The sequence below is a fragment of the Streptomyces sp. NPDC096152 genome (assembly GCF_044763235.1).
Classification (GTDB): Bacteria; Actinomycetota; Actinomycetes; order Streptomycetales; family Streptomycetaceae; genus Streptomyces.
The window spans coordinates 57,672-113,214 of sequence record NZ_JBIWFW010000008.1 but is presented as its reverse complement, the minus strand read 5'-3'; the positions used below and the strand labels follow the sequence as shown (position 1 = coordinate 113,214).

Annotated in this window: 49 protein-coding genes and 2 pseudogenes (2 of these 51 only partly in view); 26 read left to right on the top strand and 25 right to left on the bottom strand. The window is 74.0% G+C overall.

The genetic code is table 11. The annotated features are described in order from the left end of the window. Positions 1 to 406: the 3' portion of a hypothetical protein gene (locus ACIQ9G_RS26365; protein WP_403614047.1), read on the top strand. Its footprint begins 197 nt before the window's first position; 406 of the gene's 603 nt are visible here — the last part of the coding sequence; its start codon lies off the left edge, out of view; it ends in the stop codon at positions 404 to 406. Between the two features lie 52 nt (positions 407 to 458). On the opposite strand, the gene soxR is transcribed toward ACIQ9G_RS26365, so the two are convergent. Next, entirely contained in the window at positions 459 to 968 is a 510-nt protein-coding gene (gene soxR, locus ACIQ9G_RS26360) for a redox-sensitive transcriptional activator SoxR (RefSeq protein ID WP_403614045.1), read from the bottom strand. A 142-nt stretch (positions 969 to 1,110) separates the two neighbouring features. Here soxR and ACIQ9G_RS26355 point away from each other — a divergent pair, with 142 nt between their 5' ends. Next, complete coding sequence (locus ACIQ9G_RS26355; RefSeq protein ID WP_403614042.1) at positions 1,111 to 1,572, top strand: MaoC family dehydratase; 462 nt, start codon at positions 1,111 to 1,113, stop codon at positions 1,570 to 1,572. 51 nt (positions 1,573 to 1,623) lie between these two features. On the opposite strand, the gene ACIQ9G_RS26350 is transcribed toward ACIQ9G_RS26355, so the two are convergent. The 3 genes from ACIQ9G_RS26350 to ACIQ9G_RS26340 all read right to left on the bottom strand — a co-directional run bounded on the left by ACIQ9G_RS26350 (position 1,624) and on the right by ACIQ9G_RS26340 (position 3,948). Next, positions 1,624 to 2,268, bottom strand: coding sequence for a TetR/AcrR family transcriptional regulator (locus tag ACIQ9G_RS26350; RefSeq protein WP_403614040.1), 645 nt, complete (start codon positions 2,266 to 2,268; stop codon positions 1,624 to 1,626). Positions 2,269 to 2,387: 119 nt separating this feature from the next. Then, the gene (locus ACIQ9G_RS26345) at positions 2,388 to 2,675 is read right to left on the bottom strand and encodes a YiaA/YiaB family inner membrane protein (RefSeq protein WP_403614037.1); all 288 of its coding nucleotides are present in this window, start codon (positions 2,673 to 2,675) and stop codon (positions 2,388 to 2,390) included. A 121-nt stretch (positions 2,676 to 2,796) separates the two neighbouring features. Further along, the gene (locus ACIQ9G_RS26340; protein WP_403614034.1) at positions 2,797 to 3,948 is read right to left on the bottom strand and encodes an acyl-CoA dehydrogenase family protein; all 1,152 of its coding nucleotides are present in this window, start codon (positions 3,946 to 3,948) and stop codon (positions 2,797 to 2,799) included. Positions 3,949 to 4,036: 88 nt separating this feature from the next. Between ACIQ9G_RS26340 and ACIQ9G_RS26335 the strand changes: the two genes are divergently transcribed. Then, the gene (locus tag ACIQ9G_RS26335; RefSeq protein WP_403614031.1) at positions 4,037 to 4,678 is read left to right on the top strand and encodes a TetR/AcrR family transcriptional regulator; all 642 of its coding nucleotides are present in this window, start codon (positions 4,037 to 4,039) and stop codon (positions 4,676 to 4,678) included. A gap of 204 nt (positions 4,679 to 4,882) precedes the next feature. After that, positions 4,883 to 5,818, top strand: a complete 936-nt coding sequence (locus ACIQ9G_RS26330; protein ID WP_403614029.1) for a DMT family transporter — start codon at positions 4,883 to 4,885, stop codon at positions 5,816 to 5,818. Here ACIQ9G_RS26330 and ACIQ9G_RS26325 read toward each other — a convergent pair whose 3' ends face one another. The 8 genes from ACIQ9G_RS26325 to ACIQ9G_RS26290 form a co-directional block, all read right to left on the bottom strand. Next, entirely contained in the window at positions 5,819 to 7,144 is a 1,326-nt protein-coding gene (locus ACIQ9G_RS26325; protein WP_403614026.1) for an MFS transporter, read from the bottom strand. It lies immediately after the preceding gene. A 198-nt stretch (positions 7,145 to 7,342) separates the two neighbouring features. Next, positions 7,343 to 8,425, bottom strand: a complete 1,083-nt coding sequence (locus ACIQ9G_RS26320) for a Zn-dependent alcohol dehydrogenase (RefSeq protein ID WP_403614024.1) — start codon at positions 8,423 to 8,425, stop codon at positions 7,343 to 7,345. A gap of 14 nt (positions 8,426 to 8,439) precedes the next feature. Further along, positions 8,440 to 9,828, bottom strand: a complete 1,389-nt coding sequence (locus ACIQ9G_RS26315) for an aldehyde dehydrogenase family protein (protein WP_403614021.1) — start codon at positions 9,826 to 9,828, stop codon at positions 8,440 to 8,442. Between the two features lie 137 nt (positions 9,829 to 9,965). Further along, complete coding sequence (locus ACIQ9G_RS26310) at positions 9,966 to 11,315, bottom strand: ABC transporter ATP-binding protein (protein ID WP_403614018.1); 1,350 nt, start codon at positions 11,313 to 11,315, stop codon at positions 9,966 to 9,968. 225 nt (positions 11,316 to 11,540) lie between these two features. After that, positions 11,541 to 12,296: a class F sortase gene (locus ACIQ9G_RS26305; protein WP_403614016.1), complete on the bottom strand. Its 756-nt coding sequence runs from the start codon at positions 12,294 to 12,296 to the stop codon at positions 11,541 to 11,543. Further along, the gene (locus ACIQ9G_RS26300) at positions 12,283 to 12,990 is read right to left on the bottom strand and encodes a hypothetical protein (RefSeq protein ID WP_403614014.1); all 708 of its coding nucleotides are present in this window, start codon (positions 12,988 to 12,990) and stop codon (positions 12,283 to 12,285) included. The genes ACIQ9G_RS26305 and ACIQ9G_RS26300 overlap by 14 nt, the downstream gene beginning before the upstream one ends. Before the next feature lie 140 nt (positions 12,991 to 13,130). Continuing rightward, complete coding sequence (locus ACIQ9G_RS26295) at positions 13,131 to 15,362, bottom strand: molybdopterin oxidoreductase family protein (RefSeq protein ID WP_403614012.1); 2,232 nt, start codon at positions 15,360 to 15,362, stop codon at positions 13,131 to 13,133. A gap of 163 nt (positions 15,363 to 15,525) precedes the next feature. Beyond that, entirely contained in the window at positions 15,526 to 16,215 is a 690-nt protein-coding gene (locus ACIQ9G_RS26290; protein WP_403614010.1) for a TetR family transcriptional regulator, read from the bottom strand. Positions 16,216 to 16,390: 175 nt separating this feature from the next. On the opposite strand from ACIQ9G_RS26290, the gene hmgA reads away from it, so the two are divergent. From hmgA to ACIQ9G_RS26275, 3 genes are read left to right on the top strand one after another with little or no spacing between them, the layout of a single operon-like run. Further along, positions 16,391 to 17,731: a homogentisate 1,2-dioxygenase gene (gene hmgA / locus ACIQ9G_RS26285; RefSeq protein WP_403614007.1), complete on the top strand. Its 1,341-nt coding sequence runs from the start codon at positions 16,391 to 16,393 to the stop codon at positions 17,729 to 17,731. Between the two features lie 27 nt (positions 17,732 to 17,758). Then, positions 17,759 to 18,508, top strand: a complete 750-nt coding sequence (locus ACIQ9G_RS26280) for a GntR family transcriptional regulator (protein ID WP_403614004.1) — start codon at positions 17,759 to 17,761, stop codon at positions 18,506 to 18,508. 33 nt (positions 18,509 to 18,541) lie between these two features. After that, complete coding sequence (locus ACIQ9G_RS26275) at positions 18,542 to 19,717, top strand: type ISP restriction/modification enzyme (protein WP_403614002.1); 1,176 nt, start codon at positions 18,542 to 18,544, stop codon at positions 19,715 to 19,717. A 139-nt stretch (positions 19,718 to 19,856) separates the two neighbouring features. On the opposite strand, the gene ACIQ9G_RS26270 is transcribed toward ACIQ9G_RS26275, so the two are convergent. Next, the gene (locus ACIQ9G_RS26270) at positions 19,857 to 20,570 is read right to left on the bottom strand and encodes a TetR/AcrR family transcriptional regulator C-terminal domain-containing protein (protein WP_403614000.1); all 714 of its coding nucleotides are present in this window, start codon (positions 20,568 to 20,570) and stop codon (positions 19,857 to 19,859) included. 64 nt (positions 20,571 to 20,634) lie between these two features. Here ACIQ9G_RS26270 and ACIQ9G_RS26265 point away from each other — a divergent pair, with 64 nt between their 5' ends. From ACIQ9G_RS26265 to ACIQ9G_RS26255, 3 genes are all read left to right on the top strand, one after another. Next, entirely contained in the window at positions 20,635 to 21,603 is a 969-nt protein-coding gene (locus ACIQ9G_RS26265) for an ATP-binding cassette domain-containing protein (RefSeq protein WP_403613997.1), read from the top strand. Next, positions 21,600 to 22,382 carry an ABC transporter permease gene (locus ACIQ9G_RS26260; protein ID WP_403613995.1) on the top strand — a complete coding sequence of 261 codons (783 nt, stop codon included), beginning with the start codon at positions 21,600 to 21,602 and terminating at the stop codon, positions 22,380 to 22,382. Before ACIQ9G_RS26265 ends, ACIQ9G_RS26260 begins: the two co-directional genes overlap by 4 nt. Positions 22,383 to 22,798: 416 nt before the next feature. Next, positions 22,799 to 24,007 carry a CaiB/BaiF CoA transferase family protein gene (locus ACIQ9G_RS26255; RefSeq protein ID WP_403613992.1) on the top strand — a complete coding sequence of 403 codons (1,209 nt, stop codon included), beginning with the start codon at positions 22,799 to 22,801 and terminating at the stop codon, positions 24,005 to 24,007. Positions 24,008 to 24,068: 61 nt separating this feature from the next. Here the strand turns inward: ACIQ9G_RS26255 and ACIQ9G_RS26250 are convergent, their stop codons facing one another. The 3 genes from ACIQ9G_RS26250 to ACIQ9G_RS26240 all read right to left on the bottom strand — a co-directional run bounded on the left by ACIQ9G_RS26250 (position 24,069) and on the right by ACIQ9G_RS26240 (position 25,867). After that, positions 24,069 to 24,335 carry a hypothetical protein gene (locus ACIQ9G_RS26250; RefSeq protein ID WP_392193561.1) on the bottom strand — a complete coding sequence of 89 codons (267 nt, stop codon included), beginning with the start codon at positions 24,333 to 24,335 and terminating at the stop codon, positions 24,069 to 24,071. A 115-nt stretch (positions 24,336 to 24,450) separates the two neighbouring features. Further along, positions 24,451 to 25,263 (bottom strand): anti-sigma factor domain-containing protein, encoded by an 813-nt coding sequence (locus tag ACIQ9G_RS26245; RefSeq protein WP_403613989.1) that lies wholly within the window; start codon positions 25,261 to 25,263, stop codon positions 24,451 to 24,453. Positions 25,264 to 25,324: 61 nt separating this feature from the next. Then, positions 25,325 to 25,867 (bottom strand): sigma-70 family RNA polymerase sigma factor, encoded by a 543-nt coding sequence (locus tag ACIQ9G_RS26240; RefSeq protein WP_392193559.1) that lies wholly within the window; start codon positions 25,865 to 25,867, stop codon positions 25,325 to 25,327. Positions 25,868 to 26,075: 208 nt separating this feature from the next. On the opposite strand from ACIQ9G_RS26240, the gene ACIQ9G_RS26235 reads away from it, so the two are divergent. The 4 genes from ACIQ9G_RS26235 (at position 26,076) to ACIQ9G_RS26220 (ending at position 32,739) form a co-directional block, all read left to right on the top strand. Next, a complete protein-coding gene (locus ACIQ9G_RS26235) occupies positions 26,076 to 27,617 on the top strand; it encodes a DUF4331 domain-containing protein (protein ID WP_403613986.1) in 1,542 nt (513 codons plus the stop codon). Positions 27,618 to 27,745: 128 nt separating this feature from the next. Further along, positions 27,746 to 29,437 carry a tetratricopeptide repeat protein gene (locus ACIQ9G_RS26230; RefSeq protein WP_403613983.1) on the top strand — a complete coding sequence of 564 codons (1,692 nt, stop codon included), beginning with the start codon at positions 27,746 to 27,748 and terminating at the stop codon, positions 29,435 to 29,437. Next, the gene (locus ACIQ9G_RS26225) at positions 29,434 to 31,056 is read left to right on the top strand and encodes a nickel transporter (RefSeq protein ID WP_403613980.1); all 1,623 of its coding nucleotides are present in this window, start codon (positions 29,434 to 29,436) and stop codon (positions 31,054 to 31,056) included. The genes ACIQ9G_RS26230 and ACIQ9G_RS26225 overlap by 4 nt, the downstream gene beginning before the upstream one ends. 72 nt (positions 31,057 to 31,128) lie before the next feature. After that, entirely contained in the window at positions 31,129 to 32,739 is a 1,611-nt protein-coding gene (locus ACIQ9G_RS26220) for a serine/threonine-protein kinase (protein ID WP_403613978.1), read from the top strand. Positions 32,740 to 32,743: 4 nt separating this feature from the next. On the opposite strand, the gene ACIQ9G_RS26215 is transcribed toward ACIQ9G_RS26220, so the two are convergent. Further along, positions 32,744 to 33,547 carry an SGNH/GDSL hydrolase family protein gene (locus ACIQ9G_RS26215; protein ID WP_403613976.1) on the bottom strand — a complete coding sequence of 268 codons (804 nt, stop codon included), beginning with the start codon at positions 33,545 to 33,547 and terminating at the stop codon, positions 32,744 to 32,746. Positions 33,548 to 33,856: 309 nt separating this feature from the next. Between ACIQ9G_RS26215 and ACIQ9G_RS26210 the strand changes: the two genes are divergently transcribed. From ACIQ9G_RS26210 to ACIQ9G_RS26185, 6 genes are all read left to right on the top strand, one after another. Beyond that, positions 33,857 to 34,282 carry a hypothetical protein gene (locus tag ACIQ9G_RS26210; protein WP_403613974.1) on the top strand — a complete coding sequence of 142 codons (426 nt, stop codon included), beginning with the start codon at positions 33,857 to 33,859 and terminating at the stop codon, positions 34,280 to 34,282. A gap of 1 nt (position 34,283) precedes the next feature. Next, positions 34,284 to 35,378 (top strand): GNAT family N-acetyltransferase, encoded by a 1,095-nt coding sequence (locus tag ACIQ9G_RS26205; protein ID WP_403613972.1) that lies wholly within the window; start codon positions 34,284 to 34,286, stop codon positions 35,376 to 35,378. A gap of 390 nt (positions 35,379 to 35,768) precedes the next feature. Continuing rightward, positions 35,769 to 36,590, top strand: coding sequence for a glycosyltransferase family 2 protein (locus tag ACIQ9G_RS26200; RefSeq protein ID WP_403613969.1), 822 nt, complete (start codon positions 35,769 to 35,771; stop codon positions 36,588 to 36,590). Then, positions 36,587 to 37,585, top strand: coding sequence for a glycosyltransferase (locus tag ACIQ9G_RS26195; RefSeq protein WP_403613966.1), 999 nt, complete (start codon positions 36,587 to 36,589; stop codon positions 37,583 to 37,585). The genes ACIQ9G_RS26200 and ACIQ9G_RS26195 overlap by 4 nt, the downstream gene beginning before the upstream one ends. Next, the gene (locus tag ACIQ9G_RS26190; protein ID WP_403613963.1) at positions 37,582 to 38,385 is read left to right on the top strand and encodes a polysaccharide deacetylase family protein; all 804 of its coding nucleotides are present in this window, start codon (positions 37,582 to 37,584) and stop codon (positions 38,383 to 38,385) included. The genes ACIQ9G_RS26195 and ACIQ9G_RS26190 overlap by 4 nt, the downstream gene beginning before the upstream one ends. Beyond that, complete coding sequence (locus ACIQ9G_RS26185; RefSeq protein ID WP_403613961.1) at positions 38,378 to 42,271, top strand: lipopolysaccharide biosynthesis protein; 3,894 nt, start codon at positions 38,378 to 38,380, stop codon at positions 42,269 to 42,271. The genes ACIQ9G_RS26190 and ACIQ9G_RS26185 overlap by 8 nt, the downstream gene beginning before the upstream one ends. An 86-nt stretch (positions 42,272 to 42,357) precedes the next feature. Here the strand turns inward: ACIQ9G_RS26185 and ACIQ9G_RS26180 are convergent, their stop codons facing one another. Continuing rightward, positions 42,358 to 43,779 (bottom strand): xylan 1,4-beta-xylosidase, encoded by a 1,422-nt coding sequence (locus ACIQ9G_RS26180; RefSeq protein WP_403613959.1) that lies wholly within the window; start codon positions 43,777 to 43,779, stop codon positions 42,358 to 42,360. 194 nt (positions 43,780 to 43,973) lie between these two features. Here ACIQ9G_RS26180 and ACIQ9G_RS26175 point away from each other — a divergent pair, with 194 nt between their 5' ends. Beyond that, positions 43,974 to 45,068 (top strand): DUF5925 domain-containing protein, encoded by a 1,095-nt coding sequence (locus tag ACIQ9G_RS26175; protein ID WP_403613956.1) that lies wholly within the window; start codon positions 43,974 to 43,976, stop codon positions 45,066 to 45,068. A gap of 60 nt (positions 45,069 to 45,128) precedes the next feature. Then, the gene (locus ACIQ9G_RS26170) at positions 45,129 to 45,905 is read left to right on the top strand and encodes a DUF72 domain-containing protein (RefSeq protein WP_403613953.1); all 777 of its coding nucleotides are present in this window, start codon (positions 45,129 to 45,131) and stop codon (positions 45,903 to 45,905) included. A 657-nt stretch (positions 45,906 to 46,562) separates the two neighbouring features. Here ACIQ9G_RS26170 and ACIQ9G_RS26165 read toward each other — a convergent pair. Next, on the bottom strand, positions 46,563 to 46,931 hold the full coding sequence (locus ACIQ9G_RS26165; protein WP_403613950.1) for a GntR family transcriptional regulator: 369 nt from the start codon (positions 46,929 to 46,931) through the stop codon (positions 46,563 to 46,565). 71 nt (positions 46,932 to 47,002) lie between these two features. On the opposite strand from ACIQ9G_RS26165, the gene ACIQ9G_RS26160 reads away from it, so the two are divergent. Next, entirely contained in the window at positions 47,003 to 47,932 is a 930-nt protein-coding gene (locus ACIQ9G_RS26160) for a GNAT family N-acetyltransferase (protein ID WP_403613948.1), read from the top strand. Next, positions 47,913 to 48,413: a DUF402 domain-containing protein gene (locus ACIQ9G_RS26155; protein ID WP_403613945.1), complete on the top strand. Its 501-nt coding sequence runs from the start codon at positions 47,913 to 47,915 to the stop codon at positions 48,411 to 48,413. The genes ACIQ9G_RS26160 and ACIQ9G_RS26155 overlap by 20 nt, the downstream gene beginning before the upstream one ends. A 33-nt stretch (positions 48,414 to 48,446) precedes the next feature. On the opposite strand, the gene ACIQ9G_RS26150 is transcribed toward ACIQ9G_RS26155, so the two are convergent. Continuing rightward, positions 48,447 to 49,082 carry a class I SAM-dependent methyltransferase gene (locus ACIQ9G_RS26150; RefSeq protein ID WP_403613943.1) on the bottom strand — a complete coding sequence of 212 codons (636 nt, stop codon included), beginning with the start codon at positions 49,080 to 49,082 and terminating at the stop codon, positions 48,447 to 48,449. Between the two features lie 160 nt (positions 49,083 to 49,242). Here ACIQ9G_RS26150 and ACIQ9G_RS26145 point away from each other — a divergent pair, with 160 nt between their 5' ends. After that, positions 49,243 to 49,380 (top strand): hypothetical protein, encoded by a 138-nt coding sequence (locus tag ACIQ9G_RS26145; protein ID WP_403613940.1) that lies wholly within the window; start codon positions 49,243 to 49,245, stop codon positions 49,378 to 49,380. A gap of 28 nt (positions 49,381 to 49,408) precedes the next feature. Here ACIQ9G_RS26145 and ACIQ9G_RS26140 read toward each other — a convergent pair whose 3' ends face one another. After that, complete coding sequence (locus tag ACIQ9G_RS26140; RefSeq protein WP_403613938.1) at positions 49,409 to 49,870, bottom strand: GNAT family N-acetyltransferase; 462 nt, start codon at positions 49,868 to 49,870, stop codon at positions 49,409 to 49,411. 197 nt (positions 49,871 to 50,067) lie between these two features. Here ACIQ9G_RS26140 and ACIQ9G_RS26135 point away from each other — a divergent pair. Continuing rightward, positions 50,068 to 51,176: pseudogene (locus ACIQ9G_RS26135) on the top strand (lytic polysaccharide monooxygenase). Positions 51,177 to 51,238: 62 nt separating this feature from the next. On the opposite strand, the gene ACIQ9G_RS26130 reads toward ACIQ9G_RS26135, so the two are convergent. The 4 genes and pseudogenes from ACIQ9G_RS26130 to ACIQ9G_RS26115 all read right to left on the bottom strand — a co-directional run. After that, entirely contained in the window at positions 51,239 to 52,138 is a 900-nt protein-coding gene (locus tag ACIQ9G_RS26130; protein ID WP_403613936.1) for an esterase/lipase family protein, read from the bottom strand. 180 nt (positions 52,139 to 52,318) lie between these two features. Further along, positions 52,319 to 52,492, bottom strand: a pseudogene (locus ACIQ9G_RS26125) (MarR family transcriptional regulator); the annotation flags it as partial. A gap of 49 nt (positions 52,493 to 52,541) precedes the next feature. Continuing rightward, a complete protein-coding gene (locus ACIQ9G_RS26120) occupies positions 52,542 to 53,516 on the bottom strand; it encodes a DNA polymerase thumb domain-containing protein (RefSeq protein WP_403613934.1) in 975 nt (324 codons plus the stop codon). Continuing rightward, on the bottom strand, positions 53,513 to 55,543 hold the 3' portion of the coding sequence (locus tag ACIQ9G_RS26115) for a DNA polymerase III subunit alpha (RefSeq protein WP_403613931.1). It continues 1,479 nt past the right edge of the window; the window shows 2,031 of its 3,510 coding nt (coding positions 1,480–3,510); the start codon falls outside the window, past its right edge; it ends in the stop codon at positions 53,513 to 53,515. The genes ACIQ9G_RS26120 and ACIQ9G_RS26115 overlap by 4 nt, the downstream gene beginning before the upstream one ends.

The following is a 55,543-nucleotide window of genomic DNA, read 5'->3' as shown; positions in this document are numbered from 1 at the left end:
GGACGAGCTGGAGCAGGCGCGTTCGGTCTGGCTGGGCTACGAGGTCGAGTTCGCGGACCGGCGCAGGAAGGAGAAGCACGACGGGCTGCGCAGGCCGGGCAGCGTGGACGACTGGCACCGGCTGACCTGGGGCGGGTTCGGCGTCGCCTGGTGCGACGACCCGCGGGTCCACCCGCGTGAACCGCTGGCGGAGGTCCTGCGCCGGCTGATCGCCGCACTGCAGCGCGAACCGGGCTCGGGGTGCCCGGTGTGCGGGGGCGGGCGCCTGGTGTGGCAGTACGACCTGGACCACGAGCCGTCGTCGGGTCCGGTCTGCACGGACTGCGGCATCCTGGTGCCGCTCCCCGTCCTCACCACGGAGGCGCTGGCCTTCGCCCGGCGGGGACGGCTGCTGGTGTCGGCCTGAGTACGCGGGGGTGCGCCGGGGATGCCGCACCCCCTTCATCGGCGGACGTTCGTCAGGGCCGCCGGCCGTGGGCGCGTGCGGCGGTGCGGCCGCCGGAGGGTTCGCCCGGACGTTCCACCATCAGCCGTGATCCGGCCCGGCGCTCGCCGAAGGCGTCGTCGGGGTTGGACAGGACGCAGCCCTCCAGGGACAGGCAGCCGCAGCCGATGCAGTCGGTGAGGTGGTCGCGCAGCCGGTTGAGCTGCTTGATGCGTTCGTCCAGTTCGGACCGCCAGGTCTCGGACAGGCGCGCCCAGTCCGCCCGGGTGGGCGTGCGTTCCTCGGGGAGTTCGGCGAGCGCCTCGCGGATCGTCGCCAGCGGGATCCCGACACGCTGCGCGGCCCGGACGAAGGCCACCCGGCGCAGCGTGTCGCGCGTGTAGCGCCGCTGGTTGCCGGTGGTGCGGCGGCTGCTGATCAGGCCCTTGGCCTCGTAGAAGTGCAGGGCCGAGACGGCGGCCCCGCTGCGCGCGGACAGCTGGCCGACGCTCAGCTCGTGGATCTTCTCGGGAATCTGGGGCACCCCGCAGAGCCTACCCACCGCGTCCCGGCCCGCTCCGTTGACAGGGGCCCCGCGGCCCACCATGCTAAGCAGTTGCTTAGAGATGGCGATGTGGGCGACGGACACGGCGCCACACGACGGAGCAACCCGAGAGGCCGGGCACATGGCAGAGCCGAGGATCTTCACGTCCGCCGACGAGCTGAAGGCGGCGGTGGGCGAGCAGCTGGGGTACACCGACTGGCTGGAGATCGACCAGAAGCGGATCGACCTGTTCGCGGAGGCGACCGGCGACCACCAGTGGATCCACGTGGATCCGGAGAAGGCCGCCGCGGGCCCCTTCGGCACGACCATCGCGCACGGCTATCTGACCCTGTCGCTGCTCCCGCTCTTCGGACCGCAGCTGATGGGCGTCGAGGGCGTGAGGATGGGCGTCAACTACGGCACCAACAAGGTCCGTTTTCCCGCCCCCGTCCCGGTCGGCTCGCGGGTGCGCGCCACCGCGACGATCACCGGCGTGGACGACGTACCGGGCGGCGTGCAGGTGAGCGTCGGCTTCACGGTGGAACGCGAGGGCGGGGACAAGCCGGTGTGCGTCGCGGAGTCGGTGGCCCGGTACTACCTCTAGCACCCGGGGAGCCGCGCGCCCCCGCCGCCGGGGCCCCGCGCCGGGCCCCGGTCACTTCCGCCGGGAGCCCGGCTCCTTCGCCCCGACCATCCGCAGCACGAGGTCGGCGTAGAGCGCGCCGACCTCCTCCGGGGTGCGGGGGCCGCCGACGTTGAACCAGCGGGCCACGTCGATGCAGAGGGAGAGCACCGCGAGCGTGGTTCCCCGTACGTCCAGGACGTCGAACTCGCCCGACGCCACGCCCTCCTCGATGATCCCGCGCACTTCGGCGTCGACCTTGTGGCGCAGCGCGAGGATCTCCGCGCGGGCGTCCGGGCCGAGCGAGTCCAGCTCGTACTGCACGACGCGCGCGGTGGTGCGGCCGCCGGCGTGCCAGCGGACGAAGGAGCTCACCGCGTCGGCGAGCCGCTCGGTCGCGCTGCCCTCGCGCCGGGCCGCCGTACGCAGGATCTCCAGGGCCTTCTCGTGGCCGATCCGGCTGATGCGGTGGAGCAGCTCTTCCTTGGTCTTGTAGTGGATGTAGAGCGCGGCCGGGCTCATGCCGGCGCGGCCCGCGATGTCGCGGGTCGTCGTCGCGTGGTAGCCCCGCTCGGCGAAGGCCTCCACGGCGGCCACGAGCAGCCGCCGGGCCGCGTCAGGCGTGACCTCGCCCCATGGCTGCGCCTCGCCGCCGGCCGTCTCCTCCGCCGTAGTCATCCCTCGCCCCTCTCTCGGTCAGGGGCACCACCATACCGCCGAAGGTGAGCGGTCGCTTAGCGCCGCCGCCCGCCGGAGTGCCGTGGCGCCGTCACGGCCGTGCGGCCGCTCCGGCTCCGTCACAGCTTCTCGAAGGGGTCGTGGTCGGCGAGCAGCTTCTCCAGCCGGGCCTGGTCGACCCGGCTGACGATCTGCCCGGCCTCCTGGCGGTCCCGGATCACCTTGGCGAGGGTGAAGGCGGACGTGACGAGGTAGAGGACGGCGATGGCCAGGAAGCCCCGGACCCAGGCGTCGGCTTCCAGCCGGACGATGCCGACCGCGGTCGCCGTCATGGCCACCGCGAAGGAGGCGACCGCCTGGCCGTGGAAGGCGGCGGTGCTCTGCTGCTTGACCGGTGTCTCACTCATGACGGCCAGCCTCGGCGCCCGGGGCCGGCGGCGCATCCGCTCCGGTACTCAGCCGAGGTACTCAGCCGGGCACCCGGCCGGGGCACCCGGCCGGATCCTCACCGAGGCCTCGCGCGGGCCCTCAGAACGCCGAGACGCCCGTCAGGGCGCGCCCGATGACGAGCTTCTGGATCTGGCTGGTGCCCTCGTAGAGGGTCATCACGCGGGCGTCGCGCAGCAGTTTGCCCGCCGGGTACTCGTCGATGTAGCCGTAACCGCCGAAGACCTGAAGGGCGTTGTTGGCGGCGCGCACCGCGGCCTCGGAGGCGAAGAGCTTGGCCTTGGATGACTCCACCGCGAAGGGCAGCCCGCGGTCGATCAGGTCGGCGACCCGCCAGGTCAGCAGCCGGGCGGCGTCCACGTCCACGGCGATGTCGCTGAGCAGCTCCTGCACGAGCTGGTGGTGGGCGATGGGCCTGCCGAACTGCTCGCGCTCGCCCGCGTACCGCACCGCCGCGTCCAGCGCGGCCTGGGCTATGCCGACACAGCCCGCCGCCACCGACATCCGGCCCTTGGCCAGCGCCGACATGGCCACCGAGAAGCCCTTGCCCTCCGGCGCCAGCATCGCGGAGGCGGGCACGCGGACGTCCTCCAGGACCAGCTCGGCGGTGGCCTGGCCGCGCAGGCCGAGCTTGCCGTGGAGGGTGCGCCGGCTCAGGCCGGGGGTGTCGGTGGGCACCAGGAAGGCGGAGACGCCCTTGTGCCCGGGGGCGTCGGTGGAGCGGGCGAAGAGCAGGACGACGTCGGCCCAGGTGCCGTTGGTGATGAACATCTTGGTGCCGTTGACGACGTAGTCGCCGCCGTCACGGACCGCCCGGGTGACGAGGTTGCCGGCGTCGGAGCCGGTGCCGGGCTCGGTCAGGCCGAAGCAGCCGACCAGCTCGCCGGAGGTCAGCCCCGGCAGCCAGCGCCGCTTCTGCTCCTCGCTCCCCCAGGCGGCGATCGTCTTGGCGACCAGGCCGAGGGAGACGGACACGATGCCGCGCACCGACGAGTCCCCCCGTCCGAGCTCCTCCGTCACCAGGCAGTACGCGAGGTGGTCGCCGCCGCAGCCGCCGTACTCCTCGTCGACGGTGAGCCCGAGGAAGCCGACCTCGCCGAGCTTCTTCACGATCGACCGGTCGACTTCCTCGGCGCGGTCCCAGGCCACGGCGTGCGGGGTGATCTCGCGCTCGACGAAGTCCCGGGCCAGTCGCCGGACCGCGGTCTGCTCCTCGCTGAGTCCGAGGTTCATGACGGATCACCCCACAAGTGACGGACGGTGCGGACCGTTCGTTAAATTAGCACTGCTAGTTTAAAGCCGCAGCCCTACTATGTGCGCCATGGCCCGACCGCGCAAGCCCCTGCTCAGCACCGACCGCATCGTCGCGACGGCGCGGGACCTCGTGGACCGGGAGGGCCTGGCGGCCGTCTCCACCCGCCGGCTCGCCGCCGAACTGGGGGTCAGCGGGCCCTCGCTCTACAACCACTTCCGCACCAAGGACGAGATCCTGGAGGTGGTCGCGGACTCGGTGAGCGCTCAGGTCGACCTGTCGATGTTCGAGGACGGCCGCGACTGGCGGACCGCTCTGCACGACTGGGCCGTCTCCTACCGGGCCGCCCTGCGCGACCACCCGAACATCGTCCCGGTCCTCGCCCGCGGCCCCGGACGCCGCCCGGCCGCGCTGCGCCTGGCCGACGCCGTGTACGGCGCGATGGTCGACGCGGGCTGGCCGCCGGCCCAGGCGACCTCGATCGGCGCGCTGATGCGGTACTTCATCATGGGCTCCGCGCTGGGCTCCTTCGCGGGCGGCTTCGTGGACGACGCGAGCGCCTACGACCCCGCCGACTATCCCCACCTCGGGCAGGCGCACCTGCTGTCCGACCAGCAGGAGAAGATCGACGAACGGGCCTTCGAGACCGGGCTGACGGCACTCCTCGACGGCCTGGCGCAGCAGTACGAGCGGGTGGCGCGGACCGCCTGACCGCCACCGCCCGAGCCCCCGTGCGGGGACCGCCCCGGCGTGCCGCGGGCCTTCCCCACGGACGGCGCTCGCCGGCCCGGCGCCACAAGGCGGCCGCCCTGGGCGTGGTGTCCGGGAGCATGGCGTGCGGGAGCTTGTCGTCCGGCAGCGTGGCGTCCGAAATCCGCCGGACCCGTGCGCACTCCCCCGCCTACCCTCTGGAGCATGTTGAACGTCTCTCCGTCCCGTCTCGCCGCGGGTGCCGCCACGGTCACCGTGGTGCTGTGGGCCTCCGCCTTCGTCTCGATCCGCAGCGCGGGCGCCGCGTACTCCCCGGGCGCGCTGGCGCTCGGGCGGCTGCTGTCCGGGGCCCTGGCGCTGGGGCTGATCTGCCTGGTGCGGCGGGAGGGGTGGCCGCCGCGGGCCGCCTGGCGCGGGATCGCGATATCCGGGCTGCTGTGGTTCGGCTTCTACATGGTGGCCCTCAACTGGGGCGAGCAGCAGGTGGACGCCGGCACGGCGGCGCTGGTCGTCAACATCGGTCCGCTGCTCATCGCCCTGCTCGGCGCGCGGCTGCTCGGGGACCCCGTGCCGCCGCGGCTCCTCGCGGGCATGGCGGTCTCCTTCGCGGGCGCGGTGACCGTGGGCCTGTCGATGTCCGGCGCGGGCGGAGCCTCGGTGCTCGGCGTGGTGCTGTGCCTGCTCGCCGCCGTCGCGTACGCCGCCGGGGTCGTCGCGCAGAAGCCGGCGCTGGGCCGGGCGAGCGCGCTGCAGGTGACGACGTTCGGGTGCCTGGTCGGGGCGGTGGCCTGTCTGCCGTTCGCCGGCAGGCTGGTGTCCGACGCCGCCGACGCGCCGGTCTCGGCGACCCTCAACATGGTCTACCTGGGCGTCTTCCCCACCGCCCTGGCCTTCACGACCTGGGCATACGCCCTGTCCCGGACCACGGCCAGCCGCATGGGCGCGACCACGTACGCCGTTCCCGCCCTGGTCGTGCTGATGTCCTGGCTGGCGCTCGGCGAGGTGCCGGGGCCCGTCACGCTGGTGGGCGGGGTGCTGTGCCTGGCGGGCGTGGCGGTGTCCCGCTCGCGGCCGCGGGTCCCGCGCACGGCCGCGGCCCCGGACACCCGTCCGGAGCCGCAGCCCGAGCGGACCTCCTGATCAGGGGGTACGGGCCCGGCCCGCCAGGACCTTGATGGAGAGCAGGGCGATCACGGCGAGGACGACGATGTAGCCGGACACCGCCATCGACGTGCCCGTCGCCTCCAGCAGCAGCACCATCACGAAGGGCGCGAGACCCCCGCCGAACACGGCCGCGATCTGATAGCCGAGCGAGGCGCCCGTGTACCGCATCTCGGGCGTGAACAGCTCGGCGAACAGCGCGGCCTGCGGGCCGTACATGATGCTGAGGAAGCAGCTCGCGACGAACGTGCCCACCGCCAGCCACAGCAGCGAGCCGGTGTCGATCAGCAGGAACAGCGGTACGGCCCACAGCGCGATGCCGACCGCGCCGAGCGCGTAGATCCGGATGCGGCCGATGCGGTCGGACAGCGCCGCCGAGGCCGGGATCAGCACGAGCTGGGTGAGGCTGACGCAGAGCGAGACGGTGAGCACGGCGCCGCGCTCCATGTGCAGGGCGCGGGTGGTGTACTCCAGGACGCCGGTGATGAGGATGTAGAAGGTCGCGGTGTTCACGGCGAAGGACCCTCCGGCGAGGAGGACCGTGCCGAGGTGGCCGCGCAGGATCTCCCGCAGCGGGGAGCCGCGCTCGGCCGCCTCCTTGCGTGCCAGCGCCTCCTCCGCCGCCCGGAACTCGGGGGTCTCCTCGACCCGGGTGTGGATGTACCAGGCCAGGACGAGGACGAGCAGTCCGACCAGGAAGGGCAGCCGCCAGCCCCAGGCCGCGAACGCGGAGTCGCTGGTGAAGGCGCCGGCCAGCAGGAAGACGGTGTTGGCCGTGATCACGCCGATGGGGACACCGAGCTGGACGACGCTGCCGTAGACACCGCGCCTGCCCTCCGGGGCGTACTCGGTGGCCAGCAGCATCGCGCCGCCCCACTGGGCGCCGACCGCGACGCCCTGCACGACGCGCAGGGCTACCAGCAGGATCGGGGCGGCCACGCCGATGGTGTCGTACGTGGGCAGCAGGCCGATGCCCGTGGTGGCGAGGCCCATCAGCGTCAGGGCCAGGACCAGCATCGGCTTGCGGCCGCGCTTGTCGCCGAAGTGTCCGGCGACGACGCCGCCGATCGGGCGGGCCAGGAAGCCGACCGCGAAGGTGGCGAAGGAGGCGAGGACGCCGGCGGTGGGACTGCCGGACGGGAAGTAGAGGCCGCCGAAGACGAGGGCGGCCGCGATGCCGAAGACGAAGTAGTCGTACCACTCGACGGCGGAGGCGAGGGCGGCGGCCGTGGCGACCCGGCGGCGGTGCCGGTCGACGGGGGCGGCGGGGGTGGTGAGCGGTTGAGCGGAAGGGGCCGTGTCCATGCGTGCACGCTCCGATGAGTGCGGGGACGGAACGGGGGGCGGGGGGCGGCTCGAGTTCCGGGGAACGTACTGACCGGACGGTATGGACGTCAACGGGTCGCGCACCAGCAGTTTTTACCTGTACATGGCACCGAATACGGCCCGCGGGCACGCCGGGGGCCCGGTCCTCGGCGAGGACCGGGCACGTCGCGGGACGGGCTAGAAGACGACCAGGGCCCGGCCGCCCTTCCCGGCCACCATGTTCTCGAAGGCCGCCGGAATGCCGTCCAGGGCGATCCGCTCGGTCACCAGCGCCCCCAGGTCCAGGCGTCCGGCGCGCACGTGCCCGGCCAGCACGGGCAGGTCCTTCGCGGGGTCCGAGTTGCCGTACACGCAGCCGGACAGGGTCCGGCCCCAGTGGAAGATCTCCAGCGCGTTGAAGGTGACCTGCTGGTCCTTGCCCCCGATGCCGACGACCGTGGTACGGCCGCCGCGACGGGTGGACTCCCAGGCGGCGCGGATGGTGACCGCGCGGCCCACGCACTCGACGGACACGTCGACGCCCTGCTTGCCGGTGAGGGCGCGGATCTCGCGGGGGGTGTCCGCGGAGGCGACGACGTAGTCCGTGGCGCCGGCCGCGCGGGCCAGCTCCTCCTTCTCCGGGGAGACGTCGACGGCGACGATCTTCGAGGCCCCGGCGATCCGGGCGCCCTGCAGGGCTGCCAGGCCCACGCCGCCGACGCCGAACACGGCCACCGTCTCCCCGGGGCGCACCTTCGCCGAGTGGTGCACGGCACCGTAGCCGGTGAGGACGGCGCAGCCGAGCAGGGCCGCGTCGGTGAGGGGGACGCCCTCGGGCAGCGGCAGGACGCAGGCGGCGGAGACGACGGTCTCCTCGGCGAAGGCGGCGACGTTCAGACCGGGGTGGAGGTCGGTGCCGTCCACGGTGCGGGCGTGGACGTCCGCCGCGCCGTTCAGGGCGTTGGCGCACAACCAGACCTCGCCGAGCGAGCAGGCGTGGCAACGCCCGCACGAGGGAGCCCAGTTGAGGACGACACGGTCGCCGGGCGAGACATGGGCGACTCCGTCCCCGACGGCGAGGACGGTGCCGGCGCCCTCGTGGCCGAGGACGGCGGGCACCGGCACCCGCATGGTGCCGTCGGACAGCGACAGGTCCGAGTGGCAGACCCCGGCGGCGGCCAGGCGGACCCGGACCTGGCCGGGACCCGGCTCGGGCAGCTCGATGCCGGTGATCTCCAGCGGTGAGCCGATGGCGGGCAGGACGGCGGCGCGTACGGCCATGGTGGGCAACGCTCCTAGAACTGGAGGGACTTGGTCTGGAGGTACTCGGCGAGGCCGTGCGTGCCGAGTTCGCGGCCGACGCCGGACTGCTTGTATCCGCCGAAGGGGGCGAGGGGGTTGAAGCGGCCGCCGTTGATGTCGACCTGGCCGGTCTCCATCCGGCGCGCGAAGGCCACCGCCTCGGCCTCGTCACCGGCCCACACGGCGCCTGCGAGGCCGTAGACCGTGCCGTTGGCGATGCGCAGGGCGTCCTCCTCGTCCTCGTAGCGCAGGAGGGTGAGGACCGGGCCGAAGATCTCCTCCTGCGCGATCGTCATCCCGGGGGTGACGTCGGCGAAGACCGTCGGGCTGACGAAGCAGCCCCGCTCGCGCGGGGATTCGGGACCGCCCGCGACCAGCCGGGCCCCCTCCGCCACCCCCTGCTCGATGTAGCCGCGCACCCGTGCCTGCTGCTTGGCGTTCACCACCGGGCCGATGCGGTCGGCGTACTTGGCGGCGGCGGCCGCGGCGAGTTCGACGGCCGTGTCGTACTGGTCGCGGTGCACCAGCATCCGCGTCCAGGCGCTGCACGTCTGGCCGGAGTTGGACATGACGTTGGCGACGCCGATGTTGACCGCCTTGGCGAGGTCCGCGCTCGGCAGGATGACGTTGGCGGACTTGCCGCCCAGTTCCAGGGCGACCTTCTTCACGGCCGCGCCCGCCGTCGCGCCGATGTGCCGGCCGACGGCGGTGGAGCCGGTGAAGGAGACCAGGTCGACCCCGGGGTGCTCGGCGAGCGCCTGGCCGGCGACCGGGCCGAGGCCGGTGACCAGGTTGAAGACGCCGGCCGGGACGCCGGCCTCGTGCACCGCCTCGGCGAACAGCTGGGCGGTGAGCGGGGTGTCCTCGGCGGGCTTCAGCACGATCGTGCAGCCGGCGGCGAGCGCCGGGGCGGCCTTGGCGACGATCTGGTGCAGGGGGTAGTTCCAGGGGGTGATCGCGCCGACCACGCCGACCGGCTCGTGGTGGACGACGGAGTTGCCGACCCGCTCCTCGAAGACATGCGCGGCCGCGAGGTCGGCGTACGAGCCGGCGACGGCGATCGGCACGGCCGCGTGCACCGCCTGCGAGAACGCGAGCGGCGCGCCGAGTTCGGCGGTGACCGTCTCGGCGATCTCGTCCTTGCGGGCCGCCAGGACGTCCCGGAGGGCGGCCAGCCGCGCGGCCCGCTCGGCGGGCGGGGTCGCCGCCCAGGCGGGGAGGGCCGCGCGGGCGGCGCGCACGGCGGCGTCGACGTCCTCGGCGGTACCGGCCGGGACGGTGCCGACGACCTGCTCGTCGACCGGGTTCACGACCTCGATGGTGTCCCGGCCCGCGGCGGGGCGCCAGGCGCCGTCGATGTACAGGCCGTCGTGTGCCTTCATGGTGCTCCTCCGGGGCGGGGTGCGTCCGTTCGCGGCCGCGCCGCGGACGTCCGCGTCACAACCTACCGACAGGCCCATAAACTAGCGCCGATAGTTTTTGGCCGCCACACCCCGCCCCGATCGGGAGCCCGGCCCCCTCACTCCTCCAGGCCCGGCAGCCGGTCCGGGGCCGGGCAGACGCGCTCGCCGTGCTGGTCGAAGACGAACAGGTGGGCGAGGTCGACGAGGAGCGGGACCTGCATCCCGTGGCGCAGCCGGAGGTCCGGGCTGGTGCGCACCACCAGGTCACCGGTCAGGCGCGGCTCGGACCCGGCGGGATCGGCGAACCCGGGGCCGGCGTCGGCCGGGTGCTCCAGGACCACCACCGGGCCGGCCCGCAGGGCGCCCGCCCGATCCCGCAGGCGTTCCAGGACGGTGCCCTCGCGGCGACGCCGCCGGACCGGGCGGCGGGCGGGCCGCGGCGCCTCCAGATCCGTCACGACGGCGGGGCGGGAACCGGTGTTGAAGTGGACGAGGGCCTCGTGCCCCTGGAACTCCACGTGCTCCACCAGTCCGGTGAGCGCCACCTCGCCGGGCCGGGCCGCCGTGCGTTCGGCGATGCGCACGGCCTCCGAGCGCAGGCCCACGATCACCTCGCGGCCCTGCTGCACCCGCAGCAACTGGTGGTCGCGGGAGAGGGGTTCGGGCAGGCGCAGGAACTGCTTGCCCAGGCTGATGGACATCGCGCCGTCCAGCGGGGCCCGGACCGTACCGCGCAGCAGATTGATCCGCGGGGTGCCGATGAAGGCGGCGACGAAGACGTTGCGGGGCAGGGCGTAGACCGCGCGCGGGCTGTCGAGCTGCTGGAGCACCCCGCCGCGCAGCACGGCCACCCGGTCGCCGAGCGACATGGCCTCCGCCTGGTCGTGGGTGACGTAGACCGTGGTGACGCCCAGCTCGCCGGTCAGCCTGGCGATCTCGGCGCGCAGGTGGTTGCGCAGCTTGGCGTCGAGGTTGGACAGCGGCTCGTCCATCAGGAAGGCGGAGGGGTGGCGGGCGATCGCCCGGCCCATCGCGACGCGCTGACGTTCGCCGCCGGAGAGCTGGCCGGGGAGGCGTTCGAGGAGGTCCTCGATGCCCAGCATCCGGGCCGTGGCGTCCACGCGGGTGCGCGGGTCCGCGCCGGGCGACTCGATGCGCAGCGGGAAACCGATGTTGTCGCGGCTGGTCATGTTGGGGTAGAGGGCGAAGTTCTGGAAGACCATCGCCATGTCCCGCCCCGCGGGCGGCAGGTCGTTGGCGTACTCGCCGTCGAGCCGCAGCTCGCCCTCGGTGATCTCCTCCAGCCCGGCGATCATCCGGAGCACGGTGGACTTGCCGCAGCCGGAGGGGCCGAGCAGCACCAGGAACTCGCCCGGCGCGATGTCGAGCGACAGGCGGTCCACCACCCGGCCGCCGCCCTTGGTGTAGGTCTTGCTCACGTCGTGCAGAGAGATGGCGCGTGTCATGAGGGTGCCCCCGGGACTCGACCGAGCACTGGCGCTCCGCCGCCGAAACGCCTCGTGCGGGTCGTACGGGGCGTGTGAGTCACGGAAGCTAACGGATCGTGTGCGCCGTGGGGAAGACATCGGTCGGGATCGGGCGCATCCGTCCAGTGGGCGGAAAAGCGGACGGCGGTATTTCGCCACGGCGCGGACGGCCCGTCGACGGGACGGACGGGCCGTCCGCACCCGTCAGGCCGTCGAGGTCAGATGGGCGAAGACGACGATGTTGCTGGAGTAGCCGGCCCTGCGGGTGAAGAGGCCGCCGCAGGTGATGATCCGGAGTTCCGGCCGGCGGCTGGGGCCGTACACCTCCTTGTCGGGGAAGCGCGACTTGTCGAAGACCCGCACCTTGTCCACGGTGTAGACGGCGGTACGGCCGTCCGCCCGCCGGGCCTCCACCCGGCTGCCCGGCGCCACCTGCCCGAGCGCGGCGAAGACGGCCGCGCCGGTCCTGGTGTCCCGGTGCCCCACGGCGACGGCGGTGCCGGACTCGCCCGGTGTGGGCCCCTGCTCGTACCAGCCGACCAGCTTCGGCTTGTCCACCGGTGGCGTGCCCAACTCCCTCTTGCCGTTGATCCGTACGCCCATGACGGGGGCGTCGATCCCGAGGGAGGGAATGCGCAGCGAGGTCGCCCGCGAGCGGGACAGCGGCGGGGGCGGAGGGGAAGGCGGGGCGGTGGGACTCGCCGACGCCTCCGCGTCCCCCTCGTCCTCCGGGTCCGAGTGCCCGGAGTCCGAGGAGCCCGACCCGTCGTCCCCCGCGCCGGGAGCGGCCGGGGCCACGGCGTCCGGGCCGCCGGCCAGGTCCGGCCCGGACCGCTCGTGGGGGCCCGCGCACCGGATCCCCGCCGTCACCAGCACGACCGCCAGCACGGTCGTCCTGGCGAGGCGGTAGGCGCGGGTCCGGTACCAGGGGCGCCTGCGTCGGCGCCTACGCGGCACCATGGGGACGCCGGCGGATCATCCGGAGGTACACCACACCGCTCACCACCACGAGGCCGACGGCCGCCGTCCCGGTCAGCGGCGAGAAGGCCGCCGCGGCCGGGACGAGACCGCCGCCGCCCGCGTGCACACCGCCCTTGGGACCGTCGTGGTCGCCGCGGCCCCAGGCCGCCTGTCCGCGCTGCTCGTCGTTGTCCCGGCCCGACTCCTGGCCGCCGCGGCCCTGGTCCTCGATCTGGCCGCCCGGGCCCTGCCCGTCGTGCCGCTCGTTCTCCTCGCGGCAGTTGACGCGGAAGGCCTTCTCCTTGGTGGTGCCGCCGGGGACGGACCAGATCAGCCGGTACTGCCCGTCGGTCAGCCCCAGCGGTTCGGTGTGACCGGCGCCGGCGGCGAGGATGATGGAGCCCCCGAGGGTGGCGGTGTTGGGCAGCGGGGGCTGCGCCTGGATGGTGTAGCCGACGTTCGTCAGCGAGTCGAAGTTGATGGCGTCGAGGTAGAACCTGCACACCACCGGGTCGTCCTTCGAGAGGCCGAAGGGCACGCCCACCCGGTGGATCTTGATGTCCCCGTTGTCTCCGGGGATGGCCGCGGCGGCCGGCGCCGCCAGCCACGTGGCCCCCGCCGCGGTGAGGGCCGCGAGGACGGCCGCTGCGCCGACACGGGTGCCGTGAATGCGTGGGAGTGTCAGGGGGGACATGCGCGCTCCTCCGAATCAGACGATTTTCATACAATCGCTCTTTTCGTCTGACTCTCTTTCACACCTCCCGCCCCGGTGACCGCACCGGGGCCCGACGCGCCGTCAGAGATCGCCCGTCCGGCGCAACCGCGGCCCGCCCCTCATGGGGTCGCGGTGACGTCGACGGGGACGCCGTTGAGGACCGCGTTGCCCGACAGCGGGTCGAGCAGGCTGCCGTCGAGGAGCTGGTTGACATTGACGCCGGGGTCGGTGGCGGCGTGCGTCAGCCGGGTGCCGGGCCGGTCGTGGCCCCAGCCGTGCGGCAGGCTCACCACACCGGGGCGTACGCCGTCGGTGACCTCGGCCGGGGCGGTCACCTCTCCCCCGGCGCCCTTGACCCGCACCGGGGCCCCGTCGAGGATGCCGAGGCGGGCGGCGTCCTCGGGATGGACGTGCAGGGTGCAGCGGTTGGAACCGCCGGTCAGGGCGGGCACGTTGTGCATCCAGCTGTTGTTGGAGCGCAGATGGCGGCGGCCGACGAGGAGGAGTCCGGCCGGGCGTTCGCGCAGGGCCGCCCGCAGGCGCGGCAGGTCGTCCGCGATCGGCGGCGGCAGCAGTTCGACCTTGCCGCTGACCGTCCTCAGCGGCTGCGGCAGGCGCGGGCGCAGCGGCCCGAGGTCGATGCCGTGCGGGTGCGCGAGCAGCTTCTCCAGGCTCAGCCCGTCGGGCCGTACGCCGAAGCCGTCGCCGTAGGGGCCGAGGCGCAGCATCAGGTCGAGGCGCCGCTCGGGGCCGGTGTCGCCGGTGAGCCGTGCGGCGAGCTCGCGCGGGTCGCGGCCGTGGACGGGTGAGTGCGCGTCGCGGACCGCCTTGCCGAGGGTCTGGTCGATCACCATCGTGTCGACCGCGCAGGGGTCGGCACCGTCCATGCCGGTCGCGGCCAGGATCAGCCGGGCCAGGATCTCGGTCTCGGCCATCCGGCCGGGCTCCAGGGGGACGGCCGGGCGGGTGTAGCGGACCTGGTTGCGTACGGCGAGGGTGTTGAAGGCGAAGTCGTGGTGCGGGCTCTGCGCGGGCGGCGGCGGGGGCAGGACGACGTCGGCGTGGCGGGAGGTCTCGTTCAGGTACGGGTCGACGCTCACCATGAAGTCGAGCGAGTCCAGGGCCTTGTCGAGCCGGGCGCCGTCGGGTGCGGACAGCACGGGGTTGGCGGCGACGACGACCAGGGCGCGGACCGGCTCGCCCTCCTCGGTGGCGGTGTCGATCTCCTCGGCGAGCGCGGACAGGGGCAACTCGCCCTTCGCCTCGGGGTGCTTGCTCACCCGGGAGTGCCAGCGCCCGAGCGCGAAGCCGCGGCCGGGCCCCGCCGGCCGGGGTGCCTTGTCGGTGGCCGCCTGCGGGAAGAGGGCGCCGCCGGGCCGGTCGAGGTTGCCGGTGAGGATGTTGAGGACGTCCACCAGCCAGCTGGCGAGGGTGCCGTGCGCGACCGTGCAGCTGCCGATGCGGGCGTACACGGCGGCGGTGGGGGCGGCGGCGAGCTCACGCGCCAGCGCGCGGATCGTCCCGGCCTCCACGTCGCACGCCCCGGCGACCTCCTCGGGGGCGAAGTCCCTTGTCGCCTCGGCGAGTTCGTCGAGGCCCTGGACGTGCGGGCCCAGGGCGCCGAGGGCGACGAGGTCCTCCTCGAAGAGCACGTGCGCCATCGCGGCGAGCAGCAGGGCGTCGGTGCCGGGCCGGATCGCGATGTGCCGGTCGGCGAGGCGCGCGGTGCGGGTGCGGCGCGGGTCGACGACCGTGAGGGTGCCGCCGCGGGCCCTGAGCGCCTTGAGCCTGCCGGGGAAGTCGGGGGCGGTGCACAGACTGCCGTTGGACTCCAGGGGGTTGGCACCGATCAGGAGCAGATGGCCGGTGTGGTCCAGGTCGGGCACGGGGATGGCGTTCGCGTCGCCGTAGAGCAGGCCGCTGGAGACGTGCTTGGGCATCTGGTCGACCGTGGAGGCGGTGAAGAGGCTGCGGGTGCCGAGGGCGCCGAGCAGGATGGGCGGGTAGAGGGCGCCGGCCATGGTGTGCACGTTGGGGTTGCCGAGGACGACGCCGACGGCGTGCGGCCCGTACCGCTCCACGACCGGCCGGATCCCGGCGGCCACGGCGTCGAACGCCTCCTCCCAGGTCGCCTCGCGCAGCTCGCCGTCCTTGCGCACGAGCGGGGTGCGCAGCCGGTCCGGGTCGCCGTCGACGGCCCCGAAGGCGGCGCCCTTGGGGCAGATGAACCCCTTGCTGAACACGTCCTCGCGGTCGCCGCGGGCGCCGGTGACCCGGGTGCCGTCGAGGGTGAGCGTCAGCCCGCAGGTGGCCTCGCACAGGGGGCAGATTCGCAGGGCGGTGCGGGACACGGGTCCTCCCGGAGGGGCGGCGGCAGCGGCGCTGGGACGGGGGTGAGCATACCGACCAGTAGGCATGGAGGGGAGGGCCGCGGAGTCATCACCGGGAATTCCGGTCCCGGCCCGCCTTGTGCGTGCCAGACCCCGCGGCCCACGGCGAGATCCGGAAGGGAGGCTAGTCGAGCACGCGCCCCAGATACGCCCGCAGCAGGGCGCGCGTCTCCTCGACGATCTTCTCGTCGCCCTGCGGGTCCACCCGGAAGGCCAGTTGGACGAGGGCGTCGGCGGTCTCCACGGCGACCAGGAAGACCCGGCGGAGATCCTCGTCGGGCTCGCGGCCCAGATGGCCGGAGAGCAGTTCGGTGAGGCGGTCGGCGACGCGGTGGTTGGGCTCGGCGTGCCGGGCCCCGACGGGGATCTGGTTGCCGAAGTCGACGAGCGAGAAGCCGGGGGCGGTGCGCTTCATCGCCAGGTACTCGTCGAGCACGGCGTCCATGGCCGTGCGCCAGTCCGCCGCGGGGGGCGGGCCGGGCACCTCGGAGTCGGCCCCGGGCTCCTCACCGGGCGCGGGCGCGGAGGATTCCGGGCCGGCGTCCCGCCGCAAGCGCTCGCCGACCCGCTCGGTGTACCGCTCCAGGTTGCGCTGCGCGAGCGCGTCGACCATCGCCCGCTTGTTGCCGAAGAAGCGGTAGACGGAGCCGATGGGCACACCGGCCCGCTGGGCGACGGCGCGCGTGCTCAGGGCGTCGTAGCCCACCTCGTCGAGCAGGTCGGCGCAGACGTCCAGGATCCTGGTCAGCCGTTCGGCGCTGCGCCGCTGCACGGGCACACGGCGGAGCGATCTCGCGTGGGGCACGCCCCTCATGATGCCGTCCCGCGGCGATCCGGTGAAGCACACCCCGGTCGCGCTCCGGGCGTGCGCCGGCTCGCGCCCCCGGAAGGTGCCGGTCGTCCTCCACACGGAGGGCCCACGCCCTCTTGCGCCGGAGCAACCGCAATCCTACGGTGTTGCATAGGAATCAGGGCGCAAGGGAGCGATCATGAGCGGGGACGCACGCAAGACCGCCGAGGGACTGGCCTACCTCTCCGGTTTCGGCAACGAGCACAGCTCCGAGGCGGTGCCCGGCGCGCTGCCCGAGGGCCGCAACTCGCCGCAGCGCGCCCCCCTCGGCCTGTACGCGGAGCAGCTGAGTGGTACGGCGTTCACCGAGCCGCGCGCCCACAACCGCCGCTCGTGGCTGTACCGGATCCACCCCTCGGCCGCGCACCCGGCCTTCACCCGCACCGCCAACGGCGCGCTCCGCACGGCGCCCTTCAACCAGACCGTGCCCGACCCCAACCGCCTGCGCTGGAACCCGCTGCCGGAGCCCCCCGCGGGCACGGACTTCCTGGCCGGCCTGTGGACCCTCGGCGGCAACGGCGACGTCACCCAGCGCACCGGCGTCGCCGTGCACCTCTACACCGCCAACTCCTCGATGGAGCGGGTCTTCAGCGACGCCGACGGCGAGCTGCTGATCGTGCCGGAGCGGGGCGGGCTGCTGCTGCACACGGAGTTCGGGATGCTGCACGCCGAGCCCGGCCACGTGGCGCTGATCCCGCGCGGGGTACGCTTCCGGGTCGAGCTGCTGGACACCGAGCCGGACGGCGGCCCCGGCGAGGCCGCGCGCGGCTACGTCTGCGAGAACTACGGCGCCCCCTTCCGCCTGCCCGACCTCGGACCGATCGGCGCCAACGGCCTCGCGAACGCCCGTGACTTCCGCGCCCCGGTCGCCGCGTCCGAGGACGTCGAGGGCCCGGTGGAGGTGGTGAACAAGTTCTGCGGCAACCTCTGGAGCGCCACCTACGACCACTCCCCGCTCGACGTCGTCGCCTGGCACGGCAACTACGTGCCGTACGTCTACGACCTGCGGCGCTTCAACGTCATCGGCACGATCTCGTACGACCACCCGGACCCGTCCATCTTCACGGTGCTGACCTCGCCGTCCGACACCCCGGGGCTGGCCGGCGTCGACTTCGTCGTGTTCGCGCCCCGCTGGCTGGTGGGCGAGGACACCTTCCGGCCGCCGTACTTCCACCGCAACGTGATGACCGAGTACATGGGCCTGATCGAGGGCGCCTACGACGCGAAGGCCGAGGGGTTCGTGCCGGGCGGGGGCTCGCTGCACAACATGATGTCCGCGCACGGCCCGGACCGGGAGACGTTCGACCGGGCCAGCGCGGCCGAGCTGCGGCCGCAGAAGATCGACGACGGGCTCGCGTTCATGTTCGAGACCCGGTGGCCACTGACGCTCACGCCGCAGGCGGCACGGGCGGAGCACCTGCAGCAGCGGTACGACGACGTGTGGCAGGGCCTCGAACGGCACTTCCGCCCGTTGCGCTGAACGGTGCCGCCCGGTACGGATAGGCCCGTGACCTCTTTCGCCCCGGATTCGATCGTCCTGAACCGCAAGCTGCCGCTGTGGTACCAGGTGTCCCAGTCGCTGCGCGCCTCCATCCTCGGCCGTTCGGCCCGGGACCCGCTGCGCCTGCCCACCGAGGAGCAGCTGGCGGGGCACTACGGGGTGAGCGTGCTGACCATGCGGCAGGCGCTGAAGGAGCTGGAGGACGAGGGGCTGATCACACGCCACCGCCGGCGCGGCACGTTCATCGAGCCCGGTGCCACCCGGGGCGCGCCGGTCCGGCTCCTCGGCTCGGTCGACGCGATCGTGGCCCAGCAGTCCGGCATGACGACCGAGCTGCTGGACCACGGCCGGGCCCCCGTGCCCGCCGAACTCGCCGAGTACTTCCCGGATCTCGGGGAGGTGTCGACGTACCACCGGCTGCGCAGCGACGAGAAGACCGGCGAGCCCACCAACCACGCCCGCAACTACGTCCGTCCGGAGCTGGCCGCGCGGATCGACCTGGGCGATCTGGTGCGGTGGCCGATGACGAAGGTGCTGCGGGACGTGGTGGGCGCGGACATCAGCCGGATCACCGACACCGTGGAGGCGCGGCTGGCCGACCCGGAGACCGCGCGGCTGCTCGAAGTGCCGTTGCTCAGCCCGATCCTGCACTACACGGGGGTCACCTACGACGCCCAGGGGCGGCCGCTCGACGTGGCGGTCATCCACTACCGGGGCGACCGTTTCTCCTTCACGGTCACGCTCGAGGCCACCTGACCCGCCCCCGCCGTACCGGCGGCCCGTCGTACGATGCCCGGCGTGACGCACGACGACGCTCCGCTGCTGGCGGACCTCATGCCGTGGTCCGTCGCACCGCCGCGGCTGGGCCGGGGGTGGCCGGCGGCCCCCGACGCGGCGTGTCTGAAGACCCGCTGGGACGCCCTGCTCAAGGCCGACGGGCCCGGTCGGGAGAGCCTGTTCGAGCCGACGCGCTCGCGCACCGCGCACACGGCGGTCGGGCAGCTGCCCGGACAGTCCGGCGGCACCGGGAGGCTGATCCGCGCCACGGGCCCGTGCGCGGAGCCGGTGCGCGTGCTGCGCGGGGCCTTCGACGAGCAGTGGCTGATCCCCGACCACCGCCTGATCGACGCGGCCCGCCCCGAGCTGTGGCGGGTGGCGGACGCCGCGCAGATCTTCGCCGTGGAGACGGGCGCCGCGCCCGGCGCGGCGGGCCCACCGCTGCTGGCCACCTCCCTGCTGCCGCTCCTGCGCCCGGGGCGCGTCCGCCCGCTGTTCCGCCGCCCCGGCGGCGCGGAGCCGAACCTGGCACCGGGTCTGTCGGCCCACCTGGCCGCCCGTCTCGGGCACTCCCCCGCCCCGGTGGACGTCCTCGCCTGGATCCTGGCGACGGTGCGCCCCGGCCCGGACGGACTCGCCGTCCCGCTCACCTCCGACCCCGAACTCTGGTCCGCGGCGCTGGAGGTCGGCCGCCGGACGCTGTGGCTGATGCGGCGCGACGGCGAGCGCCCCAAGCTCCCCGGCGGCCGCCGTCCCTACGTCCGTGCCCCGCTGCCGCCCCGCCCGCTGACCCTGCGCTACGACCGGGACGAGGAGACGCTGCACCTCGACGAGGGCCGTATCTCCCCGGTGCCGCCGGGAGCCTGGGACTTCGAGGTCGGCCAGGTCCGCGTCCTGGAGCAGTGGTTCGCGGCCCGTACCGAGGAGGCCGAGCCGGGCACCCTGGCCGCGATCCGGCCGGCGGTCTGGCCGCAGGCGTGGACCTCGGAGCTGCTGGAGCTGATCACCGTCCTGGCCCTGCTGGCGGAACTGGGGCCGCGGCGGGAGGCGTTGGAGCCGGCCTCTCCGATCACCGCGGCGGAGCTGCGGGCGGCGGGCGTGCTGCCGGTCCCGGTCGCGGCCCGCCGGCCCGCCTCCGTCCTCGACCATCACGAGGAGGGCCCGGAGGGGCAGTTCGCCCTGCTGTGACGACGCAGCGGTCCGTGCGGGCACCTCAATCCGTGCGGACCCCGCGGTCCTCGTCGACACCCCGGCCCGCGCCCGCGCCTCGGCCCGCGCCCGCGCCTCGGCCCGGGCCCGCGCATGGGCTCGGCCCCCCGGCTCCGCCTCAGCCCCGCGGCTCGAACCCGTCCAGGACCCGCGTCAGCGCCCGCTCGAACACCGCCTCCAGGTCGATCGGCCCCGCGTCCTCCTGGAAGGCCGCCGCCATGCGCGGATAGGCGCCGGTGGCGACCTGACCGCCCAGGTAGGCGATCCGCACCGCGGTCTCCTGCTCCTCCGACCAGGGCAGCGAGCGGGTGCGCTCGGCGGTGGCCAGCTCGTTGGACACGTACATCGTCACCACCGCGTTGAGCATGGCGACCAGTTCCATCTTGGTGCCGTAGGGCGCCTCCAGGGGGTCCAGGCAGGTCAGGCAGTGCTCCAGGTACCGCAGGGCGTGCGGGCTGAAGCCGTAGATCCCGGACATCAGACGGGGCAGCCAGGGGTGGCGCCGCATCAGGTCGCGGGTCTGGTGGCCGACCCGGACCATGTCGGCCCGCCAGTCCCCGGAGGGCTCCCACAGGTCGTGCTCGGCGCTGACGGCGTCCACCATCAGCTCGTACAGGTCCTCCTTGCGGGGGACGTAGTTGTACAGCGACATCGTGCCGCAGCCCAGTTCGGCGGCGACGTGCCGCATGGACACCGCGTCCAGCCCGCCGGCGTCGGCGATGCGCACCGCGGCGGCCGCGATGTCGGCCCGGCTGTACGCCGGCTTCGGACCCCGTCCCGTCCGCTCGGGACGGGCCCAGATCACTTCGGGTACGGCCGCTCGGCCAGCCATCGATCATCACCTCGCCCCACCATCGTAGTTACGTACACCGTACGTAGTGCGCTATGGTCGGGACATGACTTCTACGTACGCTGTACTTAGTGAAGGCCTGGAGAAGCGGTTCGGTGAGGTCCGTGCCGTGCGCGGGCTGGACCTCGCCGTGGCCGAGGGGACCGTCTGCGGTGTGCTCGGACCGAACGGCGCGGGCAAGACCACGGCGGTGCGGCTGCTGACCACGCTGCTGCGGCCGGACGCGGGGTCGGCGCGGATCGCGGGACACGACCTGGTGCGCGAGGCGGCCGCCGTGCGGCGCCGCATCGGCGTCACGGGGCAGTCCGCGTCGGTGGACGGGGACCTCACCGGGCGGCAGAACCTGCGGCTGTTCGCCCGGCTCCACCGGGTCCGGGACCCGCGGGCCCGGGCCGGGGAGCTGCTGGACCGGTTCGGCCTGGCCGACGCCGCCGACCGGCCGGCGTCCACCTACTCGGGCGGGATGCGGCGCCGCCTGGACCTCGCGGCCAGCCTGATCCGCCGCCCGGACGTGCTGTTCCTGGACGAACCGACCACCGGGCTCGACCCGGCCAGCCGCACCAGCGTCTGGGACGCCGTGGGCGAGCTGAAGCGGCGGGGCACCACGGTGCTGCTGACCACGCAGTACCTGGAGGAGGCCGACCGGCTCGCCGACGAGATCGCCCTGGTGGACCGCGGCCGGGTCGCGCACACCGGATCGCCGGCCGAACTCAAGGCGCTCATCGGCGCGCACGCGGAGGTCGTCGTCGCGCACACCGACACGATGACGCGGGCGGCGGCCGTCCTGGACCGGCTCACCGGCGCCGAGCCGGTCTTCGACCACGACCGGCGGGCCGTGGGAGCGGTCTCCACCGATCCGACCCTCACCCTGCCCCGCCTGGTCCGCGAACTCGACGCGGCGGGCGTGCCGTTGCTGGACGCGAGCCTGCGGCCGCCGACCCTCGACGACGTCTTCCTCCGGCTGACCGGAGAGTCCCCCGACCCCTCCACCGACCCCCAGGAGCTCGTGGCATGAACGCGTTGACGTACGACGGCACGGCGATGACGGTCCGGCAGCTGCGCCGGGTCCGCAACAACCCGGGACTGGCGATCCTCTCCCAGCTGATGCCGATCAACATGCTGCTGTTCTTCGGCTACGTCTTCGGCAGCGCGCTGGCGATGCCCGGCCGGGAGTACCGCTCCTTCCTGGTGCCGGGGCTGCTGGTGGCGACCGCCGCGGGCGGGGTCATGACCGGGATGTTCCAGGCGGCCCAGGACACGCACCGGGGCGTGATGGACCGCTTCCGCACGATGCCGGTGAGCCGGGCGGCGGTGCCGCTCGGGCAGGTCGTGGCGGATCTGGTGGTCACGGCCGTCGGGACGGTGCCGCTGCTGCTGGTGGGCCTCGCGGTGGGCTGGCGGGTCGAGGGCTCGGCGCCGGCCACGCTGGGCGCGGTGGGCCTGCTGCTGCTGTTCCGGCTCGCGTGCACCTGGGTCGGTGTCTTCCTCGGGCTGCTCACCCGCAGCGAGGAGGCCGCCGGGCAGCTCGGCGCCTCGACCTTCCTGCTGCCGCTGCTGTCCAACGCCTACATTCCCACCGACAACCTCGCGGGCTGGCTGCGCACCCTCGCCGAATGGAACCCGATCAGCGCGGTGACCACGGCCCTGCGGACCCTCTTCGGCAACGCGCCCGTCCCCGAGGGCGCCGCCTGGCCGGTCGCCCACCCCGTCGCCGGCTCCCTGGCCTGGTGCGCCGTCCTGATCACGGTCTTCGCCCCGCTCGCCGTACGCCGCTACACCCACGGGGAGCGCTGACCGAGCCCGGGCCCACCACCCGCAGGCGCGGCCACGGCCGGGCGCCGGACCGAGGTCGACCGCCGCCGGGGCCGGGCAGCACCACCGCCACCGCCCGGCATCGCCTGCCCGGACACCGCCTCCAGGACCCGCACGGACACGGCACCACGGCCGGACACCGGACCGAGGACGACCGCCGCCGGGGGCCGAACGGAGGTCGACCGCCGCCGGGGGCCGGACCGAGGACGACCGCCGCCGGGCGCAGGGCGGACGCAGGGCGGGCCGCTTCGACCGGCGGGCGCGACGTGGAGCGCCCGCGCGGGCCCCACCGCCGGGGCACCGCCCGCCATGCCCGCTCGCCGGAGCCGGCCGCCGGCGGGCGCCCGGGCGGACCGGCCCGCGAAGGCGGCTGCTGACAAAGGTGGTGTCCGCGGGTCATGATCCGGGGCATGGAGCAACTCCCCCTGCCCCTGGAGGGCATCACCGTCGTCGCCGTCGAGCAGGCCGTCTCGGCCCCCTTCGCGACCCGGCAGCTCGCCGACCTCGGCGCCCGGGTCGTCAAGGTCGAGCGGCTCGACGGCGGCGACTTCGCGCGCGGGTACGACACCGCCGCCGGCGGGCTCGCCTCGCACTTCGTGTGGTGCAACCGCGGCAAGGAGTCGATCGCGCTGGACCTCAAGGACCCCCGGGGACTGGCGGCCCTGCGGCGGCTGGTGGCGGACGCGGACGTGTTCGTGCAGAACCTCGCGCAGGGGGCGGCGGCCCGGCTCGGGCTGGACGCGGCCACGCTGTGCGCCGCCCACCCGCGGCTGATCGCCGTCGACATCTCGGGCTACGGCTCGGCGGGGCCGTACGCGGACAAGCGGGCGTACGACATGCTCGTGCAGTGCGAGGCGGGGCTGGTGTCGGTGACGGGCACGCCGGAGCAGCCGGTGAAGGCGGGGATCCCGGCGGCGGACATCGCGGCGGCCATGTACGCCTTCTCGGGCGTCCTGGCGGCCCTGGTGCGGCGCGGCACGACCGGGCGCGGCGGTCCGGTGGAGGTGTCGATGCTGGAGGCGCTCACGGAGTGGATGGGGCACCCGCTGCACCACGCGATGCACGGCGGCGCCGCTCCCGCGCGCACCGGGCTCGCGCACACGGTCATCGCGCCGTACGACGCCTACCCGACGGCGGACGGCGGACGGGTGCTGCTGTCGGTGCAGAACGACCGGGAGTGGCGGCGGCTGGCCGAACAGGTGCTGGAGCGGCCCGACTTGGGCACGGACCCGGCGTTCGCGACGAACGCGGCGCGGGTGGCGCACCGGGAGCGCACCGACGACCTGGTCGCGAAGGCGCTGGGCGCGCTGGACGCCGACGAGGCGCTGGCCCGGCTGGAGGGCGCGGGCATCGCGTGCGCACGTCTGAGGGACCTGCACGAGGTGGCTGAGCATCCGCAGCTGGCGGCCCGGGAGCGGTGGCGGGAGGTGGGGACGCCGGTCGGGCCGCTGCGGGCTCTGCTGCCGCCGATCACACTGCCGGGCGCGGCGGAGCCGCGGATGGGGGACGTGCCCGCGCTCGGACAGCACACCGAGGCGCTGCTGCGTGCCGTGGGGATGACGGACGACGAGATCGCAGCGTTGCGCCGGGACGGTGTGGCGGCCTGAACGCGGGCCCTGGAGGAACGCGGGTCCTCGGGGAGACGGCCCGGAGGGACGCCGGTGGCGCTCAGCGGCCGCCGAACAGCGAGCGGCGCAGCCGGCGCAGCGGCGCGAACAGCGACACCCGGCGGACCCGTGCCCCCCTGCCCGTACGGTCGTGCGCGCCTCGCGCGGTCAGCTCGCGCATCAGCGAGGTCGCCTCGGCCGTCTCGCGCTGCGGGACGGCGGGGCCGGCCAGCACCGAGAGATGGCGGTCGAGGCGCGAGCTGGTCGCGCTGCTCCCGCACGTGATCGCAGGGACCCTCGCCCTGCTGCGCACAGTTATCTGCTCCATGTCACTCCCCACCCGTACGAGTCCACCCGGCCCGGGCAGAGTAACTCTATCGCCCCGTTGCGGCACTCGTGTATCGCGGTCACAGGATTCACCTACCCCGTAAGGGTGTTGACGACTACCCTCCGAATCCGACCGCTTTCAAGGCGAGTTGAACAATTGGCTGCGTAGTCGGCCGTTCTGAGCCCCCGTTCGGTTCGACGGTCACGGCGAGTGACGTGGACGCCGGAGTGAGCCCGGCGGCGACCAAGGGCGTGTCGGCCTCGAAGAGCCCGAGGGAGCGCGGTTGTGCGCCGGGGCGCATGAGCCACAGCTGCCGCACCCGGCCGCTCGGCGCGCGGCCGTATCCGCTCAGGGTGACGACGGCCCGCCCCTCCGATGCGGAAGCGATCACTCCGATACTGCCGCCCCGCGTGTCCCGGCCGGTGGCGGCCCGCGCGTCGGAGGCACCGAGAACGTGGGCGATCTCACGTGCCCGGTCCCGCTCCGCCTCCACCTGGTCCTGCGCCTTGCGCGCCTGCACCGCGAAGAGCGCGGCCACCACGAGCGCCGCGGCGGCGGTCACGGTGGCGAACGGAACGAGCAGGAGGCGCGGCCGGGGCGCACGGGTGCGCGCGGGCGGCGGCTGCGTGCCCCAGACGTGCGGCGGCAGTTGGGGTGTGTGGCCGCGGGCCGGGGCAGGCTCCTGCGGAGTGGTGCGCACGGCGGCCAGCACCCTCGCGCGCAGCGCGGCCGGTGCCGGGGCCGCCGCGGAGCAGGCCAGGCGCACCGCGTCCTCGGACAGCGCCCGGACCTCGGCGGCGCAGGGGTCGCAGTCCTTCATGTGCTTCTCGAATCGGAGGCGTTCGGCGGGCTCCAGCGCGTCGAGGGCGTAGGGGGCGGCGAGGGAGTGCAGGTCCTCGCGGCGGAACAGGCGGCCGAGCAGGCTCATGCCGCACCTCCTCGGTGCTCGCCCGCGCGGTGCGCGGGCCACGGGCGGCGGTCCGGGGCGCTCATGCCGCACCTCCCAGGCACTCACGCATCCGGGTGAGCCCGTCGCGCATCCTCGTCTTGACCGTGCCCAGCGGCAGCGAGAGCCGCTCGGCCACCTCACGGTAGGTGTAGCCGTCGTAGTAGGCGAGGGTGAGGGACTGCCGCTGGAGGGCGGTCAGCCGGTCCAGGCAGCGCCGTACCCACTGCCGCTCCAGCCCGGCCTCGACCTCCTCGGCGACCTGGTCGAAGGCGGGCGAGGCGGCGCGCAGGGCCTCGCGCTGATCGCGTTCGCCGGCGGCGCGGGCGCTGCGCACCCGGTCGACGGCGCGCCGGTGGGCGAGGGTGAGCACCCACGACAGGGCGCTGCCGCGTCCGGGGTCGAACCGCCGGGCGGAGCGCCAGAGTTCGAGCAGCACCTCCTGGGCCACCTCCTCGGACTGCGCGGGGTCGCGCACCACCCGCCGCACCAGCCCGTACACGGGCCCGGACACCAGGCCGTAGAGCTCCTCGAATGCCTTCTGGTCGCCCCCTGCGACGAGCACCAGAAGTTCGTCCGCCTCCACTCCCGTCCCCCTCTCCGCCGGCCGCCGCGGGCCGTTCCGTCAGGCGAGGCGCCCGCCGTGCGCACGCCTCCTGACGGTGTTACGGATCAGCGGGCCGAAAACGCGGGTCGAGCAGGCGGAAAGAAAAATCTGCGGGCCGACCAATCCGCCCCCGAGGGGTCTCCGAATGCCCGGTCGACAGGCAAGTCGGCACTGAGGACGGAACGGCATGACACCTATTTCCAGTCTCTGGGGCGGTCCGGGGCGCAGGGGCCTGGCCGGCCTCGTCTGCGCGGCGCTGGCCGCCGGGGGGCTCACGGCCGTCGGCGTGGCCACGCTGGAACCGGGGGCGGCCTCTGCCTCCAGCCACCGGGAGGCCCCGCTCATCTCGGGCACCCCGCAGTACGACAACACGGACGTGTACGCGTTCGTCAGCCCGGACAAGCCCGACACCACGACCATCGTGGCGAACTGGATACCGTTCGAGGAGCCGGCCGGCGGACCGAACTTCTACACCTTCGCGGACGACGCGCAGTACGACCTGCACGTCGACAACAACGGCGACGCGCAGAGCGAGCTGATCTTCCGCTACACGTTCAAGACGCACGTCAAGAACAAGAACACCTTCCTCTACAACACGGGTCCGGTGAAGAGCCTCGACGACCCGAACCTCAACGTCACGCAGACGTACGACATCGACCTCATCAAGCTGCGCCACCAGAAGCTGGTCTCCAAGACGCGCCTCGCGGACAACGTGCCGGTCGCCCCGTCGAACGTCGGCAAGGCGTCGATGCCCGACTACGGCAAGCTGCGCGACCAGGCGATCCACAAGACGGCCGGCGGCGCGGCGACCTTCGCCGGGCAGGCCGACGACCCCTTCTTCCTCGACCTGCGCGTCTTCGACCTGCTGTACGGCGGCAACCTCTCCGAGGTGGGCCGGGACACGCTCAAGGGCTACAACGTCAACTCGATCGCCCTGCAGGTGCCCAACGACCTGATCCGCGAGTCGGCCGGGCAGCCGGTGGTGGGCATCTGGTCGACCACCCAGCGCAAGAACGCCCGCGGCGGCTGGACCCAGGTATCGCGCCTCGGCAACCCGCTGGTCAACGAGGTCGTCAACCCGCAGAAGGACAAGGACAAGTTCAACGCGTCCGCGCCCTGGGACGACGCGCAGTTCCTGAAGAACGTCACCAACCCCGAACTGCCCAAGCTGATCGAGCAGATCTACAAGATCAAGGCGCCCGCCGAGCCGCGCAACGACCTGGTGGACGTCTTCCTCAAGGGCGTGAAGGGCCTCAACCAGCCGCCGCACGTGAAGCCGTCGGAGGAGCTGCGCCTGAACACCTCCGTCAAGCCGAGCGCGCACCCGAAGCGGCTGGGCGTCCTCGACGGCGACAACGCGGGCTTCCCCAACGGCCGCCGGCTCACCGACGACGTGATCGACGAGGCGCTGCAGGTGATGGAGGGCGAACTGGTCGGCTCCAAGAACGACCTGGGCGACGCGGTCGACGCCAACGACAAGAAGTTCGAGAAGTACTTCCCCTACGTGGCCCAGCCGACGTCCGGTTCGCGCGGGCAGCTCGCCAAGGGCACGACCAGCGGGACCGACGTACGCAGTCAGCTCGGCGACGCGCTGCGGCCGGCGGGCGCGTCCTCCGGCTCCGGCGACACCGTCCTGATCGCCTCCTCGGCGGCCTCGGGCGCGGCCGGGATCCTGCTCCTCGGCACGGCTCTGGCGTGGTGGCGCCGCCGGATGCGCCGGCCGTACTGACCCGCCGGCCCCACGACTGGCGCGGCCCGCGCTCACCCCATCCCCCACGGCGCGGGCCGCGCCGCCCCACGCGACGACTTCGTCCACCACCGAGCACATCGCACCACCCAGGCGACCGAGGAGAGGGCATGGCCCCGCGGAGCAACGACAACGCGCCGGACAACGGCCCGGGCGACCACCCCGCCGAACCGCCCACCGGAAAGCCCGCCGGAAAGCCCGTCGAACCGCCGGCCCGGCCCCCCGTGACAGCGGCCACCGGCACGGTGGACGCGGCGGAGGAGCCCGTCGGGGGTGAATCGCGGGTCGCCACGGTGGACGCGGCGGAACCCGCCGGCTGCGGCGGCACGCGGATCACCACGATGGACGCGGCAACGGAACCCGCCGGCTGCGGCGGCACGCGGATCACCGCCGTGGACACGGCAGAGGAACCCGCTCACGGCGATGACACGCGGGTCGCCGCCGTGCGTCGGGTCGCGGCGGCCGGACGGCGGTGGCGGGCGGCGCGGCTCGCCGGCTCCTCGCTGCTGCTGGCCGTGGCGCTCACCGGCGGGGCGATCGCCGTGGGGGCCGCCCGGGACCAGGGAGGCGTGTCCGCGGTCTCCGCGGCCCCCGCCGTGTCGCCCGAACTGCTCGCCGGCGGCGGCCTCGACGCGAGCGTCCTCTCGCTCCAGGCCCATCTGCGCGGGCAGCCCCGGGACCACGACGGCTGGGCCACCCTCGGACTCGCCTACGTCGAGCAGGCGCGCACCAAGGGCGACCCGGCACGCTACCCGCGGGCCGAGCAGGCGCTGGCCCGCTCGCTGGAGCTGGCGCCCGGCAACGACCGGGCGCTGGCGGGCCGCGCCGCGCTCGCCGCCGCCCGGCACGACTTCAAGGACGCCCTGGCCTACGCGGACCGGGCGCTGCGGCAGAACCCCTACAGCGAGCGCGCCCTGTCCTCGCGCATCGACGCCCTGGTGGAACTCGGCCGGTACGGCGAGGCGGCGCGCGCCGCCGACACGGCCGACGCCCGGCGCCCCGGCATCCCGGTCTTCACGCGCTACGCCTACGTACGCGAACTGCGCGGCGACGTCACCACCGCCCGCCGCGTCCTCACCCAGGCCCTCGACTCCGCCACCTCCCCGGGCGACGTCGCGTACGTCGCCACGCAACTCGGCCAGCTCGCCTGGAACCAGGGCGACTACCGGACCGCCCTGCGCCAGTACGCGCGGGCGCTGGCCGCCGACGACGCCTGCCTCCCCGCCCTGGAGGGCCGCGCCCGGGCCCGGGCCGCGAGCGGTGACCGCGCGGGCGCCCTCAAGGACATGGAGGCCGTCGTCGCCCGCTACCCGCTGCCCGGCCCGCTCGTCGCACTCGGCGAGCTGTACGAGGCCCGCGGGGCCGCCGGCGACCGGAAGCGGGCACGCGCGCAGTACGCCCTCGTCGACGCCTGGATCGCGCTGGCCCGCGCGGGCGGCGTCAACGCCGACCTGGACACCGCGCTCGCCGCCGCCGACCACGGCGACGCCAGGGCCGCCCTGCGCGCGGCCCGCGCCGAATGGGCCCGACGCCACACCGTGCACACCGCGGACGCCCTCGCCTGGGCCCTGCACGTCAACGGCCGCGACCAGGAGGCACTCCCCTACGCCCGGCAGGCGGCGGCCATCGGCTACCGCAACGCCGCCTTCCTCTACCACCGCGGCATGATCGAGCGCGCCACCGGCCACCCGGAGGACGCCCGCACCCACCTGGCCGCCGCGCTGAGGCTGAACCCCGGCTTCTCCCCGCTGGGCGCCCGCACGGCCCGTACGGCCCTGAAGTCCCTGGAGGCGGCCCGATGAGGCCCCGCCGTGTACTCGCCTCCGCCGCGGCCGTGTTCACGGCCGCCTGCGCCCTGGTCGTCGTGCTCTCCGCCGCCGCGAGCGCGCATCCCCTCGGCAACTTCACCGTCAACCGCTACGACGGCCTGGTCGCCGCCCCCGGCCTGCTGCGCGTCGACCACGTCGAGGACCTCGCGGAGATCCCGGCGACCCAGGCCGGCCCCGACATCGAGCGGCTCGGCGCGGCCGCGTGGGCCCGGCAGCGGTGCGAGCGGGCCGCGCGGGGCAGCCGGCTCACCGTCGAGGGGCGGACGTCCGCGCTCGCCGTCCGCGGCAGCCACGCGCGGACGCGTCCCGGCCAGGCGGGCCTGCACACCCTCCGGGTCGAGTGCGCGCTGACGGCGACGCTGCCGAAGCACGGCACGGTCACCGTGGGCTTCCGCAGCGCGGGAGCGTCCTCCGGGCCCGGCTGGCGGGAGATCACGGCCGCCGGCGACCGTACGACACTCACCGCGTCCGACGTGCCGAAGACCTCCGCCTCGCACGAACTGACCAGCTATCCGAAGGAGTTGCTCTCCTCCCCCGCGGACACCTCCACCGCCTTCCTGCGCGTGCGCCCCGGCGGCCCCGCCCTCGTCGAGGACCGGTCGGACGCGCCCGCCGCCTCCGTCCTCCCGCGCGGCGCCGACCGCTGGACCCGCGCCCTGGACGACCTGGTCGCCCGCCACGACCTCACCCTCGGCTTCGCCTCCCTCGCCCTGGTGATCGCGGTCGCTCTGGGCGCCCTGCACGCCCTGGCACCGGGCCACGGCAAGACCCTGATGGCGGCCACGGCGGCGGCACGCGGCGGGCGCGCCCGCCTCGGGGACGTCCTGCCGCTGGCCGCGTCGGTGACGGTCACCCACACCCTCGGCGTGGTCGCCCTGGGCCTCCTGGTCACCGCGGGCTCGGCCGCCGCGCCCTCGGTGATCGCCTGGCTGGGTCTCGCCAGCGGCGTCCTGGTGACCGTCGCCGGCGCGAGCCTCGTACGCCGTGCCTGGCGCAACCGCGCGCACGGCCACGGGCACTCCCACGAACACAATCCCGGTCACCCGCACGGGCACTCCCACGAACACGGTCACACCCACGGGCCCTCCCACGAGCACGCGCACGACGACAGGCACGACCACGCCCAGGACCCGGCACACGCGCACGACCCCACACACGACCAAGGGCCCGAGCCCGGGCACAACCACCCCCACCCCGCCGCCGTCGCCCACATCCACGGCGGCGTCACCCACACCCACCCCACCGCCCCCACCCTCCGCGGGACGCTCCTGCTCGGCTTCGCCGGCGGGCTGGTGCCCAGTCCCTCGGCCGTGGTCGTCCTGGTGGGCGCCGCCGCCCTGGGGCAGGCCTGGTTCGGGCTGCTGCTCGTGGTCGCCTACGGTGTCGGGCTCGCCCTGACCCTCACCGCCGCCGGGTTCGCCGTCGTCCGGCTGGGCAGCGGGGTGTCCCGGGTGCTGGACCGGCGCCCCCGCTGGACCGCGGGCCCGCTGGCGGCCTTGGTGCGCAGGACCGCGCCGCTGGGTTCGGCCTGCGTCGTCCTGGCCCTCGGTGCCGGATTGGTGCTCAGGGGGGCGGCATCCGCACTGGGCTGAGCTACTTTTGGGGAGAAATCACGCGAGTCACGTCGAGTGGAGACATCGCCGGGAAGCGAATGGGGGGCGCCGGTGTCCGAAGAACCGGGTCGTGAGCGTGTGATCGCGGGCCGCTACCGTCTCCTGTCCCCGCTCGGCGAGGGCGGCATGGGAACCGTGTGGCGCGCCCGCGACGAGGTGCTGCACCGCGAGGTCGCGGTCAAGGAGGTGCGCGCGCCGGCGGGCCTGCCGGCCGCCGACGTGGAGCGGATGTACGCGCGGCTGGAGCGCGAGGCGTGGGCGGCCGCCCGGGTCTCGAACCGCAATGTGGTCACGGTGTACGACGTGGCCACCGACGGCGGCCGCCCGTGGATCGTCATGGAGTTGGTCCGCGGCCTGTCGCTGGCCGACCTGCTGGAGGCCGAGGGCCCGGTCAGCCCGCAGCGCGCCGCGCACATCGGCGCCGAGGTGCTGTCGGCGCTGCGCGCCGCGCACGCCGCCGGGGTGCTGCACCGCGACGTGAAACCGGCCAACGTGCTGCTGGCGAACGACGGCCGGGTGGTGCTCACCGACTTCGGCATCGCCACGGTCGAGGGCAGTTCGGCGCTGACGATGACCGGCGAGGTGATCGGCTCCCCGGAGTTCCTGGCCCCGGAGCGGGCGCTGGGCCGCACCCCGGGCCCGGAGTCGGACCTGTGGTCGCTCGGGGTGCTGCTGTACGCGGCCGTCGAGGGCAACTCGCCGTTCCGGCAGGACACCCCGCTGAGCACGCTGCGCGCGGTCGTCGACGAGGAACTGCCGCCCGCGCGCCGGGCCGGTCCCCTCGCGCCGGTCATCGAGGGACTGCTCCGCAAGGACCCGGCCGAGCGGCTGCCGGCCGAGCGGGCCGAGCGGGACCTGCGCCTCGTCGGGGCGGGCGGCACACCACGGGCGGACGTCGCCCCGGCGGCCGCGTACGCACCCACGGTCGCCACCGTGCGGGAGGAACGCTCGCCGACCCCGCCACTGCCGCTCCCGCCGGCCGGGACCGGGCCCACCCGGGCCGCGGCGGCAACCCGCGAGCGCCCGGACGGCGACCGCCGTACGTCCCTGGTGCTGATCGCGGGGCTGGCCGCCCTCGCGCTGGCCCTCGCCGGGCTGACGTACGCGCTGCTCGACCGGGGTGGCGGAGGGAAGGGGAAGGACGGCGCGGGCACCACCAGCAGCAGCCGGGCCGGGGTGACGCCGTCGCCGACGCCGAGCGACGACCACACCCGCGACGGCGGCGGTACGAGCGCCTCCCCGAGCGGCGGCTCGTCCCACTCCGCTCCGCCGCAGTCGGTGACGGTCACGCTGACGGGGACGCACACGGCGTATTCCGGGGGGTGCCCCCCGCCGCGTGCGGGGGCGCCGTCCTTCACGGCGACGTTCACGGTGGGCCGGCTGCCCGCGGAGGTCTCCTACCGCTGGGTGCTGCGCGACGGCGAGGTCTCCGACCCCGGTTGGAAGACGCTGTCGTTCCCGGCGGGCGGGGGGAGGTCCCGGCAGGACACGGTGGCCGTCACGACGTACTCGGAGGGCGGGACGTACCACGACGCGATCGGTGTCGAGGTGCGGGCGCCGGTGCGCACCGCCTCGGACACGGTGCCGTTCTCGGTGACGTGCGTGACGGAGACCCCGACGGGCGGGGCCTCCGCTTCGCCAACGGTCTCGGCCTCCCCGTGACGGGTCAGGCCGCGTTGGTGAGCACCGGCAGGTAGCCGCCGGACTGGCCGGCCGCGGTGGGGTGGTACGACTCGCCGATGTTGAGCCAGTTGACGCTGTGCAGCCAGGAGCTGCCGGAGCAGATCTCGTGGCCGGTGAAGGTCGTGCGGACGTCGCCGAAGACGAAGCCGTGGTTCGCGACGACCTTGGCGATGGCGGCGTCGAGGTGGTCGGCCGCGTCGTTGATGGCGGACCGCTTGGTCTCGGACAGGCCGAGGCAGTAGGTGCCGAGCTTGTAGAAGCGGGGATAGCCGAGTACGACCACCCGGGCGGACGGGGCCTTGGAGCGGATCGTCGAGTAGACGTTGTCGAGCTTGCCGGGCAGCGTCGTGTCGACGTAGGCCATGGCGGTGTTGATACGGGAGATGCAGGTGCTGTCGGACGACGTCACACAGGTCGTCATGACGTCGGCGAATCCCGCGTCGTTGCCGCCGATGGTGAGGGAGACCAGGGCGGTGGAGGAGCTGAGCGGGCCGAGCTGGTTGGCCAGGACGTCGTCCGTGGTGGCGCCCGAGCAGGCGGTGAAGTCGAACGACGACGGTGTGTGCGCCGCGTTCCAGAGATAGGGGTACGCCTTGGTGCTGCGGTCGCAGCTGCCGCTGGAGCTGATGTAGCTGCCGGCTCCGACCCCCGAGGAGTAGGAGTCGCCGAGGGCCACGTAGCCACCGGCGGCCAGTTCGGATGCCTGCGCCGACGCGGCCCCGGTGAGTGCGATACCGGCGGCCAGGAGGAGGGAACTGACGTATGCGGTAAGTCGGGAACGTCTCATGGAACCTCCCTTTAGCAGGATCTCTGCCACAACTTTGGTAGCAGCTACGCGTGTTGACTGGAAGTGTCCATGCCAAAACTTTTTTGCCGCTCAACAGAATTCATGGAGGCGTCAACAACCCCGCTCCTGACGCACACTCAGACACATCACCCGAACGGATGCGGCCTGGAAAAGGGCACACCACCACCCCGAACGCATGTTTAAAACCGGGCGTGAAGCGCCGCCGACGGCTTCGGCGTCTTGACGGCCGCCACGGGGCTGCGCGACATTGAAGCCCGGCATCCGGCGCTTCGGGGGGCAAAGTCGCCAATGCAGACCATACGTATCAAGACAGCTTCAACGGACGGCGCACCACGGGCACGGCCGGGGCCGGGGAGGGACCTGACGCCGCTGCTCGCGGGCGCCGCGACCGCGGTCGCCGGGGCGGGCGCGCTGCTGGCGCTCACCGACTCCGCGTCCGTGCTGCGCGGTCCCCTCACGCTGTTCTTCCTGCTGGCGGCGCCGGCCGCCGCCGTCGCGGCCGCCCTGCGCGGGCTGGATCCTTTCGGCCGCGTGCTCGCCTCGGTGGCGGGCGCGGTCGTCCTCGACATGCTGGTGGCCCAGGGGATGCTGGCCGTGCACCGCTGGTCCGTGCGCGGCGGCGTCGTCGCGGTGGCCGTCCTCAGCTCCCTCGTTCTCCTGCTGGCCACGGTGCGGCGGTCGCGCGGCCGCACGGCGAGAAGACAGGGCCTCTGACGTGGACATCAGCGTGTACCGCCCCGGCGAGTTGAGCGCCGCCGACCGGGCGGCCTGGACAGCGATGCAGTCCAAGGCCCATCTGCACGGCTCCGAGGGGCTGGCGAATCCCTTCCTGTCCCCGGAGTTCGCGCTCGCGGTGGGCCGGTGCAGACGCGGGGTGCGGATCGCGGTGGTGCGCGAGGACGCCGAGCCGGCCGCGTTCTTCCCGTTCCAGAGATCCGCCGCCGGAGTCGGCCGCGCGGTCGGCATCGGCGTGTCCGACTGCCAGGGCCTGGTGCACCGCCCCGGCTTCACCTGGGACGCCCGGGACCTGCTGCGGGCCTGCGGACTCGCCGTCTGGGAGTTCGACCACCTGGTGGCGGGCCAGGAGCCGTTCGAGGCCGGAGCCTCCGGCACCTTCCCCTCCCCGGTCATGGACGTCGACCAGGGCTACGACACCTATCTGCGCGAGCTGCGCGCCCGGTCGCCCAAGTTCACCCGGACCACGCTCGCCAAGGAGCGCAGACTCGGCCGGGACGCGGGCCCGGTGACCTACGTCCACGACGAGCGCGACCCGGCCGCGCTGCGCACGCTGATGGCCTGGAAGTCCGCGCAGTACCGCCGCACCGGGCGCAGCGACCGCTTCGCCCACGAATGGATCACCCGGCTGGTCACCCGGCTCTTCCACACCCGCTCGGACCCCTTCGCGGGGATCCTCTCGGTGCTGTATGCCGACGGCAGGCCGGTCGCCGCCCACTTCGGGCTGCGCACCGAGCGGGTGCTGGCGTGCTGGTTCCCGGCGTACGACCCCGCGTACGCCAAGTACTCCCCCGGGCTCGTCCTGCACCTGCGCATGGCCGAGGCGGCCGCCGCCGACGGCATCGCCCATCTCGATCTCGGCCGGGGCCAGAAGGAGTACAAGGACTCCCTGAAGACACGTGAACTCCTGGTGTCCGAAGGGTGGGTGACACGACGTCATCCAATAGCGGTCGGGCACCGGGCGCGCCGCGCCCCGGTCCGGGCGCTGCGCAACATGGTGCTGTCCCGGCCGGAGCTGTTCGAGCCGGCGGACAGAATTCTCAAACGGATGGGAAAAATCCGTTCGAATCAATGAGTCATGCAGGACCAAATCTGCGTAATGGCCAAACCAACAAAAACGTGAGATCTCGTTGCAGGTCTTGCCATACAGGTTCAATCGTCAATACCGTCGTACATCTCACCCGCACCGGTCCGTCATTACGCGGCTCAAGGGGAGGGCTCAGGGACCGCGGCGTTCCGGCGCGGGGCGCGGTAGGGGGGTGCCGTGCTCGGTGACCGCACAGGTGACCGGGCCGTGCCGCGCGACCGGCTGCCATTTTTCGACCGGCCGGCCAGCTTTGCCAGCTCACCTGGCGTGCGCGGAGATCCGTTCCGCGCGTTCCGCGTGAGAACCCCCCTTTCGAACCGGACACACAGCCGGGCCGCCCAGGGGCGGGCGGTCCGCCGGACGAGAGGGACACAACTCATGAGCTCGGTTCTGCGTCCGCCCGCATCGGGCCAAGATCCGTCCATGGCCGCGCAATACCGGCCGATCTCTTCTCACCTCGCGATAACACCGCCGGTGAGTGTGGTGATCCCCGCCATGAATGAGGCGGAGAATCTCCCCTACGTCTTCAAGACACTTCCGGACTGGATACACGAAGTGGTTCTTGTGGACGGCAATTCCACCGACGGCACCGTCGAGGTCGCGCGCGATCTGTGGCCCGGCGTCAAGGTCGTCGGGCAGCGCGGCCGGGGCAAGGGCGACGCCCTCATCACCGGCTTCGAGGCCTGCTCCGGCGACATCGTCGTGATGGTCGACGCCGACGGCTCGGCCGACGGCAACGAGATCGTGTCGTACGTCTCCGCGCTGGTCTCGGGCGCGGACTTCGCCAAGGGGTCCCGCTTCGCCAACGGCGGCGGCACCGACGACATGACCTTCGTCCGCAAGCTGGGCAACCGGATCCTGTGCGCCGTCGTCAACCGCAAGTTCGGCGCCCGCTACACCGATCTCTGCTACGGATACAACGCGTTCTGGCGACACTGCCTCGACAAGATCGACCTCGACTGCACCGGCTTCGAGGTCGAGACGCTGATGAACATCAGAGTGGTCAAGGCCGGACTGAAGGTGCAGGAGATACCCAGCCACGAGTACCTGCGCATCCACGGCACCAGCAATCTGCGCGCCGTGCGCGACGGGCTCCGGGTGCTCAGGGTGATCCTCCAGGAGCGCTCCAACCGGCGGGCGCTGCGCCGCCGTACGCTCCGCTCGCCGCTGCCGGGCACCGGCCGGGGAGAGGCGTCTTGACCGGTCCCGGCATCTCCGTCGTGATCTGCGTCTACACCGAGGACCGCTGGGAGGACATCCTCGCGGCGGTCTCCTCGGTGCGGGCGCAGTCCCGGCCCGCGCTGGAGACGCTGCTGGTCGTCGACCACAACCGGGCGCTCCTGGACCGGCTGAGCGGGGAGTACAAGGAGGCCGGCGAGGTGCGGGTGCTCGCCAACGCGGGCCCCCGCGGCCTGTCCGCCGGCCGCAACACCGGAATCACCGCCTCGCGCGGCGACGTGATCGCCTTCCTCGACGACGACGCGGTGGCCGAGCGGGACTGGCTGCGGCACTTCGCCGAGGGGTACGCGGACCCGCGGGTGATGGCCGTCGGCGGCCGCACCGTGCCGGTCTGGGCGTCGGGCCGCCGGCCGGCCTGGTTCCCCGAGGAGTTCGACTGGGTGGTGGGCTGCACCTACCGGGGCCTGCCGCCGGGTCGGGTCCGGGTGCGCAACGTCCTCGGCGGGAACGCCTCCTTCCGGCGGACGGCGTTCGACGCCGCGGGCGGCTTCGCCACCGGCATCGGACGCGACGGCGACCGGCGCCCGCTGGGCTGCGAGGAGACGGAACTGTGCATCCGCCTCACCCGCGCCCGGCCCGACGCGGTCCTGCTGATCGACGACCGCGCGGTGATCCACCACCGGGTGCCCGAAGCGCGCGAGCGCTTCCGTTACTTCCGCGCCCGCGCCTGGGCCGAGGGCCTCTCCAAGGCGCTGGTGGCGCGGAGCGTGGGCGCGGCCCGGGGGCTGGAGTCAGAGCGCCGCTACACCACCCGTGTCCTGCCCGCCGGGGTGGCCCGCGGGCTGCGGGACGCACTGCTGGCCCGTCCGGGCGGCGCGGGCCGCGCCGGGGCCATCGTCGCCGGCGTGCTCACGGCCGCGGGCGGATACGTCGCCGGGAGCGTCCGCGCGCGCCGGGCGGACACGGCCTTCCGGGTCGTGGACCTCACGGACGGCAGGGGGGAAGGAGCCGTATGAGCACACCCGTACCGGTGCTGATGTACCACGCGGTCGCGCGCGAGCCCAACGCGGCCACGCGCGGCCTCTCGGTCGCCCCGGAGGCGTTCGCCGAGCAGATGGCGGTGCTGCACGAGATGGGCTTCCGGCCGGTCACCACGGCCGAGCTGGCCAACCGGTGGCGTGCCACGACCGGCCCGCCACTGCCCGCGAACTCCGTGCTGATCACCTTCGACGACGGCTACGAGGGGGTGCACCGGCACGCGCTGCCCGTGCTCGCCCGCTACGGCTTCCCGGCCACGCTGTTCGTCTCCACCGGCTGGATCCGCGGCGCCCACGACACCGGCGGGGGCCTGGACACCATGCTCGACTGGGACCAGGTGCGCGAACTGACGGCCGGCGGGGTCGAGATCGGCGGGCACAGCCACACCCATCCGCAGCTCGACCAGCTCGACGACGGCACGCTGTGGTCGGAGCTGATCCGCTGCAAGGAGATCGTCGCCGGCGAACTGGGCACCGTACCGGCCTCCTTCGCCTACCCGTACGGCTACTCCAGCCGCCGGGTGCGCGAGCGGGTCCGGGAGGCGGGCTTCACGCAGGCGCTCGCCGTCGGCAACGCCCTGGCCCGCCGCGGTCAGGGCCCGTACGCCCTGCGCCGGCTCACCGTGCGCCGCAGCACGAGCCTCGACGAGTTCGAGCGGCTGGTGCGCGGCCGCGCGATCGCCCGGAACTTCGCCGGGGACCGCGTCCTGACCAAGGGGTACGCCGTGGTCCGAAGAGCACGCCAGATATGCCGGAAGGCCATCGCGACCCGTGTCTGACACGACGACCACCACCGAGGCATCGGCCTCCTCCGCGACCGGGGCGCCCGAGCGGCCGGGACGCCGTCTCCGCCTGCCCGGACAGGGCCGGTCCCCCGGCGGCGACCAGCTGTTCCGCAACGCCTACGCCCTGATGCTCAACACCGGGATCTCCGCGGTGCTGGGCCTGGGCTACTGGCTGGTCGCCGCCCGCTACTACTCCGCCTCCGCGGTGGGCCAGGGCTCCGCCGCGATCGCCGCCATGAAGCTGCTCGCCGGGCTGACCGCGGTGACCCTGACCGGGGCCCTGGCCCGCTTCATCCCGGTCGCGGGCCGCACCACCGGCCGGCTCGTCGCCCGCACCTACGCGGGCAGTTCGCTGGTCGTGGCGGGCGCGGCGGGCGTCTTCCTGGTCACGCTCGACCTGTGGGGGCCGTCGTACCGCTTCCTGCACGGGCTCGGCCACGGCCTGGGTTTCATCGCGGTCGTCATGGCCTGGAACCTGCTCACCCTGCAGGACGGGGTGCTGACCGGGCTGCGCAGCGCGCCCTGGGTGCCAGTCGGCAACACCGTGTTCTCGGCGGTGAAGCTGGCGCTGCTGGTCGGTCTCGCCGCCGCGCTCCCGACGACCGGAGTCTTCGCCTCCTGGGGCCTGGCGATCGCCACCTCCGTGGTGCCGCTGGGCTGGCTGGTGTTCCGGCGCCTGGTGCCCCGGCACGTCACGGCGACCGAGGCGCACGCCAAACCCCCGGCCCTGCGGGAGCTCGGCCGGTTCCTCGCCGGCGACTACACCGGCTCGCTGTTCTCGCTCGCCGTGGTCTACCTGGTTCCCGTGATCGTCGCCTCGCAGGTCAGCTCGGCGGACAACGCGTACTTCTACATCACCACCACGATCGGCGGCACGGTCAACCTGCTCGCCATCAACATGGGCGCCTCCCTCACCGTGGAGGGCTCGCACGACCCGGCGCGCCTGGCCGCCAACACCCGGGCCGCGCTGAGGCGCATGGCGCGGATCATGCTGCCGGTGGCCGGGGTGCTGTTCCTGGGCGCGCCGTACATCCTGCGCGTCTTCGGCGACGGCTACGCGCACGCGGCGACCGGGCTGCTGCGCTGGTTCGCGCTCGGCGCGCTGCTGCGGGTCGTGATGGAAACGTACTTCGCGGTGCTGCGCGCGCAGAGCCGCACCGCCGGACTCGCCTGGCTGCAGGGCCTGTTGTGCGTCCTGGTGCTGGGGCTGACGCTGCTGCTGCTCCCCCGCACGGGCCTGACCGGCGCGGGCGTCGCCGAGATCTCCAGCCTCGCCGTGATCGTCGCGATCGCCGCACCCAAGCTGTACCGGACCGTCCGGGCCGCCCCGGCCGCCGGCGTCCCCGAGGACGCGGCTCCGGACGGGGACCTCGCCGACCTGGGGGCGCGCGAGGTCCCCGCCGGGGCCGTCGCACCGCACCGGCGGGGTCCGGCGTGGGCGCTGGACTCCGACACCGTGGCCCTGGGCATCCACGTCGACTTCGACCACCAGGAACGCCGGCCCGACGTGCGCCCCGGCCCCGGCACCCCGCCCGCGGGCACGCCGGTACCGCCGGACCACCGGCCGACCTGGGCGCCGACCCCTCGCCCGCCGGAGGTCGCGGGGCTGCCCGTGGAGGGGCGCGAACCCGGCGCGCAGGCATCGGTGGGACCTGCCGGACGGGAGGTGGACGCGCCGTTCGGGACGGAGGAGCGGGCGGTCGTCCCGGACGCCGGGGCCGTGTCCGAGGAATCCCGGAAGTCCGAGGAGTCCGAGGAGTTTGAGGAGGGGGACGTGGTCGCGCGCGCCGCGCGGGAGGCGGCGGAGGCACGGCCGTACGGCACCTCGCCTGCGTCCCCGCGGGCCCCGCGGGCGCGCCTCGCGCCCACCCGGCCCGGAGTGCTCCTCGGCGGTCTGCTGGCGGCGGCACTGCTGCTGTACTGGGTGCCCGCGCTGCGGCTCGGCGAGCCGGACCTGGACCGGATGGGCGGGCTCGGGCTCGTCTCGGTGCTGCCACTGCCGACGATGGCCGGTGCGGCGCTGCTGGTCGCGGTGTTCGCCGCGCTGCTGTGGCTGCGCCGCGAGCACCGGACCCTGCTGCTGGTCACCCTGCTCGCGACCGTCGTCTCCCTGCACGCGCTGCCCGCGGTGATCGAGACCGAGCCGCGGTTCGCCACGGCCTGGCAGCACCTGGGGTTCCTCGACTACATCGACCGCACCGGATCGGCCGTGCCGGACCTGGACGCGCGCTGGAGCTGGCCCGGGTTCTTCGCGGTGGCCGCTTTCGCCGCCCGGGCGTGCGGGCTGGGCGACCTCACCGAGGTCGTCCGCTGGTGGCCGCTGACCATGCAACTGCTGTACCTGCCCCCCATGTTCCTGCTGACCCGCGCGCTGCGGGCGGGCTGGCGGGCCAAGTGGACCGGCGTGTGGATCTTCGTGCTCGGCGGCTGGGTGGGCCAGGACTACTTCTCCCCCCAGGGCTTCACCTATCTGCTGTACCTGGCCTTCGTGGCGATCCTGCTGGTCTGGTTCCGGGCGCCGCACGTCATCTGGGCCAGGGCGCGGCCCGGCGAGGTCGAGGTGGAGCCGGCCGGCCGGCGGCAGCGGGCCGTGCTGCTGACGGTCGTGATCGGGCTGTTCGCGGCGAGTGTCCCGGCGCACCAGCTCACGCCGTTCGTGATGCTGGGCGTGCTGGCCGCGCTGGTCCTCGTCGGACGGTCCGAACTGCGCGGCCTGCCCGTCCTGTGCGCGGTGCTGGTGGCCTTCTGGCTCGGCTTCATGGCCGAGCCGTACTGGTCCGGGCACTTCGACGAGCTGTTCGGCGGGGTCGGCGGGGTGGGCGGCAACGTGTCGACGTCCGTCTCCGGCCGGATCAAGGGCGGCGACCCGACGCACCGGCTCGTCCTGTACGCGCGGGTGCTGCTGGCGGGCGGCGTGCTCGCCCTCGCCTGCTGGGGCTGGTGGCGGCGGCGCGAGAACCGGTACCGGGAGCGGGCGCTGCCGGTCCTCGCCTTCGTGCCGTTCCTGGGCTTCGGCATGCAGTCCTACGGCGGTGAGATGGCCCTGCGCGTCTTCCTGTTCGCCCTGCCCGGCGCCGGGCTGCTCGCCGCGTACGCCTTCTTCCCGCGCACCGGCGCCACCGCCGGGGAACGCGCGAAGGACCGGGTCAGCCTGGCCCCGGTCGCCGCGTTCCTGGCGGGTCTGCTGCTCCTGGGCGGCTTCCTGGTCGCCCGGTGGGGCAACGAGCCCTTCGAGCGGATCCGCACCGGCGAGGTCGCGGCCATGGAGTACGTGTACGCCCACGACAGGCCGACGGTACGGCTGCTGTGGCTGAGCAACGACACCGTCGACAACGTCACGCCCGCGATGCCGTGGGGGGCGCGGGACATGGAGCGGGTGAACTACGTGCCGACGCTCGCGCCGACCGACCCGGTGCTGGTGTCGGGGCTGGTCAAGGCGCTCAAGGACGCGGGCCCGAACTCGTATCTGATGGTCAACCGGAGCCAGGTCGCGTATCTGCGGATGGACGTGGGCTACTCGGCCGGCTGGGAGTCCCGGCTGGTGCGCAACCTCGACGGCCGGCCGGAGCTGAGGAAGGTCCTCGCCAACGACGACGTGACCCTGTACGCGCTGCGCGAGCAGCCCGCGGGCGCCGTGCCCGAGCCGCGGCCGGGGCCGATCGGGCCGAAGGTGACGTGGACGCCGTGGTCGGTGGTCGGCGGGCTCGCGGCCCTGGCCCTGGTCCTGATGCTCACGGCCCGGGAGGTCGTGCGGGTCGCGACGCGGCCGAGCGTGCGTCAACTGCGTTGGCTGCAGAGCAGTTTCTGGTTCTCGCTGCCGCTGCTGGCGGTGCTGTGCGCCTCGCTGGTGCAGCGGTTCCTGACCATGGGCAAGGGCTGAGAGGCGACGGGCACGGGGCGTCGGGCACGGAGTAGGGAGTACAGGGGTACGGAGCCCGTGGCGCGGGGAAGGCGGGGTGAGGCGGCTCAGCGCGCCAGCCACTTCACCTCGTACGCCCCCATGTCGAACCGCCTGCCGTCGACCAGCGCGCTGATGGTCCGGTCCAGGGTGTTCACCACCAGGACGGTCTTCGCGCCGGCCAGCACCCGCACGTTGGGCACGTCGTCCCGGGCGACGGACACGGTCTCGTAGCGGGTGCCCGGCGGGAACGCCCGGCCGAAGCGGGAGACGAGGCCGTACATGGGCAGCGCCCGTCCGCCGCCGGGGGTGTCGGTGGTGGTCCACAGACAGCCGGCGCAGCGGCCGCCCTTCTCCTTCTGCGGGTTCCAGTAGAAGCCGGAGGAGGCGCCGCCGCGGACCATGGCGATCAGGCCGGCCGCCTGGACGGCGACGCGGTGCGGCTCGGTCCAGCCCGTGCGGTCGTCGTCGCCGTCGGCGGGCTCGACGTAGTACTCCGCCCACCACAGCGGCAGGCCGCCGGTCCGCTGCCGCACCCACCGGCCGACGGCCGTGAGCTTGTCGGTGGCCGCGAACTCGTCGGGCAGCAGCTCGTCGTCCCGGGTGTAGCTGGAGCCGTCGACGACCACGAAGTCGGCGCCCTTCTTGTGGGCGTTCCAGTAGGCGAAGGCGTCCAGGACGCGCTGGTCCATGGCGCCCCAGGGGCCCCGGAGCGCCGTCGAGGCGTTCTCCTTCTGCCGCGGGTCGACGCTGTCCATGACGAGGTAGGGGCCGCCGACCATGATGTCCCTGCCGACCTTCTTCAGTGCCGCGTACACCAGGTTGTAGAGCTTGGTGTACCCCTCGTAGTCCCAGCGGCCCGCGCCGTCGTTCCAGAAACCCTTGAACTCGTTCCAGACGATGAAGTGCCGTACGTCCGGATAGCGCTTGGCCACCGTCGCGGCGAGCGCGGCGAAGTCGGCGTAGTGGTCGGGCGTCGGGGCGGTCTCCAGGGCGGGCCGGCTCCAGTCGGTGCTGCCGACGCCGGCTCTGCCGCCCTTCATCCAGTCCGGCGCGCAGCACAGGGTGAGCACCGGGGTGCCCCCCGACCTGCGGACGAAGTCGATGCGCCGGTCCAGCGCGGCGAAGTCGTAACGCCCCCGGACCGGCTCCGGGTTGTCCGCGCCCCAGCCCATGATGTGCTGGTTCTGCGGCAGGCCCGCCGTGCCGGCGAGCAGCCCCGCCACCCGGTCGGTGGCGGCGCCGCTGCCCTCGTCGGCGCTGAACTGCGTGTGCGTGAAGCCCCAGCCGACGGACGGATCCGACCCGTGCGGCGGCGTGGCGGGCGTGCCGTGCACCTTGTCGCCGTCGCGCGAGGTGCCGGCCGTGCCGCCGCTCCCGGGCAGGGTGCCGATCAGCGTCACGACCAGGGCGAGAACGGCCGCGCCGACGCCCAGCAGTGCGGTGAGCCGCCACCGCCGCTCCCCCGAGGTCCACCCATGACGTCCCATCAAAGGCAACAGTAACGGCAGAAATCGCCCGCCGGACAGGTGCCGCCGGGGTACGACTTCGCCACAGGACGGGCGAGGCCGCACCGGAGCGGACGACACCGTACGAGCAGGGACGGAGCGTAGAGATCCGCGACACTTCACGCGCACGTCGGAAAGCGGGTGCGTCCGGCGGTCCCGTGACGGATCATGGCGACATGTCTGCGAACCCACACGACGCTCTGCCGATCCGGCTCAACGTCGACGACTCCGACTCGCCGTCCGACGTCGTCGACGCGCTGTTCCTCGGCCGCTTCGCGAAGGGCGAGCAGCCGTACTCGCACGCGGTGAACATCGACCGCGTCCGCTCCGGCGCCACGCTGCTGCCCGCGGGCGCCCGGGTGCTGCGCACGGCCCGCGACGACGACCGCAGCGCGACCCTCGCGGAGGGCGAGGGCTGGACGCTGCTGGTCTCCCGCTGGAACCGGGGCGCCGACGTCACCGTCACCGCGACCACCGCCGAGCTGGCCGAGAAGGTGCTCGGCGAGGCGACGGACGGCGCGGCGGACGAGCCGGAACCGCAGCCGGAGAACGTGACGATGGGCTTCTGGTACGTGTCCCCGCGCCGCGGCCCGCACCGCACCACCCGCCAGATCTCCGCGGGCACCTGGGACGAGGTGCGGGCGAACTACACGGCCCCGGTGGCGGACGCGATGGACCGCCTGATGAAGACGACCCCGGAGGACATCGCGGGCCGGCTGCTCCTGCTGCACGGCCCGCCGGGCACGGGCAAGACGTCGGCGCTGCGGACGCTGGCCCGCTCGTGGCGGGACTGGTGCCAGGTGGACTGCGTCCTCGACCCCGAGCGGCTCTTCTCCGACGTCGGCTATCTGATGGACATCGCGATCGGCGAGGAGGACGCGGCGGGCAAGGGCCGCTGGCGGCTGCTCCTGCTGGAGGACTGCGACGAGCTGATCCGCGGCGAGGCCAAGCACACCGCGGGGCAGGCGCTGTCCCGGCTGCTCAACCTCACCGACGGCCTGCTCGGCCAGGGCCGCAACGTGCTGGTCGGGGTCACGACCAACGAGGACCTGGAGCGCCTGCACCCGGCCGTGGTCCGGCCGGGCCGCTGTCTGGCCCGGATCGAGGTGGGGCCGCTGACCCGCGCGGAGTCGGTGAGCTGGCTGGGCACCGATCAGGGCGTGGGCCGCGACGGCGCGACCCTGGCGGAGCTGTACGCCCTGCGCCGGGGCACCTCCCCGACCGCCCTGCCGGAGCCCCGGGGCGGGGTGGAGGCGGGGCTGTACCTGTGACGCGGAGTGCGCGGGCGACCGCGGGAGGACCGGTGCCGCGGCCGGTGCTTTGATGGTGGTATGACCCTGTTCGTCGGGACGTCGGGCTGGCAGTACAAGGACTGGCGGGGCGTGCTCTACCCGCAGGGGTGTCCCGTGCGGCTGTGGCTGGAGGAGTACGCCCGGCACTTCGCCACGGTGGAGATCAACAACGCCTTCTACCGCCTGCCGTCGCGGGAGAACTTCGCGGCCTGGCGGGAGCGGGTGCCGCCGGACTTCGTGGCCGCGGTGAAGGCGAGCCGCTATCTGACCCACGTCAAGCGGCTGAAGGAGCCCGCGGAGCCGGTGCACCGGCTGATGAGCCACGCCGAGGGACTCGGCGACCGGCTCGGACCGGTGCTGCTCCAGCTGCCGCCGACGCTGCTCGCCGACGCGCGGCTGCTCGACGCCTGTCTGGCGTGCTTCCCGGCGGGCACCCGGGTCGCGGTCGAGCCGCGTCACATGTCGTGGTGGACGCACGAGGTGCGGGCGGTGCTGAAGGAGCGGGGGGCCGCGCTGTGCTGGGCCGACGCCTACGCCCGTCCGGTCACGCCGCTGTGGCGCACCACCGACTGGGGCTACGTCCGCTTCCACGTGGGGCGCGCCCGGGCCTGGCCGCACTACGGCCGCCGGTCCCTGGAGACCTGGGTCGACCGGATAGCGACCGCCTGGCCGGACGACCAGGACGTGTACGCCTACTTCAACAACGACCCGGCGGGCGCGGCGGTCCGGGACGCGATGGTGTTCGCGCGGGTGGCCGCGATCGCGGGCCTGGAGGTCACCAGGACCCCGCGACGGCTCGTGGCAGCAGCCCGGTAGCCGCTCCCGGCACCCCCGCAGCGGCACGGGCCGACCGCCGCGGCACGGAACAGCGGCACCCCGCCGGGGCCGCTCACGGGTGTCCGCTCCCGCGGGCCCCCCGCCGGACTCCGCCGCCATGCGCCACCCGCAGGGTTCCCCGGCCCGCAGTGCAACCAGCCGGCTTCCACGCCCGCGCGCCACCCGTGGGGCTCCGGGCCCGCGCGCCACCCGTGGGGCTCCGGGCCCGCGCGCCGCCCGTGGGCTTCCGCGCCCGCAGGCCAACCGCCGGCTGTGGCGCGCCGGCCACCCGCCGACATCCGCGCCCGCGCGCAACGTACCGGGCTCCGGGCCCACAAACCACCCGCCGACCTGCGCACCCGTGCGCCGCCCCGCTGGCGTCCTGCGCCCGCAAGCCACCCGCCAGCCTCCGCGCCCCACGTACCGGGGCACCCGCCGACTTCCACGCCCGCAGACCACCGCCGGCCCCCGTGCCCGCCCCCACGTACCGGGCTCCGAGCTTGCAGGGGCACCCGCCGGCTCCCGCGCCCGCAGACCACCGCCGGCCTCCGCGCCCGCGCGCCACCCACCGACTTCCGCGCCCGCAGGACACCCGCCGGGCTCCGGGACCGCAGGCCACCCGCCGGCTTTCGGGTCCGTGCGCCGCCCGCAGGGCTCCTACTCCCCGTAGGCCGCGCGCAGGGCGTCACGGACTGCCGCGAGCGCGGCGTTCTCGTCCAGGCCCAGCCGCCGTACCCGCTCCGCGTAGCCCTGCGCGGCCACCGCCGCCTCGCGCTCCGCGGCCGAGCCGGCGGCCGCGACGAACGTGCCGTTGCGCCCCCGCGTCTCGATCACCCCGTCCGCCTCCAGCGCCCGGTACGCCTTGGCGACCGTGTTCGCGGCGAGCCCGAGCGACTCGGCCAGCCCGCGCACCGTCGGCAGCCGGTAACCGACCGGCAGCGCCCCCGACCGCGCCTGCTCGGAGATCTGCGCCCGCACCTGCTCGTACGGCGGCGCGCCGTCCTCGATGTCGATCTTCAACGTCACCCGCCGATTGTCCCGCACCCGGCGGAAAATGAGAGGCACCCCGCCCGTTCTCCGCCGTAGCGTGCGCCCCCATGACCGTAACCATCCGCGACCTCAGGCCCGACGCGCGGGCCGACCTCGAGGGCTTCGCCCGCGTGCGGCACCTCGCGCTCCCGTTCATCCTGTTCACCCCCGAGTCCCTCGCCCACGACCTCGTCCACATGCACCGCGACGCCCACTACCGCCCGCTCGTCGCCGTGGCGGACGGCGAGGTGATCGGCACGGCACAGGTGCACCTGGCCCACGAGAGCCCCGAGCCCGGCCAGGGCAACATCAACGTGTACGTCGACCCGGGGCACACCCGCCGGGGCGCCGGCCGCCTCCTCGTCCGCGCCGCCGAGGAGCACCTGGCCGCCCACGGGGCGAGGAAGCTGTTCTCCTGGGTGCTGGACGAGCCGGGCAGCCGGGCCTTCGCCGAGCGGCACGGCTACCGCGCGAGCCGCTCCGCGCACTTCCTCCGGCTGGACCTGGCCGGCGGCGCGCTCCCGCCGCTGCAGGACCCGCCGCCGGGCGTCGAGGTCCGCCGGGGTTCGGACTTCGCCGACGACCCGCGGCCCCTGTTCGCCCTGGACGCGGAGACCGTGGCGGACGAACCGAGCGACGTGGACACGGAGTTCACCAACTACGAGGCCTGGCTGGAGGAGACCTGGCGGCACCCGCTGTTCAGCGCCGAGCTGACCTCGGTGGCCGTGGTCGACGGGCGTCCCGCCGCGTTCAGCGCGGCCCGCACGGACGGCGGCAGGCGGTACGGCACCGTCATGACCGGCACCGCCCGCGCGTTCCGCGGCCGGGGACTGGCCAAACTCGCCAAGAACGACTCGCTGCACCGGGCCCGCGCCGCGGGATACACGGAGGCGTTCACGGGCAATGACGCCGGCAACGGGCCGATGATCGCGATCAACAAGTGGTTCGGGTACGAGATCTGCGGGACGGAGGTGCGTCATGTCCGCGAACTCGGCTGAGCCGGGCGGGCGTTTGGAGGTCGTGCTCGTCAAGGCGGGGGTCACGAAGATCCGTTACCCGGCGGAACTGCTCGCCGACGACGGCACCCGGATCGTCGTCCGCGCCCCGTGGGCGGGCGACGGGGCGCGCGACTTCGGCTTCGTACGGTTCGAACCGGGCGACGTCTTCACCGAGTACTACTGGCGGGACCGCTGGTACGCGGTGAAGGAGGTCCGGGACGCCCGGGGCACGGTGAAGGGCTGGTACTGCGACGTCACCCGTCCGGCCACCCGTTCCGGCGCGGAACTGGTGGTCGAGGATCTGGACCTGGACCTGTGGCGCTCCGCCGACGGCACGGACGTGCGCCGTCTGGACGAGGACGAGTTCGCGGACAGCGGCCTGGCGCGCACGGACCCCGAGGCCGCGGCGGCCGCCGTCGCGGCCCTCGACACCCTGGAGGCCCTGGCCCGCGGGGACGGCTTCGAGACACTGCTGGCCTGAGACCGTGGAGCGGCGGCGCCCGCGACCCGCCCGCTACGCGGCCCCGACCTCCGCCACCACCGCGTACCGCTCGTCGTCCACCTCCCGGCCCCACAGCCGCGCGTCGGCCGACAGCGGCTCGCTGCGGATCTCCTCGGCGAGCGGGCGTACAAGCATGGTCAGCCGGTGCGCGGGTATGCCGACCGGCGTGACGGAACCCCACCGGCCCTCGATCAGGACCAGCCGCCCGGCCGGGCGCAGCAGCGCCCGCCAGTGGCGCAGCACCCGGTCCGGCTCGGGCAGCGCCCACAGCACGTGGCGCACCAGGACCACGTCGAAGCGCCGCTCGCCCACCGGTGGTTGCGCCGCGTCGCCGACCAGGAACGCCGCGTCCCGGCCGGCCAGTTTGGCGCTGGCCCGCTCCACCATGGCCGGGGACAGGTCGATCCCGGTCACCCGGTGTCCCTGCTCGGCGGCGAGGAGCGACATGCTGCCGGTGCCGCAGCCCAGGTCGAGGACGTCGCACGGGCGTCCCGGCAGCCAGCCGCGCAGCCGCTCGGCCCAGGCCGCGCGCACGTCCGGGTCGCGCAGCCCGTGATCCGGCTCGTCGTCGAAGACGGCGGCCTGCGCGTCCCAGTCCACCCGAGCCGGGGCCGACCCGTCACCGTCGTCCGTGATCCGTGTCGTCATGCGCTCCAGGGTGACACCCGCCACTGACAGTCGAATGTGCCCGCCACTGACAGTCGAATGTGACAGCGGCCACAGACAGACCCGCACCGATGAGGAACTCTCGCCCGCAAGGTCTACCACCGCGGCAGCACGGATCCGGTAGACGTCGAAGGAGGCAGCGATGCGCCGTACGACAGTGCAGAAGCCCCTGAGGAAGACGGACACCCGCCGGGTCCGCGAGGAGGCGGCCGAGGAGCGTCCCGCCGCGCGCCCGGAAGTGCGCAAGGACATCGCGCGCACCTGGTGGCCGGACGGATGACGGTCCGAGGGCCCGGACATGAGACGTCTCAGACCAGCCGCTTGCGGTAGTGGATCCGGTCGTAGGGCCCGTCCACACGGCGCTCGACGGCCTCGTAGCCGAACTTCGGGTAGATCCTCCGGTTCTCCCACATCATCGCGTTCGTGCAGAGCCTGACCTCGGACAGCCCCAGCGCACGCGCGTGCGCGTCCACGAACTCCAGCAGCCCCCGGCCGACGCCCGTGCCGTGGGCGTCGGGACGGACGGCGATGCTGTCGAGGAACAGGTGGTCGGTGCGCGCCTCGACCACCACGAGGCCGATCACCCGGCCCGTCCCGGGCTCCTCGGCGACGAACACCCTGCCCGCGGCCACGTCCGCCGCGTGGTCCGCGTCCATGGGCACCGGCCGCACTCCGATGCGCGCGACGTAGGGGCGGTACGCCTCCTCGGTCACGGACCCGACGGCCGGGACGTCGGCGGCACGGGCCGCCCGGATCACCTCGTTCGACATATCGCGCAGCTCCCTGCCTGAGCGCAGCCTCAGCGCTCCCTTAACGCGAGCATAAGGATCTCCTCCCACCGCCTCCGGCGGGCGATTTCACGGTTTCCCCGGGCTAGCTTGCTGATCGCCCCCACGGGATCCGGCGCCCGGAGTCCGCTCTCCGGGACCCGCCGCCCCGCCACAGGACCGTTCCGAGGAGTTCCCCCATGCCCTTCCCCAGGCCCTCCGCGTCGTTCGAGCGGAGGACGCCCCGACGCCGCGGGGCCGCCGCCGGCGTCGCCGCCGCCCTCGGCACGGCCTCGCTCACGCTGACCGCGCTGGCCGCCGCGCCCGCGTCCGCCCACGGGTCCATGGGCGACCCGGTCAGCCGGGTCGCCCAGTGCTACGCGGAGGGTCCGGAGAGCCCGAAGTCGGCCGCGTGCAGGGCGGCGGTCGCGGCCGGCGGCACCCAGGCGCTCTACGACTGGAACGGCATCCGGATCGGCGACGCGAACGGCCGCCACCAGGTGCTGATCCCGGACGGCAGGCTGTGCAGCGCGAACAACCCGGAGTTCAAGGGCCTCGACCTGGCCCGCGCGGACTGGCCCGCGACCGGTGTGCGCGGCGGCTCGTACACCTTCAGGTACCGGGTGACCGCCCCGCATAGGGGCACCTTCAAGGTCTACCTCACCAAGCCCGGCTACGACCCGGCGAGGCCGCTCGCCTGGGCCGAGCTCGACCTCGCGCACCCGGTGGCCACGGCGACCGACCCGGTGGCGTCCGGCGGCTTCTATACGTTCTCCGGCACCCTCCCCGAGCGTTCCGGCCGGCAGTTGCTGTACGCGGTCTGGCAGCGCTCGGACAGTCCGGAGGCCCTCTACTCCTGCTCGGACGTCGTCTTCGGCGGCGGCGGTGGCGGCGGTACGGCGGCCGGCGCGTCCCCGGCCCCGGCCGCCTCCGCGCCCACCGAGCGGCAGATCGAGGGCGGTGCCGGCAGGTCGACGGCCGGGCACCACGGCCACGGGGACACCGACGCCAGCACGACGACGCACCCGGCGTCCGCTCCCGGCTCCTCGGCGGCGGACCGGCCGGAGAGCGCCGAAGCCGCGGCCGCCAAGGACACCCGGGACACCGCGGACGCCGAGGACGCCGCGAACGCGTCCACGGCGAACCGGTCCGAGGCCGCCGGTGCCTCCGGCGACCTGGCCGAGACCGGCGGCGACGGCGGCGCCCCGTACGTGGCGGTCGGCGGCGCGGCAGCCCTGGCGGTCGGCTCGGCCGATTCGCCTCGGTGCGCAGGCGCGCGGCGAACGGCGCCCGGCAGGGCCGCCGCTGAGGCGGCCCCACCAGCGCGGGGCCTGTCCGGCGGCTCAGGCCGGACAGGCCCCGGAACACGCGTCAGCTGAACGCCGACGCGCAGGTGGTGGCGGTGGCGTGGCCCGGGTCGAGGGCGTTGGCCACCTCGTGGAAGGCGATGCGGTCGAAGAGCGCGATCGCCAGGTGCTCGGAGAGGTCCACCGAGCACAGGTCCTGCAACAGGACGTTGCGCACGTCGGGGCCGGTCAGGTACTGGCTGCGCCACGGCGTGGCGACCTCGTCGTACTTGGTGGCGATGACCGTGTAGTGCACGCCGGCCACGGTGTCGCCGCCGTTGTTGAGCCTGGTGAGGAAGTCGGAGCCGGGGATCTGGTCGGCGAGGCCGGGGGTGCCGGCGGAGATGAGGTCCTCGGCGCCCGGGAAGTACGGCAGCAGGTTGGTCAGTCCGCTGAGGGTGGCGCCGTGGTTGTCGGGCGCGATGCCGACGAGCGCGTTCACCTTGCCGGCCCCGCCGAGGAACTTCAGGTAGTAGCGGGGCATCATCCCGCCCTGCGAGTGGCCGACGAGGTCGGCCTTCGCGGCACCGGTGGCGCCGAGCACCTTGTCGACGAAGTCGGACAGCTGCTGTGCCGACTTGTCGATGGGGCCGAGGCCGTGGAAGAGCGGGACGTTCTGCAACTGGCCGTAGTCGAGGGAGAAGACGCAGTACCCGCGGTTCTTCAGGTACGGCGCGAGGGACAGCCAGTTGTCCACGGAGTTGCCGAGGGTGCCGTGGACGAGGACGACGGGGCGGGGGTGGGTGGCCGACGGCTTGCAGGACCAGTCGTTCCAGCCGCCCCCGAGCTCTCGGCTTCGCTCGAGCAGGGGGGACCCCCCGCTCGGGGCGTCGGTCGCGTGGGCGGTGGCGGCGGGGACGGTGGCGACCGCGGCGGCGAGCAGCAGGGCGGCCAGGGGTCTGAGGACGCGCTTGAGGGGCAGCATCGGGTGATCTCCTTGCGGCTCAAGGGGGGAGGTGCGACGGCACTAAGCCCTGTGATCCGGATCACGAGGATGCTGTTCATTCGTCAAGTTACGGACGAGTAGCCCGCATGGGAAGTTACGCGTCAGTAAAAACTTCCGGCATCAACCGGGAGCCGTGATAGGGCCCCTGACAAACCGTCATCAGACAGCCCTGATCGGACCGTACGGCGCGATGCGCGCCAGCCGCTCACGCAACGCGCGCACCTCGCCCTCGCCGATCAGTTCGACCCATGCCCCCACGGCCTCGGCGGCCGCCTGCAGGGCCGCACGCGTGCAGGCCCACGTCCGTCGGCCTGGAGGCGGAGCCGGCCGACGGCACGCGCATCACGCCCCCGTGGGCCAACTGACACCCGCGCAGGCGGAATCACGCCGCCAGTGCCCCCGGTACCGCCGCGCGCGGGCCGAACCTCGCCCGGACGCGGTCGGCCGCCTCCTCGACGCGGCGGACCTTCTCGTCCACGGGGTCGAAGGTGAGCTGATGGGAGGCCTGGTCGGCGGGGGTCAGGCCCTCGGCGCGCAGGGCGATCGCGCGGACGCGGGCACGTTGCAGGCCCAGGGAGTCGTACAGACCGTGGGCCGCCCCGATCAACACGGCCGAGTGGGCGGTCGGTTCCGCGAGGGTGCGGCCGCGGGTCGTGGCGGAGCGATCGGCGTAGCGCACGGTGAGGGTCAGGACGCGGCAGACCTTGTCCAGGGCACGCAGCCGGACGCCCAGTTCCCAGGCGGCCGAGAGCAGCGCCCGGCGATGGCGGCCGGGGTCCGTCTCGTCGCGTGCGAAGGGGCGTTCCGCGGCAAGGGAGCGTGAGACCCCGTCGGGAACGACCCGGCCGCGGTCCACACCGTTCGCCCGCTCGTGCAGTGCGCGGCCGGCACCCGCGCCGATCAGGCGCTGGAGGGTGGACAGGGGCGCGGCGGCGACCCGGTCCACGGTATCGAGGCCGTACTCGCCCAGGGTGCGGGCCGTCACCGCGCCGACGCCGGGCAGCGCGGCGACCGGCCGCCCGGCCAGGAACTCCGCGACGGCGTCCGGGTCGCCGGGTGCCGCGCGGGTCGTCCCGGGCCGGGCGTCGCGCAGCGCCATACGCGCCAGCATCGGCCCGGGACCGGCACCGATCACGCAGTCGACGCCGTGCAGCGCGAGGGCCCGGATCCGGATCACCGAGGCCAGTTCGACGGCGTCGCGCCCGAAGTACCGCTCGGCGCCCCCCAGATCGGCCAGCGCCCCGTCCGGCGGCAGCGCCTCGACGACCGGCGTGAACTCCTCCAGCAGGCCGAGCAGCCCGGGCAGGGCGGCCTCGCGCGCCGGCGGCAGCTGGAAACGTACGCAGAGGATGGTCATCCCGCACTCCCCGGGCTCTGGTGCCACAACTTCCGTCCACCCGCCGGGCCTTCGCCCGCGGGACGCAGATCGGCCCAGGGGTGCATCTCGTACCCCGTGGGCATGCGGATCGTGCGGTCCGGGTGGCCCGGGTCCGGACGGCCCTCGCCAGTGCCGCCGTCCGGGGCCCGCCCCGGGTCCCGCTCCGGATCCTGCTCCGGGCTCCCCTGCGGCAGGGGCTCCGCCAGCCGTGCCGCCACCTCCTCCAGGCCGCCCCCGGCGCGCAGTTCGGCCAGCTCGGCGAGGTTCCAGGCGGCGGAGCCCACCACGCTGAGGCTGCGCGGGCCGCGCCGCTGCACCACCCCGCGCACCAGCAGCAGCCAGGAGTGGAAGACGGTGTGGGCGCAGGCGTCGTGGGAGTCGTCGAAGAAGGCGAGGTCGACCAGGCCCGTGCCGTCGTCCAGCGTGGAGAAGATGACCCGCTTGCCGGACCGGATCGGCGGGGTCTGGGTGGCCGCCTTGGCACCCGCGACCAGCACCGTCTCCCCGTGCCGGGCCTCGCGCAGCCGGCGCGCGGACACCACGCCCAGCTCGTCGAGGAAAGCGCGGTGGTCGTCCATCAGGTTGCGCGAGGCGTCCATGGACAGCACACCCAGTTCGGCGCTGAGCCGCTCCGCGTCGGACAGGTCCGGCAGCCCCGCGGACGCGGTCTTCCGGCCACCCGCCAGCGGGAGTTGGCCACCGCCTCCGCCCCGGGCGCCCCGGTGCAGCTCGGTCAGGTGCAGTTGCAGGTCGCGGCGGTTGGCACCGAACGCGTCCAGCGCGCCCACCTGGGCGAGCCGTCCGGCGACGGGGCGGCTCGGCCTGCCCCGCTCCCAGAAGTCGAGCAGGGAGGCGTACGGCTGCGCGTCAGCGATCCGTGCCGCCTCGGCCTCGCTGATGCCGTGGACATCGCGGAGGGCCAACCGAAGTCCCCACATACACGGCGAACCAGACTCCGACTCAGACACCAGTTCGATACGGTGGGCGACCCCCGACCGGTTCACGTCCAGCGGCAGGATCGGCACCCCGCGCCGCCGCGCGTCCGCCAGCAGCAGCCGCTTCGGGTACATCCCCGGGTCGTGGGTGAGCAGACCCGCGTAGAAGGCGGCCGGGTGATGCGCCTTCAGCCAGGCCGACTGGTACGTCGGTACGGCGAAGGCGACGGCGTGCGCCTTGCAGAAGCCGTAGGAGCCGAACGCCTCGACGATCTCCCAGGTGCGCCGGATCGTCTCCGCGTCGTAGCCGTGCGCCGCCGCGTGCTGCGCGAACCAGACCCGGATGCGCGCCTGCGACTCCGGGTCGGACAGTCCGCGCCGCACCCGGTCCGCCTCGTCCCGGCCGCAGCCGGTCATGATGTGCAGGATGTGGATGATCTGCTCGTGGAAGACGACGACCCCGTACGTCTCCCTCAGCGGCTCCTCCAGGTCCGGGTGGGGGTAGCGGACCGGCGCCCGCCCGTGCCGCGCCTCGATGAACGGCCGCACCATGTCGGCGGCGACCGGCCCCGGCCGGAACAGCGAGATGTCGACGACCAGGTCGTGGAAGTCGGCGGGCTGCAACCGCCCGACCAGGTCCCGCTGGCCCGGCGACTCGATCTGGAAGCAGCCGAGCGTCTCGGTGGACCGGATCAGCCCGTACGTCGCCGGGTCGCCCGGCGGCACCGCGTCCAGGTCGATCCGCTCCCCCGTCGCCCGCTCCACCTCCGCGACGGCGTGCGCCATCGCCGACTGCATCCGCACGCCCAGCACGTCCAGCTTGAGCAGCCCGAGGTCCTCCACGTCGTCCTTGTCGAACTGGGACATGGGGAAGCCCTCGCCACTGGTGGGCATGACCGGCGTACGGGACAGCAGGGAGGCGTCGGACAGGAGCACTCCGCAGGGATGCATGGCGACCCCGCGCGGGAGCGCGTCGAGGGCCTCGACCAGCTCCCACAGCCTCCCGTACCTGTCCCGCTCCCCCGCCAGCGCCCTGAGCTCGGGCAGCTCGTCCAGGGCGGCGCGGGCGTC

Excerpts from the sequence above, each read along its gene's own strand:
- ACIQ9G_RS26225 (WP_403613980.1), top strand. The coding sequence starts at position 29,434 with ATGAGGCCCCGCCGTGTACTCGCCTCCGCCGCGGCCGTGTTCACGGCC.
- ACIQ9G_RS26290 (WP_403614010.1), bottom strand. The coding sequence starts at position 16,215 with ATGAGGGGCGTGCCCCACGCGAGATCGCTCCGCCGTGTGCCCGTGCAG.
- ACIQ9G_RS26270 (WP_403614000.1), bottom strand. The coding sequence starts at position 20,570 with ATGGCTGGCCGAGCGGCCGTACCCGAAGTGATCTGGGCCCGTCCCGAG.
- ACIQ9G_RS26155 (WP_403613945.1), top strand. The coding sequence starts at position 47,913 with ATGTCCGCGAACTCGGCTGAGCCGGGCGGGCGTTTGGAGGTCGTGCTC.
- ACIQ9G_RS26260 (WP_403613995.1), top strand. The coding sequence starts at position 21,600 with ATGAACGCGTTGACGTACGACGGCACGGCGATGACGGTCCGGCAGCTG.
- ACIQ9G_RS26325 (WP_403614026.1), bottom strand. The coding sequence starts at position 7,144 with ATGGACACGGCCCCTTCCGCTCAACCGCTCACCACCCCCGCCGCCCCC.
- ACIQ9G_RS26315 (WP_403614021.1), bottom strand. The coding sequence starts at position 9,828 with ATGAAGGCACACGACGGCCTGTACATCGACGGCGCCTGGCGCCCCGCC.
- ACIQ9G_RS26355 (WP_403614042.1), top strand. The coding sequence starts at position 1,111 with ATGGCAGAGCCGAGGATCTTCACGTCCGCCGACGAGCTGAAGGCGGCG.
- ACIQ9G_RS26305 (WP_403614016.1), bottom strand. The coding sequence starts at position 12,296 with ATGGTGCCGCGTAGGCGCCGACGCAGGCGCCCCTGGTACCGGACCCGC.
- ACIQ9G_RS26175 (WP_403613956.1), top strand. The coding sequence starts at position 43,974 with ATGTCTGCGAACCCACACGACGCTCTGCCGATCCGGCTCAACGTCGAC.
- ACIQ9G_RS26180 (WP_403613959.1), bottom strand. The coding sequence starts at position 43,779 with ATGGGACGTCATGGGTGGACCTCGGGGGAGCGGCGGTGGCGGCTCACC.
- ACIQ9G_RS26300 (WP_403614014.1), bottom strand. The coding sequence starts at position 12,990 with ATGTCCCCCCTGACACTCCCACGCATTCACGGCACCCGTGTCGGCGCA.
- ACIQ9G_RS26320 (WP_403614024.1), bottom strand. The coding sequence starts at position 8,425 with ATGGCCGTACGCGCCGCCGTCCTGCCCGCCATCGGCTCACCGCTGGAG.
- ACIQ9G_RS26350 (WP_403614040.1), bottom strand. The coding sequence starts at position 2,268 with ATGACTACGGCGGAGGAGACGGCCGGCGGCGAGGCGCAGCCATGGGGC.
- ACIQ9G_RS26230 (WP_403613983.1), top strand. The coding sequence starts at position 27,746 with ATGGCCCCGCGGAGCAACGACAACGCGCCGGACAACGGCCCGGGCGAC.
- ACIQ9G_RS26340 (WP_403614034.1), bottom strand. The coding sequence starts at position 3,948 with ATGAACCTCGGACTCAGCGAGGAGCAGACCGCGGTCCGGCGACTGGCC.
- ACIQ9G_RS26255 (WP_403613992.1), top strand. The coding sequence starts at position 22,799 with ATGATCCGGGGCATGGAGCAACTCCCCCTGCCCCTGGAGGGCATCACC.
- ACIQ9G_RS26275 (WP_403614002.1), top strand. The coding sequence starts at position 18,542 with ATGCCCGGCGTGACGCACGACGACGCTCCGCTGCTGGCGGACCTCATG.
- ACIQ9G_RS26160 (WP_403613948.1), top strand. The coding sequence starts at position 47,003 with ATGACCGTAACCATCCGCGACCTCAGGCCCGACGCGCGGGCCGACCTC.
- ACIQ9G_RS26140 (WP_403613938.1), bottom strand. The coding sequence starts at position 49,870 with ATGTCGAACGAGGTGATCCGGGCGGCCCGTGCCGCCGACGTCCCGGCC.
- ACIQ9G_RS26210 (WP_403613974.1), top strand. The coding sequence starts at position 33,857 with ATGCAGACCATACGTATCAAGACAGCTTCAACGGACGGCGCACCACGG.
- ACIQ9G_RS26245 (WP_403613989.1), bottom strand. The coding sequence starts at position 25,263 with ATGAGCCTGCTCGGCCGCCTGTTCCGCCGCGAGGACCTGCACTCCCTC.
- ACIQ9G_RS26265 (WP_403613997.1), top strand. The coding sequence starts at position 20,635 with ATGACTTCTACGTACGCTGTACTTAGTGAAGGCCTGGAGAAGCGGTTC.
- ACIQ9G_RS26310 (WP_403614018.1), bottom strand. The coding sequence starts at position 11,315 with ATGACACGCGCCATCTCTCTGCACGACGTGAGCAAGACCTACACCAAG.
- ACIQ9G_RS26330 (WP_403614029.1), top strand. The coding sequence starts at position 4,883 with ATGTTGAACGTCTCTCCGTCCCGTCTCGCCGCGGGTGCCGCCACGGTC.
- ACIQ9G_RS26190 (WP_403613963.1), top strand. The coding sequence starts at position 37,582 with ATGAGCACACCCGTACCGGTGCTGATGTACCACGCGGTCGCGCGCGAG.
- hmgA (WP_403614007.1), top strand. The coding sequence starts at position 16,391 with ATGAGCGGGGACGCACGCAAGACCGCCGAGGGACTGGCCTACCTCTCC.
- ACIQ9G_RS26130 (WP_403613936.1), bottom strand. The coding sequence starts at position 52,138 with ATGCTGCCCCTCAAGCGCGTCCTCAGACCCCTGGCCGCCCTGCTGCTC.
- ACIQ9G_RS26335 (WP_403614031.1), top strand. The coding sequence starts at position 4,037 with ATGGCCCGACCGCGCAAGCCCCTGCTCAGCACCGACCGCATCGTCGCG.
- ACIQ9G_RS26170 (WP_403613953.1), top strand. The coding sequence starts at position 45,129 with ATGACCCTGTTCGTCGGGACGTCGGGCTGGCAGTACAAGGACTGGCGG.
- ACIQ9G_RS26120 (WP_403613934.1), bottom strand. The coding sequence starts at position 53,516 with ATGACCATCCTCTGCGTACGTTTCCAGCTGCCGCCGGCGCGCGAGGCC.
- ACIQ9G_RS26345 (WP_403614037.1), bottom strand. The coding sequence starts at position 2,675 with ATGAGTGAGACACCGGTCAAGCAGCAGAGCACCGCCGCCTTCCACGGC.
- ACIQ9G_RS26145 (WP_403613940.1), top strand. The coding sequence starts at position 49,243 with ATGCGCCGTACGACAGTGCAGAAGCCCCTGAGGAAGACGGACACCCGC.
- ACIQ9G_RS26235 (WP_403613986.1), top strand. The coding sequence starts at position 26,076 with ATGACACCTATTTCCAGTCTCTGGGGCGGTCCGGGGCGCAGGGGCCTG.
- ACIQ9G_RS26150 (WP_403613943.1), bottom strand. The coding sequence starts at position 49,082 with ATGACGACACGGATCACGGACGACGGTGACGGGTCGGCCCCGGCTCGG.
- ACIQ9G_RS26200 (WP_403613969.1), top strand. The coding sequence starts at position 35,769 with ATGAGCTCGGTTCTGCGTCCGCCCGCATCGGGCCAAGATCCGTCCATG.
- ACIQ9G_RS26215 (WP_403613976.1), bottom strand. The coding sequence starts at position 33,547 with ATGAGACGTTCCCGACTTACCGCATACGTCAGTTCCCTCCTCCTGGCC.
- ACIQ9G_RS26250 (WP_392193561.1), bottom strand. The coding sequence starts at position 24,335 with ATGGAGCAGATAACTGTGCGCAGCAGGGCGAGGGTCCCTGCGATCACG.